The organism is Streptomyces sp. NPDC002734, assembly GCF_040295685.1.
Taxonomy (GTDB): Bacteria; Actinomycetota; Actinomycetes; order Streptomycetales; family Streptomycetaceae; genus Streptomyces.
The window spans coordinates 1-55,474 of sequence record NZ_JBEOVU010000007.1; the positions used below are offsets into that span (position 1 = coordinate 1).

Consider the following 55,474-nt stretch of genomic DNA (forward strand, 5'->3'; position numbering starts at 1 on the left):
AGGAAGCAGGAGACGTCATGACGTGATCATGCGTCCATGCTCACTCCAGAGCCACCAGATTGGGGCTGCGGCCAGCCAAATGAGATGACTTGTTAGGAGAGAGGGAGGGTGATCCTTAGCCTGACCTGCGTAGACGCCGCAAGAGCTGATCGACACCATCGAGCCCGATAGCGCCCTTCGTTCCCCGTGGTTCCCCGCACGATCTGGCACGGATGTGGCACGGCCCCAGACGGTGCCTGTCAGTGCCTCGGGGCAGACCTGGGCAGCCGGGTGTCAGTGGCTGTGCCTAGCATCCGGCCATGAGCATGATTGGTGAGTACTTCCGTGTGACGGCGGCCGAGCTGGAGCGCTCGATGGAGGACCCAGACTGGGCTCTCGACTACATCGATGGAGTTCGGGACGTCGAGGAAGAGGCTGAGCCCTCGCCGGCCATGGCCCGTCATTTCTCCACGTACCAGACGTGGCACCTCTTGGACTTCCTCTTGAAGCGCTCCGGTTTTCCGGTCGACGTCATCCATGGGGAAGAGGCCTTCGAGAAGGCCGACGACTGGGGGTACGGCCCACCGCGCTACCTCACCGCAGATCGGGTTCGCTTCGGCGCCGAGGCTCTGAACAGCTTGACGTATGACCAGCTTCTCGACGGAGTCGACCCCGTAGAACTCAATACGGCGGAGGTCTACCCACTGATCTGGGAGGACCAAGCCTCACTGGAGTGGGCCAGGGACTGGTTCGCCGGCCTGACCGAGTACTTCAAGGCAGCTGCCCGAGAAGGACACGCGGTCATCATCTGGCTGGACTGACTGTGGGCCTGGTTGGAAGCCAGGCCCACAGTTGGTCCGTAGCCCGCGCCGACCTCTTCGTCCCGAAGCAACTTGGGACACTTGCTTCCCCTGGGTTGCTCTGCCTGTCACCTGCGCTGACGGTCCGCTGACGTCCACGGGTGTTCGCGGCTGTGCGTCTTGGTTGTCACTCAGTTAGACACGCACTGGTCTCGCTGGGATCGCTGATCAGTGGTGTGGTCACTGGCGCGTAGGGACGGCGGAGAACAGAAGCTGGGGCCCGGTTGTGTCGGCCTTCACGTGGCCCGCCTCAACGAGTTCCCACATGCCGAGGCGCACAGCCTCGTCATTTACGTTGAAGCCCTGCGCAGCCAACCACCTGGTCAAACGGTCTACGGACTTGGCCCGGTGCTGTTTGCCCTGGAGATAGGAGAGGGCGGCCGCCTGCCAACTCGGCGAGCCGGCACCCCTCGGAGCGCTGGGGCCTGCCGGGTCGATCGTTCCTGCCGGGTCGATCGTTTCAGCTAGGTGCAGCAGTGCCGCGATGATGCCCCGAGTATCACTGCTGCGCGTCGTCTCGTACACCTCGATCGCCTCAGCGCGGAAGTCTGTCACGATTCCCCCTAATCCTCGGTGGTCGACATCAAAGGCTAGAACCGGTACCCGGGAAGATCTAGAGCGCCTACGCCTTCTGATCCGTAGCTCTAGAGAGATGGGTCAACGAGGGCCAAAGGCGTTGTCGTACAGTCCTAGAGCGTCGCTGCCGATCACTGCTGGACGCTGGGGTTGCTGTACTCCACTGCTGTACAGCAAGAGGAGCTGTGCTCAACTCGACACTGCCCCGCCCGCGAAGCCGACTGCAAGGTCTCCCAGTACGTCACACAGGGCACTTGCCCACTGCTTCATCCTGCTCGACTTAGGTTCATCAGCCATACGGTTCTCCTCGTCGTTCGTCTTCTTGGCCTGGTCGACGTTGCTCAACTTCGATGCCAGAACCTTGCAGACAACGGCTGCGGAGAGGGACAGTGCGAGACTCGGCAGTGCCGAGCTGAGCACAGCTCCGAGGTGATCGTACGACTTGGCACGGGGTTCGGTGTCCAAAACCGTCGTGGCAGCGATGTCACCGTGGGTTCAAATCCCACCGCCTCCGCGCTGAGAACAGTGCGAACGGCCCCTGACCTGGTTACCTAGGTCAGGGGCCGTTCTCGTTGCCCATCACCGTCAGTGCCCGATGTTCCCTGTGGTTTCCCGCTCGAAGGGGCACGGCAGTGGCACGAGCATGTCGTCACTGGCCAACAGCGCTAGCCCTGGGGGCCCGGTTGCTGGACCCTTCGGAAGTTATCAGCTTGAGAGACGGGCGAATTGACACTGTGCGGAGGCCGTCCCCCAACTGCGCAGTCAGGGTCAGGCCAAACACATAGTTACTTAGCTCCTCGGGCTGCACTCGCAACTCCTCCGCAATGTCGGCGGGGGTAATGCCGCGATCCCTCAAGGACCTAAAGACCTTTTGGAAAATCTGAGATGTTTCCCTCTGGATTCCGCCAGGCTCGCCACTTCGGTAACCTCGTTTACTGAGCTCCACGACAAGGTTGCGATATTGCCAATCGGATAGCATCTCTAGATCGCGAAGCCGATAAGTCAAAGCGAGTGCCGCTACTCGCCAAATCTGGCGGCCTTTCAGGATCTGGTCCAGAAATGCTCCGTGAGGCATGTGTGATGCAACGCTCCGGCGCGGCATTAGGAAGGCGCTCGCGAAGGCGTTGGCTTCCTGCTCTGCTTGAGCGCCAACCAAACTTCGCACAGGCCCGTGCATGACGAGATGGCCGAGCTCGTGGGCTGCATCGAAGCGGCTACGCTCTGCGGATTTAAGGGTGTTCAGGAAGACGAAGGGAGTCTTGTCGCGCCAGAAAGAGAAAGCGTCAATTTCTGCATACTCCGGGGCAAGGCTGAATACTCTAACGCCCTTCGATTCAAGCAGGTGCACCATATTGGAGATGGGTGCTTGGCCGAGTCCCCACCGAGATCGAAGCATTTCTGCTGCGTTTTCTGGATCTGGCTTGTCAAGCGATGGAAGATCGGCTTCTGGCAGCCTGAAGCGGCTTGAGATTAGCTCTTCTAGCTCTACTGCAAGACGTCCCACCGACAGTGCTACGTCCCGACGGCCGGCGGTTAGCTTACTGCGGGCTCGGAAGGCGACAGAGTCGGAAGGGATTTCCTCGACCGCTTCCCCCTCGAAAAAATCAAGGGGGAAGCCGAGGATATTCGAGATTTTTACGAGGGTCTGATGTGCTGGCTTTTGTCGACCGTGCTCGTAATTGGAGAGGCTTTGGGCGCTAACATCTAGTCTGCGTGCTAGCTCGACGATGGTCATGCCGCGTCGCTTACGCGCCAGAGTGATGCGCGACGGTGTAACCATGTGATTCGTCTCCACCCGGTCGAGGGAGCTGCCAGCGCGGCTAGATCTCCTCCACAAGAACATCGAAGCCGCCATCTTCGTTACGGCCGTCGTCCACGAGGACCGCTTCGAATGTCAAGCGGGGCAAGATCATTCGATCGAGCCAGTCGACAATGTACCCCGTGCTGCTGACGGACTCGGGTCGGGACAACTCGCTGTAGACCGTGACGTTCTCACCCTGCCGGACCCGATTGGTGAGCAGCAGCCAAAGGTCCAAGGCTTCGATCCGCTCGGGCTCCAAGACCTCCGGATGCCCAGCATCGGCGGTGCTGAACAGTGTCAGGTCCCCTCCGGCTACGGCATTGGCGAAGGCTTGCCCCTTGGGGTAGCGGCTCCTTGGCTTATGGGGAGCCGGCCATCCCGTGCCAGCGTCTCCCGCGAGAACTCCAATGGCGACGGTTTGATCGGGGTTCACCACCAAAGCCATGTTCTTGTGGTTGAGGGGGGTCCAGCCCTCCTCGATGATCATGGTGTACCGGAGCATGCCGACGCGGGCAATCCAGTCCCGCAGCCCAGGAGCCGTAGGTGGCTCGGTTGGGGTCGCTTCACGACGGGCAGCCTCGCCGGCGCGGATGGCGCGCTCGCAGTACTCCCACTTCATCCCCAGAGCTGCGAGACGCTCGGCGGAGTCTCCAGGAACCTCAATCAAGGCCACACCCTCCCTTAGGGATTTGCCACCTCATCTGAGGGAGCAAAACAATAAGAGGGAGTCTACACGGAGTGTCTGACACATCGTCTGACAATCTGCTGTGGAGGGAAGTTGGGAGCCTGACGCGCCTGTTCTACCTCGTGCCCGCCCCAGCTCCCATCCCGTCTGCCGTCGACCCACACACCGTGGAGCAGGCGCGGTGCCTGGCGTCCAGGTGGAGCGCCCCACTGGACGAACGACCTGGACGCCAGGTGCCGTGTCTGCTCGGCTCTGCCTGGGTCGACGGCAGACGGGATGGGAGCTCCCTGCATCAGCCACCTTCGGCCGGCACTCGCCCGCGGCGCCCCCGCCATCTCGGAGCCTGAGCGCCCCCGCCGGAGGCATGTCCTTCACCGCGGCCCCGGTCGTGCGGCACTCGCCTTGCAGTCCCGGCCCTGTCCTGTCGTGGGCGCGCGTCGGCGTAGCGTGCGCGGAGCGGGCCGAAGGCAGGAGCGCAGCGCGACGCGGAGCCGGGAGCGCGCCCGGCGGAGCGGAGCGCAGCCGGGCTTGATGAAGTAGGGAAACTCTTACCGCACTGTCTGGCCGTGCTCGGCCCGGTACTCGTCGAAGAGGCTGAAGAACAGGTCCATAGCTGGCTGATCGGCCGCTTGGGCCTCACGCTCGATCTCCGCAGCCCAGCCCAACGAACTGTGGCGCCCGAGCCGTCGCCACAGCCAGTCGGTGAAGGAGCCTGGGTTGCCGGGGCTCCAGAAGGGCCAGTCTTCGCCGACGCCGTGCGGGTTCAGGGCGATGCGGTAACCCATCAGCATCGAGTCGAGGTGCAGCAGGGAACCGCCACGCACCCACATCCCCGGACGCAAGCGGATCGCGTCGAGAAGGTCGTAGACGTCGTTCAGCTCGCTTGCATGCTTCGGGGCGCGTCCAGACGTATCGGGTGCTGGCACTTCGGTGTCTCTACTGGGTGAGAAGTTGTCGGCCGTCGTGGCTCCGCACGTGAGGGCCAGCTCCGTCAAGTGCGTCCAGGAGCCGGATCGAGTAGACCTCCGCCATGCGTTCCGAGACCTCGTCGGGCGTCAGCCAGTCGACGGCCGTCGACTCACTCGACGTTCGCTCGTTGCCGCCCGCGGGCTTGCAGCGGAACACCAGGGCGACGACGCCTCGGGTCGTGTTCTTGTAGACCCCGGTCAGCTGGTCCACTTCGACATGGATGCCGGTCTCTTCCCAGACCTCGCGGCGGACACCCGCCTCGGGGGTCTCCTGCAGTTCGAGCACGCCACCGGGGAGTTCCCAGTGACCGTTGTCCGCCCTGCGGATCGCCAGCAGTCGGCCGTCATCGCGGACCACCACTCCGGCCACGGACACGGAGTGCATCGGCGTTGACTGGCCTTCCTGGGCGCTGTTACTCATATACAGGAGCATAGGAGAGTGAGAAGGACTATGGGAACAGCAGTAGGAGGTGGGAGGGCCGTACCGAGGTACGTCCAGATCGCCGAGGAGATCGTCCAGCAGATCCGCGCCGGGGTGCTCAAGCCCGGCGACCTGGTGCCGAGCGAATCCGAGTTGGTCGAGCGCTATGGCGTGGCCGGCGGCACCATCCGCAAGGCAATGGTCGAGGTTCGGGCGAGCGGGCTCGTGGAGACCCGACACGGCAAAGGCTCGATCGTGAAGGACCGGCCGCCCGTACGGCTCCGTTCCTCCGACCGCTTCCGCGCCTCGCATCGCCGAGAGGGCAAGGCGGCCTACCTCGCCGAGTCGGCCCAGTCCGGTGCGACCGCCAAGGTGAGCGTCCTCTACATCGGCCCCATGGAGGCTCCGGAGGAGATCGCGGAACGCCTCGACGTTCCCGCCGGCACTCAGGTCCTCGCGCGCCGCCGCCTCTACTTCCGCAACGGCGTCCCCGTCGAGACCGCCACCTCCTACCTCCCCTGGGACGTGGTCAAGGACATTCCCGAGCTGTTCTCGGAGAACCCGGGCCCGGGTGGCATATACGCCCGCCTGGAGGACGCTGGCCACGTCTTCGCCGAGTTCGTGGAGACGCTCCAGGCCCGGCCGGCGGCCAAGGCCGAAGCCTCCGAACTCGCTCTCAGCCCCGGTGCCCCGGTCATTCATCTGCTTCGGAACGCCGTCACCGAAGCCGGTCGCGTGGTTGAGGTGTGCGACACCCTCATGGCCGCTGACCAGTTCATCTTCGAGTACCGCATCCCCGCCACCGACTGACGCCGCCTCAACTCCTCGCAACCCGCCGAGACTTCTTCGCCTCGGCGGGTTGACTCATGTACAGGAGTCATGCACTCTTCTCCATGTCACTCCTATACATGAGTGACGAAGCCCAGCACTTCTAGAGGAGTGATCTCTGTGCGTCAGATTCCCGTCGACACCTCGACCGCGTCCGTGATGGTCGCGCAGCCCCCGCAGCCGAAGGTGAAGGACCGCCGCACCGGCGAGCGGGCCATGGACATGGAAACCGGTGCCGCGCTGTCGACCGTGGACGTGATGTTCGCGGCCAACGGCGAGGTGGAGATCCTGTCCGTGACCGTCCCGGAGACCGGCATCTCCGCCGACCTGACCATGGGCACCCCGGTCGCGATCACGGGCCTGGTGGCCCGCCCCTGGGAGAACGAGTTCAACGGCCAGCGCCGTCACGGGATCGCGTTCCGGGCGGTCGCGGTCACCTCCCTGGCCGAGATCGCCGCGAAGCCGAAGGCCGCCTGACCATGGAGTGGCTGACCGCCGCTGTGGTGCTGCTGGTCGTCGCCGTCGCGGGTGTCCTGCGGTGGCGTCGACCGGCCTGGTACTGGCTGACCTTCGGGGTCGTGCTGGCCGCGTTCCGGGTTCTGATCCGGTACACGTCGGTGATGGAGGCGTGCGGGCTGACCGTTCCGCCTCCGCGCTGGCGGCTGGCCCTGGCCCGGCTGACCGGCCGCCCCGTTCCGCAGGCTCGGGCCCCGCGGCTGCTGCGGCTGCGCCCGACCCGGACCGGCCTCGTCCTACGGCTGGGGCTCCGCCCGGGACAGGACGCCTTCGACGTGGCGGCTTCGTGCGACCGGTTGCGGCACTCGTTCACCATGCAGGGCGTCACCTCCCGCGAGATCCGCTCCGGTGTGGTGGAGCTGCGCATGACCGGCTACGACGTTCTCAAGCGGGTGCAGATGCCACCGGTCGTCGAGCGGTCCCCGATGCGGGTGCCCGTCGCGCTGAGGGAGGACGGTGCCGTGCACTTCCGGGACTACCGGGCCTGTCCGCACGCGCTGACCATCGGGGCCACGAAGTCCGGCAAGTCCGTCTACCAGCGCAACCTGGTCGCCGAACTCGCGCCCTTACCCGTGGCTTTGGTGGGGATCGACTGCAAGCAGGGGGTCGAGCTGTACCCCCTCGCGCGGCGCTTCTCCGCCCTGGCCGACAACCCCGACACCGCCGACGACCTTCTCGGCGCGCTGCTGGCGCACATGGAGGGCGTCTACCAGCTCATCAGGGCCGAGCAGCGCATCACCGCCGACGTCCCGGACGCGGAGATCGCCGCCGACATCTGGGACCTCCCTGACCACCTCCGCCCGACCCCCGTCGTCGTCCTGGTGGACGAGGTCGCCGAACTCGCCCTGTTCTCCAACAAGGACGAGGAGAAGCGACGGGACCGGATCATCACCGCCCTGGTCCGGCTCGCCCAGCTCGGCCGCGCCGCCGGCATCTACCTGGAAATCTGCGGCCAGCGCTTCGGCTCGGAACTCGGCAAGGGCATCACCATGCTCCGCGCCCAGCTCACCGGCCGCACCGCCCACCGCGTCAACGACGAGACCAGCGCGAACATGGCCTTCGGGGACGTCGCCCCGGACGCCGTCCTCGCCGCCATCCAGATCCCCACCGGCACCCCCGGCATCGCCGTGGCCGGTGACGCGACCGGCGGCTGGCACCGCATCCGCGCCCCGCACACCACGCTCCGACAGGCCGTGAACGCCTGCAACCGGCATGCGCACCTGACTCCGGTCCTCCCCGGCCTGGACGCCTTCCGGCCCTCCGTGGCCCCGCCCGCGCGACCGCCCGTGGTCTTCCCGGCCCAGCCGGTCGAGGCACCCACCACCGCCTGACCCGCCCCACCTCCGGTCGGCGCGACCGCAACCGCGCCAGTTCCCTACCCCCGCCATGCCCGAAACGCCCACGAAGGAGGTGAGGACGTGACCCGCAAACTCCGCGCCGACGCCGTACTGGTGCAGGCCGTGATCGCCGGGGCCCTGTCCTTCTCCCACCTGCACGACCTGGCCGAAGCCGCCGGACAGACCGGATGGAAGGCGTGGGCCTACCCGGTCTCCGTCGACCTGCTCCTGGTCGCCGCCTGGCGACGCATGAGCCAGGACGCCGACAATCGCGACGCCTGGCTGTGGTTCGCCATCGCCCTCGCCGCCTCACTGGGTGCCAACGTCGCCACGGCCGGGCTGCTCGACCTTGGAGCCGTCCCGCCCTGGCTGCGCATCCTCGTCGCCGGTTGGCCCGCCCTCGCCTTCCTCGGCGGGACTCTCCTCGCCCACAAACCCGCGCCGTCCGCAGCTCCCGACCCCGAACCGGCGCCCGTGCCGGAGTCGCGCACGGTCCTCGAACGTGACCCGGCCCCCGCCGATGCGCCGGCCGACCCGAAGCCCGTCACCGACGAGCCGGAGGAGATCGAGGCACCGGAGCCCGCCCCGGCACTGGCCGCGGCCCCCGCACCGGCTCCCCCGGTCCCGGTCGCCCTGGTCGCCCACGCCCGCAAGGTCGCCGACGACCATCGCGCCCGCACCGGATCTGCCATCGACACCGACACCTTGCGCGCCCGCCTCGGCGTTCCCGCGCCCATGGCCGACGCCATCGCCGCCCAACTCACCTGATCCGGAAGGAGACCCGCTCGTGCCTGCTCGCGACCACTTCCAGTCCGTCATGCGGATCGGCCCGGTGCAGATCGGCACCCACCGCGACCGCCACGGCCGCACCAAGCACGCCGCCGTCTGCACCACCGACCGCTGCGGCTGGTCCGCCGACTACACCGACCAGTCCGCCGCACAACTCGCCGCCCGCACCCACCGCTGCCGAATAGCCGACTGAACGGAGAACCGTCATGGACGTCCCGCTCTGGCTCGCCCTGGTCGTCGTCGGCGCGCTCGGCGTCAAGCTCATCCGCCCGCCCTGGTGGCTCGTCGCCGTGCTCCTCCTCGGCGGCTACCTCCTCGCGGACAGCCTTCTCGCCCCCGCCATCGACACCGCGATCACCAAGTGACCGAAGGGAGAACCACCATGCTCCGCCCCAGGATCCCCAGCATGCCGAAGCCGACCGGCCTGACCATCCCGCCCGTCGTCGTCCAGCCCACCGCCGTCGAACCCGCCCCGGCACCGACGCCTCCGGCCGCTCCCGCCCCGATGTCGGCGTCCACGGCCCGGCCGGTGGTGCAGCTCACCCCGGGCACCGCCGTGGCCCTCGTCGGAGCCGGTGCGGCCGTGGTCCTGGTCGTCGGCGCGGTCCTGGTCTCGATGCTCCTGGCGACCGCCGTCACCGCGGCCTCGGTCGCCGTCTGTGCCCTCGTCATCCGCTCGCTCAGCGGCCAGCAGTCCAAGCGCCGCTGACCGGCCTCCGGGGCGGTCTCAACCGCCAAGTCTCGCCCGCCCCGGAAGCCGTGCCCCTGCCCGAACCAAACGATCCGGAAGGAACACCCATCATGTCCCAGCCCACCACCGGCCACCTGCGGGTGTGCTCCCACTGCGACGGCTTCCCCGCGGTCCGCGTCACCCTCGGCGGGCGCGACCACGCCGGACGCCTGCGGACCATCACCGTCCACTGCCCCGTGTGCCACGGCACCGGAACCCGGGCCGCCCACCGCTCCTTCACCCGGTACACCCAGGTGGCCGCGTGAGTGACACCGCCACCGCGGCGGGCCTGGACCCGGCCACCCTGGACGACGTCCTCCGGGTGGCCGGGTCCCCCGGCTTCGACCGCTGGAAGGACCAGGTGCACCGCACCGGCGGCTGCGCCGACCCCATCCACCTCACCGGCTGGACCCTTGCCAAGGACCGCACCAGCGGCGAGACCCTGCGCCGCTACTCCACCGACACCGAGCCGGGCGGGCGCCTCCGCATCGCCTGCGGAAACCGACGCGCCACCCGCTGCCCCGCCTGCGCCCACACCTACGCGGGCGACACCTACCACCTCATCCGCGCCGGCCTCGCCGGAGACGAGACCAAGGACATCCCCGCCACCGTCCGCGACCACCCCCGGGTCTTCGCCACCCTCACCGCTCCCTCCTTCGGCCCGGTCCACAACCGGCCGGACCGCGGCGTCTGCCGCTGCGGCGACTACCACCAGGAGGACGATCCTGTCCTGGGCACCGCCCTCGACCCGGACACGTACGACTACGCGGGCACGGTCCTGTTCAACAACCACGCGGGCCAACTCTGGCAGCGCTTCACCACCCGCCTGCGCCGCGAACTCGCCGCCCGCGCCGGACTCACCCAACGAGCCCTGAAAGACGTCCTGCGGGTCTCGTACGGCAAGGTCGCCGAATTCCAGAAGCGCGGCGCGATCCACTTCCACGCCGTGATCCGCCTCGACGGACCGGGCGGCCCGGACACCGCCCCGCCGTCGTGGGCCGACGTGCAGCTGCTCGACGACTCCATCCGAGCCGCCGCCGCTCACGCCTACACCTCGATCACCGTCCCGGCCGCCGGGGACCAGCCCCGCCGGCGCTTCCAGTGGGGCCGCCAGCTCGACATCCGCCCCATCCACGCCTTCGGCGACGGATCCGACATCACGGAACAGGCCGTCGCCTCGTACGTCGCCAAGTACGCCACCAAGGCCGCCGAGTCGACCGGCAGCCTCGACCGCCGCATCGGCAACCGGGAAGTCCTCGACGTCCTGGACGTGCCCGAGCACCCGCGCCGCCTCATCGAAGCCTGCCTGGACCTGGCCCCGCTGTACCCGGACCGCAAGCTCACCGCATGGGCGCACATGCTCGGCTTCCGCGGCCACTTCTCGACCAAGTCCCGCCGCTACTCCACCACCCTCGGCGCGCTCCGCCAGATCCGCGCCGACTACCGGGCCGCCCAGGAGCACGACGCACTCGGCGACCCGGACACCGTGCTCGTCCTCGCCTCCTGGAACTACGCCGGGCACGGCCACACCCCGGGTGAATCCGCCCTCGCGGCCACCATCGCCCGCGGCATCCAACTCAACCGCCGAACCGCCCGCGAAGCCCTGCGCGACCAACTCGCCCTGGAAGGAGCCGCAGCATGACCACCGCGACCGCCGAACTGCTGACCGTGCCGGAGGTCATGGCCCGGCTCAAGCTCGGACGCTCCACGGTCTACGACCTGATCCGCTCGCGCCGCCTCACGTCCATCACCATCGGCCGTTCCCGTCGCGTGCCGGCGGACGCCCTCCGGGACTTCATCGCCCGCGAGATCGAGGAGGCCGCCTGATGGCCACCAAGCGCAAGCGCAACCCCAACGGCGCGGGAACCATCACCAAACGCAAGGACGGCCGCTATCACGCCGCCGTGTACGTCCTCCAGCCCGACGGCACTCGCGCCCGCAAGTTCGCCTACGGCAAGACCTGGGCCGAGTGCGACGCCAAACGCCGGGAACTCCTCGCCAAGGTGGACCAGGGCGTGCCCGTGCCCACCCGGTCGGCCAAGCTCGCCGAGTGGCTGCCGTACTGGCTGGACAACGTCATCAAACCTCGGCGGAAGCTCAGCACGTACGACAAGTACGAGGCGCACGTCCGGCTCTACCTGGTGCCGATGCTCGGTGCGAAGCGGCTTGAATCCCTCGGCGTCGCCGATGTGCGCCGCTTCCTCGTCCGCCTGGAGGAGAAGACCACCGCGGCAACGGCAAAGGAAGCACACCGCGTGCTGCGTTCGGCGCTGTCCACGGCATGCCGCGAGGAACTGATCACGCGGAACGTCGCCAAGCTCGTCGAGCCTCCCCGTACCGACAACCGTGAGCTGAAGCCCTGGAGCCTGGACGAAACGCTCGACTTCCTGGCCGCCTCACGCAAGGACCCGCTCTACGCGGCCTTCGTGCTCGCCATCGCCATGGGGCTCCGCCGGGGAGAGATCGTGGGTCTGCGCTGGTCGGACCTCGACCTCGACGGCCGCGTGCTGTACGTCCGCCAGCAGACGCAGCGACGCCGGGGCGTGCTGTACGACGACGACCCCAAGAGCCGCCGTCGTCGGGCCGTCCCGCTGCCCGCGCTCTGCATCGCGCCGCTGCGCTGGCACCGCATGAGGCAGGTGGCGGCGCGGACGGAAGCGGGGGAGACCTGGCAGGAGTCGGACCACGTCTTCACCACCCGGACCGGGCGCCCGGTCGAGCCGCGGAACGTCTACCGGTCCTTCACCCGCGTCGCCCGGTCCGCCGGCTTCCGGGTGATCCGGCTGCACGATGCACGGCACGGCACGGCGACGCTCCTCACGGCGGCCGGGGTCGCGCCCCGGGTGGTGATGGAGATCCTGGGGCACTCACAGATCAGCATCACCATGGACGTCTACACGCACGTCGTGCAGGACACGCAGCGGGAGGCCATGAGCCACATGGACCGGCTGCTCAGGAGGCGTCGCGGTCGTCAGTGACCGACACCGTTGATGTCAGACGTGGATGTCAAAGGCCCCGGACCATGATCGGTCCGGGGCCTTTGCGCTGGTGCCCCCGGCAGGATTCGAACCTGCGACACCCGCTTTAGGAGAGCGGTGCTCTATCCCCTGAGCTACGAAGGCAGGAGGCCTGGCCGAGGGCCGGACCGCCGGGGGTCAGTGTAGCGGGTGGGGGCTCGTGGGTGAGGGGAGTATGCGGCGTGAGCTGCGGTCGTCGGTGGGGTGGGCCACGGGAGGCGGTGGGCCTAGGCTCCGCGGCATGGACAAGGAGCCGAGGGGCGAGCGGTGCGGGCAGTGCGGGGCCGGGGAGATGGAGCCCGGGTTCGTCGAGGACGCGGGGGAGGGGTCACGGGGGTTCGCGCGGTGGGTGGCCGGGCCGTTGGAGCGGGGGATCTTCGGGGGCGCCAAGCGGTTCGGGCGGGAGAGGTGGGAGATCGAGGCGTTCCGGTGCGTGGGGTGCGGCCACCTGGAGTTGTACGCGCGGCACCGCGCGTAGGGGCGCTCCCGGACGACCTTGAGGGGTGAGGCGCGGGGACCTGCGGGCGTAGGGGTGGGCGGGCGCGACTTCGGGACCGTGTGGCCGAGGTGCGGGAGTTCGGGCGTGGAGGGGTGGGCGGGAGCTGCGCCGGGGACCGTGAGGCCCGGCACGCGGGCCCGGGGTGGTCAGTCGCGGGTGACGCGGAGGCGGTAGGTGTCGCCAGGGCCCTTGGCGAGGACGCGGAGGCGGATGCCGTTGTCGCGGTCGGTGAAGGTGTCGCCGGGGGTGAGGGTCGCGTCGGAGAGTTCGGCGTGGACGTTGGGGGAATGGGTGCAGCCGCCGCTGTCGCGCCGGTGGTCGTGGACGGTGACGGGCCCCTGCCCGGTCTCGACGCCCGCCTCGACGCGGTAGACGAGGACGCCCGGGCGGCAGACCAGTTCGTCATTGCCCTCCTGGGTGCGGACCTCCACGGCGTAGCTGGAGTCCTCGTCGAGCGGGAGGACGACCAGCTTGGGGCCGCCGGCCCGGGCCAGCGGGGTCAGCACGTGGTCGGAGGTGGAGTCGGAGCGCGCCGCGCAGCTGACCTGGCCGGCGTCCAGCCAGCCGAGTTTCCACTTGTGCCAGCCCAGCAGGTCGTTGTTGGCCCCCCAGTCCTCGCTCATGATGTCCCAGTGGCCGGCCGCCCCGCCGCCGTCGTGGGTGTAGAGGTCGGGCAGCCCGAAGACGTGGGCGTTCTCGTGGGGGAGGACCCGGTAGCCGGTGCGGCCGTAGCTGCCGGAGCCGTCGTCCTGGCGGGAGTAGACGAACGAGGCGTGCGAGACGGGGACGCCGTCGGCGACCGGCGCCTCGGTATTGGCGGCGAAGGTCACCGAGAGCACGGTGTCCAGTGCGGAGGGGCCGGCGTTGGGGGTGACCAGGATGTTGAGCAGGTCGTAGCGGCGGAAGTCGACGTCCGCGTCGGCCTCGTCGACGATGTCCTCGACCAGCCCGCGGTAGGACGGGTCGAACGGCGCGCCGCGCTCTATCCCGTACTCCTCGAAGTCCTTGGGCATGCGCAGCCACCGTTTCACCGGGGCGTCGGCGCGGTAGTCGAGGCGGCCGTAGGAGCTGGTGCGGAACCAGTCCTGGGTCTGCGGGAAGAACTCGGCGTACCGGTCCATCGCGTCGCCCTCGCCGTGGGCGTCGGGGAAGTCGACCATCAGGGTCAGGGCGCGGACGGTGCCGGTGGCGGAGGAGTAGCCGGCCGGGGTGGGAACGCCCTCCGACATCTGGGCGTCCAGGCCACCACTGATCATGCAGGGGGCCAGCCCCACGGCGGCCCGGGCCGGAGGGACGGGGCCGGCCGCGGTCGGGTCCTCGCTGCGCTCGTTCACCGCGGAGGTGCACACGGCGAGGCTGAGGGCGCACAGGGCGGCCATCGAGGCGATCCGACGGGAACGGGTGTGGCCCGCCCCGTCGCCCGGTATGGAGCGGCGGTACACGCTGCGCGGCATGCTCGGCCTCCCACTCCGCCGTGGCGGCCGGTCGGTACACCGGGCCGCCCCTGCGATCACCCTCGGCCGAGCCGGTGACCGTCGCTCGCTGGGAGGGGCCGGTCGGGGGTTTTCGCGGAGAAGAGGTTTGGCGGAGGACCCGGGCGTCGCGAGGCTCCGGACCTGCGGGGAAAAGGGCCGAGCCCCGGACGTCCACGGGGGGAGAGGACGCCGAGGCTCGGCGGGCGGGACCCGATGCCGGGGGAGTGCACCGGGGCCCGGTATGGGAGGGGCGGCCTGTAAGGGGCCGGCCCAGTTGTTGTGCCCGCGCTGGGGAGCTTCACGCGGTCGTTTTCCGCCGTTGCGCGGGGGCCGCAACGGCGGGATCACGGCGGAAAAGTCACGCTGCGGCGTCGAACCCGGTGTCGCGGGCCAGCTTCTTCAGTTCGAGCAGGGCGTGCTTCTCGATCTGCCGGATGCGCTCACGGGTGAGGCCGTGTTCCTTGCCCACCTCTGTCAGCGTACGCTCCCGGCCGTCCTCGATGCCGTAGCGCATCTTGATGATCGAGGCCGTGCGCTGGTCGAGGTGGTTGATGAGGCCGTCGAGCTCTTCGCTGCGCAGCAGCGTGAGCACCGACTGCTCCGGCGACACCGCGGAGGTGTCCTCGAGGAGGTCGCCGAACTGCGTCTCGCCCTCGTCGTCCACCGACATGTTCAGCGAGACGGGGTCGCGCGCCCAGTCCAGCACGTCGGTGACGCGCTCGGGGGTGGCGCCCAGCTCCTCGGCGATCTCCCTGGGCTCCGGGTCGCGGCCGTGCTCGCGGTTGAACTCGCGCTGCACACGGCGGATGCGGCCCAGCTCCTCCACCAGGTGGACGGGGAGCCGGATGGTGCGGGACTGGTCGGCTATGGAACGGGTGATGGCCTGACGGATCCACCAGGTCGCGTAGGTCGAGAACTTGAAGCCCTTGCGGTAGTCGAACTTCTCCACCGCGCGGACCAGACCGGCGTTGCCCTCCTGGATCAGGTCCAGCAGGGGCAGCCCGCTGCGCGGGTAGCGGCGGGCGACCGCCACGACCAGACGCAGGTTGGACCGGATGAAGACGTCCTTGGCCCGCTCTCCCGCTTCCACCAGAGCCTCGAGCTCCTCGCGGGTGGCGTCGGACTTCGACTCCGCCTCGCCGCCGAGGATCTGCTGGGCGAAGACACCCGCCTCGATCGTCTCGGACAACTCGACCTCCTTTGCGGCGTCGAGCAGCGGCGTACGCGCGATCTCGTCCAGGTACATGCCGACCAGGTCGCGGTCCGCGATCTCGCCGCCATGGGCGCGAACGCTGCGTGCCGCGTCGGACGTCCCGCCGGAGGTGGCGGACTTGCGACGGGCGACGGCACGGGTTGCCATGCGTGTGCTCCCTAACGATGGTGGGCGGACGTTTTCCAGCTGTGGACGCCGGCCTCCCGGGCGGCCGTGAATCACCCCCGGCGGGCTCGGCGTGACGTTGAAGCGTGTGAGCCTCACAGTCACCGGGTGCCCGGCATCCGTGGGATACAACGACCGGAAACGGGACAGAATTCCCGCACGGTCCCACGAGTCCCTCCCGCATGCAGTACCCTGCCCGCCCGCACCGCGGAGACGGAGGAACACGGTGGGTGAGGAAGTACAGGTCAGGGCCGGTGTCGAGCAGGACCTCGCGGCGCTGACGGCCATTTACAACCACTACGTGTGTGAGACGCCTTACACGTTCGACACGGAAATCTTCACTCCGGAGGAGAGACGCGCCTGGCTGGCCTCGTATTCCCCCGGAGGGCCGCACCGCCTGCTGGTGGCGGAGGACGTGGGGACGGGGGAGGTGCTCGGATACGCGACCTCGGGCCGGTTCCGCCCGAAGCCCGCGTACCTGAGCTCGGTCGAGTGCACGGTCTACCTGGCGCCGGGCGTGACCGGCCGCGGGGTGGGAGGCCGGCTGTACGGGGCGCTGTTCGATGCGCTGGCGGACGAGGACGTGCACCGGGCCTACGCGGCGATCGTCCCGCCCAACGAGCCGTCCGAGCGACTGCACCGGCGCTTCGGCTTCGAACCCGTCGGGGTGCTCCGTGAGGTCGGGCGGAAGTTCGGGCGGTATTGGGACGTGGCCTGGTTCGAGAAGGCCCTGTAAGAGGGTTGGGGGGATCGGACTGGAGGTGAGTGAGCGGACGGGTTCGGACCGGGCCGGGCCCGGCGGTGCGGCGGCCCGGCGTACCGCCGGGGGCGGTCGCTACGGCTCGACGCGACGTTCCATCGCGGCCCTCGCCGCGGCCTCGGTGGGGTAGACCTCGCACATGTGGCGACCGTCCGGCGTCGCCGTGTGCTCGACCTCCCACAGGGAGGTGCGGCGGCCGCCCGGCAGCAGGAAGGCGTGCTCGTACAGGGACAGGCACACCCCCGTCCCGGTGCGGCACGGCGGTCCGAAGGCCTGGGTGATCTCGTGCGCGTACGCCGCCCGCAGGGCCGCCGCGGCGTCCGGGCCGGGGCGGTCAGGGTTCTCCGCGCGCCGCAGCAGCCGGCGCAGGTGGTCCGCCGAGTCGGCGGGCGCGTACGGCGGCCCGAAGCCCGTCAGGGGAGGCAGCCGCACCGGAGGCAGGCGCAGCGCGTCCATCGGCGCCAGGGCCGGCTCGTCGGACGGCAGGGGGAGCCGACCCGTGGCCGCGGACAGCTCGTCCAGGTCCGCGTAGACCTCGTGCCGCACCAGGCGGCCCGCCGCGGTGTTGTGGACGAGCTCCCACAGCGTGAGCACGGAGCCGTCGGAGAGCAGCCAGGTGTGCCGGTGGGTCTCCCGGTACAGGCCCCCACTGTGGTGGGCGGAATGGAGCGAGCCGTCGTACGCCAGCGCGGAGTCCAGCCGCGTCAGGACCTCGTCGGGCAGTTCGAAGGAGTTCAGGGCGCGGCCCAGGAGCCGGTCCAGGTGCTCCTCCGGGTACGCCGCCGTCTCGTACGGAACGCTCAAGGCTGCTCCCAGCGTCGCTGCTTGTCACCTTGTGGGTGCATACCGTAGCCCCTCGCTCGGACATCATGTCCGGGAACCGAGAAAACGTACGGTTGTTGAGACGCGTACTTCCCCTGGGAGGTTGCCCTGAGGCGGAGGCGTACGCCGGTCGTACGCTTGACGGATGAGTTCCTCCTCCGACGACGCCCAGGCCGACTCCCAGGCCGACGCTTCGGCCGACGCCCGGACCGGTACCCCCGGCGGGACGCCGTCCGGCCCCGCCGCCGACGCCGCCCCGGCCCCCACCGACGCGGCCGCGGCCCCCACCGTCGCGGCCGCGCCCCGTCGGCCCAGGGCCGCGCTGGTCTTCGACGACCCGCTGGACCAGCAGTCCTCGGACGACACCGACCGTGGCTGGGGGGAGCGTTCGCGCGGTGGTGGGGACGCCGCCGCGGACCTCCGCCGCTTCCTCGACGAGAAGCCGCCGCACCACCTCTGAGCCACCGGGCCCGCGGCCACTGTGTCCGCGGCGAGCCGCCGTGCCCGCGCCGCTCAACGTCCGCTCCGGAAAGCCACCGTGAGCCGGTCCTCCGGCGCCGTGCCGAGCAGGCGTACCGCGGCGGTGCGGGGCGCGGAGAGCACCACGAGCGCCCCGCCGGTCGCGCCGCCCATGTCGAGGTCCGTCGCTCCGGGCGGCCCCGGCGGCGGCCCGGGCAGCCGGGCGACCCGCACCCCGCGCGCCAGCACCCGCGGACGGCCTCGCGGTCCGGCGGCCACCACGTCGACCAGGTCCCCGCGGCGCAGCAGCGCCGCGACGGCCGGATCCGCGAGCCGCACCGGCGCCTCCACCCGCTCCCCGTCCGGCGGGGGCAGCCCTTGAAGCGCGCCCACTGCCGCCCTTCCGCCCACGCGGGCCGAGGTCTCGGAGGACGCCGAGGACGCCGCAGGTGCGGCAGGAGCGGCCGGTCCCGGGGCGAGGGCGGTCACCGCCACGGCCGTCAACGCGGCGGCGAGCACCCGTGGCGCGGCGCGGGCCGGCCGTCCGCCGCGCAGGCGCCCGCCGGGCACCCGCAGCGGGGCGAAGAGCGGGATGCTGCCGGGGGCGGGCACCCCGCCCGGCCCGAGCCGCCGCAGCGGGGCGGCGGGGGAGCCGGCGGCACCGGAGCAGCCGTGGGCACAGGCGTCCGGCCAGGGCGGCGGCGCGGTGTGCGCGTTCGCGGCGTTCGCGGCCGCGGCGCGAGTGGGGGCGCAGGTGTTCGTGAGGTTCATGGGCCCACGCTGACCCATTTCCGCAACCCCTGCCGGAGGCTGTGGACAACCCTCGGCGAACCCTCCTCCCCAGCTCACTCGGGAGAGTGAAGGCAGGGGAGAAGGCGCCAGGGTCACGGGGCCCATGGGCTACGGGAGGGCGAAGCCCGGGTCCTGGGCGCCCAGCGCACCGGCGCAGAGGCAGGTGCGCGCGTCGGACGCCGGGAGCGCCGCCACCGCGTCGAACAGGACGTCCCGCATGCGGTCCACGTTCGCGCCGAACACCTGGAGCACCTCCTCGTGGGAGACGCCCTCACCGGTCTCGGCGCCCGCGTCCAAGTCGGTGACCAGGGTCAGCGAGGTGTAGCAGAGTTCCAGTTCGCGGGCGAGCGGAGCCTCGGGGTGCCCGGTCATGCCGACCACGGACCAGCCCTGGGCGGCGTGCCAGCGGGACTCGGCGCGGGTGGAGAAGCGGGGTCCCTCGATCACCACCAGGGTCCCGCCGTCGACGGCCTCCCAGTCGCGGCCGCGCGCCGCTTTGAGGGCGACGGCCCGTCCGGCGGGGCAGTAGGGGTCGGCGAGGGAGACGTGGACGACGTTGGGGACGGTGCCGTCGGGCAGCGGGAGCCCGTCGAAGTAGGTGCCGGCCCGGGACTTGGTGCGGTCCACCAGCTGGTCGGGCACCAGCAGCGTGCCCGGCCCGTACTCGGGCCGCAGGCCGCCGACCGCGCAGGGGCCGAGGACCTGCCGGACGCCCACCGACCGCAGCGCCCAGAGGTTGGCCCGGTAGTTGATGCGGTGCGGCGGCAGGTGGTGCCCGCGTCCGTGCCGGGGCAGGAACGCCACCCGGCGGCCGGCGATCTCGCCGACGAACAACGAGTCGCTGGGCGGCCCGTAGGGGGTCTCGACCGCGACCTCGGTCACGTCGTCGAGGAACGAATAGAAGCCGGACCCGCCGATCACGCCGATCTCGGCGCTCACCGTGTTCACCATGGCCCGAACCTTAGGCCCTCCCCCGCGGGGACCGACACGGGCCCGGCCGCCGCGGCTCACCGTCCGGCCCCGCACACCGCCGCGGACCGGACGAGTCCCCAGGACGCGCGAAAGCCCCGCCCTCTCCCGGTGACGACCGGGAGAGGGCGGGGCCCGCGAGGTGTGGGTCAGGCGGCCGAGCTGCTGCTCGACGAGGAGGTCGAGGCCGGCGCCGACGAGGCGGCGGGGGCCGACGTCGACGACGTGGACGAACCCGACGTCGAGGAGGAGGACGAGGCCGACGAGCTCGAGCCGCTGCTCGAGGAGCCGGACTTCGCGGCCGGGGAGCTGCTCGACGAGGAGCCGCGGCTGTCGTTGCGGTAGAACCCGGAGCCCTTGAAGACGATGCCGACGGCCGAGAACACCTTCTTCAGGCGGCCCTGGCAGTTCGGGCACTCGGTCAGAGCGTCATCGGTGAACTTCTGCACCGCCTCGAGGCCCTCGCCGCACGCGGTGCACTGGTACTGGTAGGTCGGCACTGTCTTCCTCCTGGCACTCTCACTCAATGAGTGCTAACGACGATCCATCTTGACGCATTCCTCGCCGTCAGTCCACTGCCGCACCCCGTCCGGTGACCGAAACCACTGCGCGGACCACCGCGGGAAGCGCCGCGACCACCGTGCAGAAGCGCCACGACCACCGCCACGACCACCGCCGCGACCACCGCGGCAACCACCGCACGGACCACCCCCCGGACCACCGCGGACCCCCGTCCGCCGTCGGGGGCGGAGAGTTACCGCGCCGCCCCCGACGTACCCAGCCACCCGGCCAGCTTTCCGCCCCGGGCCACCGCCCGCAGGCGCCGCTCGGCGGCGTCCTGCACCTGGTCGGTGGCGATCACCAGCAACTCGTCCCCCCGCTGGAGCACCGTGGCGGGCGACGGCACGAAGGAGGCGCCGGCCCGGACCACCAGGGTGACCGAGGCGCCCACCGGCAGCCGGAGCTCGCCGACCTCGACGCCGTGCATCCGGGAGTCCCTGTCCACGGTCAGCGAGAGCAGGTGCCCGCGCAGCCGCTCCAGCGGCGCGGACTCGATGCCCAGGTCGGAGGCCTCGTTGTCGTCGCCCAGGCGCAGCTTGCGGGCCAGCCAGGGGAGCGTCGGCCCCTGGATCAGCGTGTAGACCACGACCAGCACGAAGACGATGTTGAAGATCCGGCGGCTGCCCGCCACCCCGGCCACCATCGGGATGGTGGCCAGGATGATCGGCACCGCGCCCCGCAGCCCCGCCCACGACATCAGCGCCTGCTGCTGCCAGGGCACCCGGAACGGCGACAGGCAGGCGATCACGCTCAGCGGCCTCGCCACCATGGTCAGGACCAGGCCGATCACCAGCGCGGGCAGGATGTCGTCGCCCAGCTCCCGCGGGTTGACCAGCAGGCCGAGCAGCACGAACATGCCGATCTGCGCGATCCAGCCGAGCCCGTCGGCGAAGCCGCGGGTGGCCGGGTGGTGGGGCAGCCGGGCGTTGCCCAGCACCATCGACGCCAGGTAGACCGCGAGGAAGCCGCTGCCGTGCGCGATGGCGCCCGCCGCGTAGGCCGTCACGGCCATCGACATCACGGCGATGGGGTAGAGGCCGGAGGCGGGCAGCGCGACCCGCCGCAGCCCCCAGGCGCCCAGCCAGCCGACCGCCAGGCCCACGGCCGCGCCGATCGCCAGTTCCATCGCCATCTCCGCCAGCAGCAGGTACCAGTGCTCGAACGGCCCGGCGGTGGAGAAGGAGACGACCAGGATGACCACCGGGGCGTCGTTGAAGCCCGACTCGGCCTCCAGGGTGCCGGTGATGCGGGACGGCAGGGGGATCCGGCGCAGCACGGAGAAGACCGCCGCCGCGTCGGTCGAGGAGACCACCGCGCCCACGATGAGCGCCTGCCGCCACTCCAGCCCGGCCAGGTAGTGGGCGGCCGCGGCGGTGACCGTCACGCTCACCGCGACGCCGGCCGAGGCCAGCACGCCGGCGGCGGGCAGCACCGGTTTGATCTGGCCCCACTTGGTGCCCAGTCCGCCCTCGGCGAGGATCACGACCAGGGCCGCGTAGCCGATGACCTGGGTGAGCGCGGCGTTGTCGAACTCGATGCCCGCGATGCCGTCGGAGCCCAGCGCGATGCCGATGCCGAGGTAGATGAGGAGGCTCGGGAGTCCGCTGCGTGAGGACACGCGCACGGCGGCCACGGCCACCAGGAGGACGAGCGAGGCGCCGAGCAGAAGCTGGTTGAGGTGGTCGACAGACAGTTGGCGCCCCTTCCCTTCCCTCCGAGGTGCTGCGAACAGCCCCGTGTGCGCACGGGACGGCATCGGCAGGTCTTTCGTTACCTTACCTAACTCTTGACGCTTTCTTGACGCGCTTTCGCCACTTCGCGCCCCGGCGGACGCTCCCTGCGGACGCCGCATCGGGACGAACAGGACACCCTGGACACCCCGCTCGCCTGATGCCACGGCTTCACAGACGCCGCGTCAAGCCGCCGCGCCCCGTGCGCCTATCGTTGCTCCAGCGCGACGTCGGGCCACGCCGCCGCGCCCAGAACTGACCACCGCCCGCCCCGCCGCTCGCGTGAGGACAGCAAGGACAGCGATGCCCCCCAACACCACCGCCTCTTCCGGTCAGCAGCCCGGCAAGTCCGGCAGGAAGAAGGGGCGCAAAGCCCGACTCCTGGTCCTTCTCGTCGTCCTCGCGCTCATAGGCGGCCTGGTCTACGGCGGGTACTGGACGGTCAGCACCGTCCGTGCCTCGTTCCCGCAGACCAGCGGGTCGCTGACCCTCAAGGGCCTGTCCGGCCCGGTCGAGGTCCGGCGCGACGGCCAGGGCGTGCCGCACGTCTACGCCGACTCCGAGGAAGACCTGTTCATGGCGCAGGGATTCGTCCAGGCGCAGGACCGGTTCTACGAGATGGACGTGCGCCGCCACCTGACCGCGGGCCGGCTCTCCGAGATGTTCGGCGCGAGCCAGGTCGGCACCGACGAGTTCCTGCGCACCCTCGGCTGGCGCCGTGTCGCGCAGCAGGAGTACGACAAGAAGCTGTCCGCCTCCACCAAGAAGTACCTGCGGGCCTACACCAAGGGCGTCAACGCCTACCTCGGCGATCGCGAGGGCGACGAACTCTCCCTGGAGTACGCGGCGCTCGCGCTCACCGGCGACTACACGCCCCAGCCGTGGACCCCCGTCGACTCGGTGGCCTGGCTCAAGGCGATGGCCTGGGACCTGCGCGGCAACATGCAGGACGAGATCGACCGTTCGCTGATGACCAGCAGGCTCGACGCGAAGCAGATCGCCGACCTGTACCCGGGCTACCCGTTCGAGCGGAACCGGACGATCGTGCAGGAGGGCGCATACTCGCAGGCCACCGGCACCTGGGACCAGAAGGCCACCGCGAGCGAGCAGGCCCAGGGCGGCGCCGGCACCCTCCCGGGTGTCGCGGCGGAGGACCAGGCCGGGCTGCAGAGCCAGCTCGCCGGTCTCTACGGCGCCCTGGACGAGCTGCCCACCGCGGTCGGCGTCAACGGCAACGGCATCGGCTCCAACTCCTGGGTGGTCGCCGGATCGCACACCGTGGGCGGGGCCCCGCTGCTGGCCAACGACCCGCACCTGTCGCCCGCGCTGCCCTCGGTCTGGTACCAGATGGGCCTGCACTGCCGCACCGTCTCCGCGAGCTGCCGCTACGACGTCTCCGGTTACACCTTCTCCGGCATGCCCGGCGTGGTCATCGGCCACAACGCGCAGATCGCCTGGGGCATGACCAACTCCGGCGTGGACGTCAGCGACCTGTACCTGCAGAAGGTCACCCGCGACGGCTACCAGTACGACGGGAAGACCGTCCCCTTCCGGACCCGTGAGGAGACCATCAAGGTCGCCGGCGGGGCCGACAAGAAGATCGTGGTCCGCGAGACCAACAACGGCCCGCTCCTCTCCGACCGCGACGACGAGCTCGTCCAGGTCGGAAGGAAGGCCGGCGTGAAGGCCGCCGCACCCGACCGGGGCGACGGCTACGGGGTCTCGCTGCGGTGGACCGCGCTCGACCCGGGCAGCACCATGGACGCCGTCTTCGCCATCAACACGGCGCGGAACTGGCAGGAGTTCCGCAAGGCCGCCGAGCTGTTCGAGGTGCCCTCGCAGAACCTCGTCTACGCCGACCGGAAGAACATCGGCTACCAGCTGCCGGGCCGCATCCCGGTCCGCGCCGAGGGCTACGACGGCGCGCTCCCGGCGCCCGGCTGGGAGCGTGCCGCCCGCTGGACCGGCTGGATCGACCAGGACGAGCTGCCCTACGAGTTCAACCCGGAGCGCGGCTACATCGTCACCGCCAACCAGGCCGTGGTCGACGAGGACGCCTACCCGTACCTGCTGACCGGCGACTGGTCCTACGGCGCCCGCAGTCAGCGGATCAACGACCTGGTCAAGGCGAAGATCGAGGGCGGCGGCAAGGTCTCGACCGAGGACATGCGCGAGATGCAGACCGACAGCAGCAGCGAGATCGCCAAGCTGCTGGTGCCCGAGCTGCTGAAGATCGACGTCAAGGACGACGACGTCCGCGACGCGCAGGAGCTGCTGGAGAGCTGGGACCGCACCCAGACCCCGGACTCGGCGGCGGCCGCGTACTTCAACGCCGTGTGGCGCAACATCCTGAAGCTGGCGTTCGGCAACAAGCTGCCCAAGGAACTGCGGGTCGAGGGCCAGTGCCTGTGGGTGGAGCCGGTGAACACCACCGGTCCCGCCGAGGAGGCGGACAAGGTCCGCGAGTGCGGGCAGCGCAGCGCCACGCAGGCCCAGCCGGACGGCGGCGACCGGTGGTTCGAGGTCGTGCGGAACCTGATGGCGGACGAGGACAGCGAGTGGTGGACCACCGGCAAGTCGCTCAGCGGCCGTAAGGGCGCCAAGAACGACCGGGACGCCCTGCTCGAGCGGGCCATGGTCGACGCGCGCTGGGAGCTGACGGCGAAGCTCGGCAAGGACATGGACAGCTGGAGCTGGGGCCGGCTGCACACGCTGTACCTGAAGAACCAGACCATGGGCACGGCCGGTCCGGGCTTCCTCCAGCACATGCTCAACCGCGGGCCCTGGGAGCTCGGCGGCGGCGAGTCCACCGTCGACGCGACGGGGTGGAACGCGGCCGGCGGGTACGGGGTGGTCTGGGTGCCGTCCATGCGGATGGTGGTGAACCTCGACGACCTCGACAAGTCGAAGTGGATCAACCTCACCGGCGCGTCCGGGCACGCGTACAGCTCGCACTACGTGGACCAGACGGACGCGTGGGCGAAGGGGGAGCTGTACGAGTGGCCGTTCTCCGCGGCCGCGGTGAAGCGGGCCACGGAGGAGACGCTCACGCTGAAGCCGTGACGGCCCGCCCGCCGGGCCCACCGCACCGGGGCGGTTCCCTCACGGGGGAGCCGCCCCGGCGGCCTTCCCGGACGCGGAGGTCAGCCGAAACGGTGGAGGCCCGAGGGGGTCACCGCGGCGGTGACCGGGCGGTCGTGCGGTTCGGCGGGGACCGTGTCGCGCAGCTCGGTGTCGTGCAGGAGGACCACCAGCGCCGGGGCGGCGCCCGCCGCGTCGAGGCGGGCGAGGACCCGGTCGTAGGAACCGCCCCCGCGCCCGAGCCGCAGCCCGCCGCGGTCCACCGCCAGCCCCGGCAGGAGGACCACGTCCGCGGCGAGCACCGCCTCGACGCCGCCCGGCGCGCCGCCCGGTTCCAGCAGTGTCATCCGCCCCGCCCCCAGCGGCCGTGCGACCAGCGCGTCCGCGCCGCGGTACTCCCCCCAGTCCAGGTCGTCGTCCTCACGCAGCACCGGGAGCAGCACCCGCACGCCCCGTCCGCGCAACGCGTCCAGCAGCGCACGGGTCTCCGGCTCCGCGCCCACCGAGACGTACGCAGCGACCGTCCGCGCCCGCGCCACCTCCGGCAGCTCCAGGGCTCGCGCCGCCAGCGCGTGTCCGGCCGCACGGCGCTCGTCGTCCGTCAACCTTCTCCTCGCACGGAGGATCTCCGCCCGCAACCTTCGCTTGGCATCCTCGTCAGTCACTGTTGTCTCCCACCGCGGTGTCTCCCACAGCTTCCCGGCCGCACGATCGGTTCAGTTTTCCGCCCGAATGCAGCCATATGACGTGGAATCGAATGGAGCTCCCGATTCCGTACAACCCAATGGATATGGTTGCGAACATGATGAAGGCACATCCTCGGATCAGTAAGGCTGTCATCCCGGCGGCCGGTCTCGGCACGCGGTTCCTTCCGGCCACCAAGGCGACGCCCAAGGAGATGCTCCCGGTCGTCGACAAGCCGGCGATCCAGTACGTCGTCGAGGAGGCCGTCCAGGCCTGCCTGCGGGACGTGCTGATGGTCACCGGCCGCAACAAGCGCCCGCTCGAGGACCACTTCGACCGCAACTACGAGCTGGAGAACGCCCTCGAGCGCAAGGGCGACAACGACCGGCTGGCCCGCGTCCAGGAGCCGACCGACCTCGCCACCATCCACTACGTCCGCCAGGGCGACCCCAGAGGTCTCGGCCACGCGGTGCTCTGCGCCGCCCCGCACGTCGGCGACGAGCCCTTCGCGGTCCTCCTCGGCGACGACCTGATCGACCCGCGCGACCCGCTGCTCTCCCGCATGATCGAGGTCCAGGCCGAGTACGGCGGCAGCGTCGTGGCGCTGATGGAGGTCGACCCGGCGCAGATCCACCTCTACGGCTGCGCCGCCGTCGAGTGCACCAAGGACGCCGACGTCACCCGGGTGACCGGGCTGGTCGAGAAGCCCGAGGCGGCCGACGCCCCGTCCGCCTACGCCGTCATCGGCCGCTACGTCCTCGACCCGGGCATCTTCGAGGTGCTGCGGCACACCGCGCCGGGGCGCGGCGGCGAGATCCAGCTGACCGACGCCCTCCAGCACCTGGCGGCCGACGAGAGCATCGCCGGACCCGTCCACGGCGTCGTCTTCAAGGGCCGCCGCTATGACACCGGAGACCGTGGCGACTATCTGCGTGCGATTGTCCGACTGGCATGCGAACGTGAGGACCTGGGGCCGGACTTCCGGACCTGGCTCCGCCGATTCGTAGCCGAGGAGATGTAACGGACTTGAGCACCACCGCACCCCGCAGCACCGCGTCGCCGTCGCAGGAGGACCGCCTGTGGACGGTGGAGGAGCACCTCGAGGACATCCTCTCCACCGTCCGCCCCCTCGAGCCGATCGAGCTGCAACTGCTCGACGCCCAGGGCTGCGTCCTGGTCGAGGACGTGACGGTGCCGGTCTCCCTGCCGCCCTTCGACAACAGCTCGATGGACGGCTACGCGGTGCGCGTCGCGGACGTGACGGGTGCGAGCAGGGAGTTCCCCGCGGTCCTCGAGGTGGTCGGGGACGTGGCGGCCGGTCAGGCCCCCGGGCTGAAGGTGGGTCCGGGGCAGGCCGCCCGCATCATGACCGGCGCGCCCCTGCCGCCCGGCGCCGAGGCGGTCGTGCCCGTCGAGTGGACCGACGGCGGGCTCGGGGGCGGGCCGGCCACCGGGATGAAGGCCCGCAGCAAGGCGCCCGAGGGCGCCACCGGGCAGGTCAGGGTCTACCAGGGCGCCGAGGCCGGGGCGCACGTCCGCCGCGCCGGCAGCGACATGAAGGCGGGGGACCGCGCCCTCGCCGCCGGCACCGTCCTCGGGCCCGCCCAGCTCGGCCTGCTCGCCTCCGTGGGCCGGGCCACCGCGAAGGTCCGGCCCCGGCCGCGGGTCGTGGTCCTCTCCACCGGCAGCGAACTCGTGCCGCCCGGCGAGCCGTTGAAGCCCGGGCAGATCCACGACTCCAACAGCTTCGCCCTCACCGCCGCCGCCCGGGAGGCCGGGGCGATCGCCTACCGGGTGGGAGCGGTCGCCGACGACGCGGAGACCCTGCGCACCAGCGTCGACGACCAACTGGTGCGCGCCGACCTGCTGGTGACCAGCGGAGGCGTCAGCGTGGGCGCCTACGACGTGGTCAAGGAGGCGCTCACCGCGCCCGAACCGGCAACGCTCGAGGCCGAGGACGGCGACGGCGAGGAGGGCGCCGAGCGCGACGGCGAGGGTGGCGGCGAGCAGCGGGCCGCCGCCGGGGTCGACTTCCGGCGCGTCGCCATGCAGCCCGGCAAGCCGCAGGGCTTCGGGATGATCGGGCCCGACCACACGCCGGTGCTCACCCTGCCGGGCAACCCGGTCTCCTCGTTCGTCTCCTTCGAGATCTTCGTCCGCCCGGTGATCCGGGCCCTGATGGGCCTGCCCGAGGACCAGCTCCACCGGCCGCGCACCCGGGCGTCCCTGGACGCCGGCAAGGCGCTCTCCTCGCCGCAGGGCCGCCGCCAGTTCCTGCGCGGCCGCCTCGACGGCGACCGGGTCACCCCGGTGGGCGGCGCGGGCTCCCACCTGGTCGGCGCGCTGGCCCGGGCGAACGCGCTGATCGTGGTCCCCGAGCACGTCACCTCGGTGGAGCCCGGCGACGACGTCGAGGTGGTCCTGCTCGGCTGACGGGCGGATCCTGGCGGTACCGTGTCGCGCATCGCCGTGCACACCTCGCACGGCAGCAGCCCTGAACGACTAAGGACGCCTTCCGCATGGGTACGCAGGACCGACTGACCCACATCGACGAGGCGGGCGCCGCCCGCATGGTCGACGTCTCCGGGAAGGACGTGACCGCCCGCACCGCCCGCGCGAGCGGCCGGGTCCTCGTCCACCCGCGCGTGGTGGAGCTGCTGCGCGGTGAGGGCGTGCCCAAGGGGGACGCCCTCGCGACCGCGCGGATCGCCGGGATCATGGGCGCCAAGAAGACGCCCGAACTGATCCCCCTCTGCCACCCGCTGGCCCTCTCCGGGGTGAAGCTCGACCTCGCCGTCACCGACGACGCCGTCGAGATCACCGCCACGGTGAGGACCACCGACCGCACCGGGGTGGAGATGGAGGCGCTGACCGCCGTCACCGTCGCCGCACTCACCGTCGTCGACATGGTCAAGGCGGTCGACAAGGGCGCCGTCATCAGCGACGTGCGGGTCGAGGAGAAGACCGGCGGCAAGTCCGGCGAGTGGAGGCGGGCGTGAGCGGTCCTCAGGGGCACGGCGCCCGAGGACCCGAGCCCGAGGGCTACCGGGCACTGGTCGTCACCGCGTCCAACCGGGCCGCCGCCGGGGTCTACGAGGACCGCGGCGGTCCGCTGCTGAAGGCGGGTCTCGAGGCGCTCGGCTTCGCCGTGGACGGTCCCGTGGTGGTCCCCGACGGCGACCCGGTCGAAGCCGCGCTGCGGGACGCCGTCGCGGCCGGCTACGACGTGGTGCTCACCACCGGCGGCACCGGCGTCTCGCCCACCGACCGCACCCCCGAGGCCACCCGCCGGATCCTGGACCACGAGGTCCCCGGCATCCCCGAGGCGATCCGCGCGTACGGCCGGGAGAAGGTGCCCACCGCGGCGCTCTCGCGGGGGATCGCGGGCGTCGCCGGGCACACCCTGGTCGTCAACCTCCCCGGCTCCACGGGCGGGGTGAAGGACGGCCTCGCCGTCCTCGGCGACCTGCTCACGCACGCCGTGGACCAGCTCCGCGGCGGGGACCACCCCTCCTCCGCGCCGTCGGGGGGCCCGTCCTCCGGGGGTGCGAGCTGAACGGCCTGCTCTGGCCCGTGGTCCTGCAACACGGCGACGTCCGGCTGCGGCCGATGCGGATGCGCGACCAGGGCGACTGGCGCGAGGTCAACCGGCGCAACCGCGACTGGCTGCGCCGCTGGGAGGCGACCATCCCGCCCCCGATGCCGGGCGGCCCGGTCACCCACCGGCCCACCTTCCGGCAGATGGTCCGTCACCTGCGCTCCGAGGCGCGGGCCGGGCGGATGATGCCCTGGGTCGTCGAGTACCGCGGCCGCCTGGCCGGGCAGTTGACGGTCGGCAGCATCACCTGGGGCTCCATGTGCTCGGGGAACATCGGCTACTGGGTGGACCAGGCGGTGGCCGGCCGCGGCGTGATGCCGACAGCGGTCGCCCTCGCCGCGGACCACAGCTTCCGCTCGGTCGGACTGCACCGGCTGGAGGTCTGCATTCGCCCCGAGAACGGGCCCAGCCGCCGCGTCGTGGAGAAACTCCGATTCCGCGAGGAAGGGCTGCGGCCGCGCTATCTGCACATCGACGGGGACTGGCGCGACCACCTCGTCTACGCGCTCACCGCGGAAGAGGTCCCCGAAGGGATGATGACGCGTCTGTCCAGGCTGAGGGGCCGCACGCCCTGACGGAAGTCCGAGAAGGCGCCCTGTCACCGGTAATTGAATAAGTGTTCGAATTTGGGTCCGTTGCGCTCACGTTTGGGTGCAGGAATTCATGCTTCCGGCGGTCTGTGATCACATCGGTCGCCTAAAAGGCTCGAAATATCAGCCAGATCGTGCGACACACCGTGTGAATTGGCAGATGGCCTCACCCAAACCGCTCTACCGTGTGACCGTGAGCAGCAGCGGCCTCATCTACGCAGTCATTGTCGGGGCCTGGGCCGCCTACTTGGTGCCGATGTGGCTCCGTAGGCAGGACGAGCTGAACGAGGCCCGTCCGACGGAACGCTTCAGCACCGCCATCCGGCTGCTGTCCGGAAGGGCGGGGATGGAGCGCCGTTACGCCAAGGACCTCGCGCGCTCCTCCGACGAGGCGGAGCCCGCGGCCGACCCGGTCGACCCGGACGCCGTGACCGACTCGGTCGACGTCCGGGCCTTCGCCGTACCCCCGGACGATCCGCACCCCGCCGGGCCGGAGCAGCGCTGCGGTGAGGCTCCCGGCGCCCGGCAGCGGACCGGCCGCCCGGACCGCGCCGGGCACCCGGACCGCGCCGGGCACCCGGCGCGCGTCGAGCCCCCGGATCGCGTCGAGCACCCGGCCCGTGCCGGAGAGCACCCGGCCCGTACGGAGCGCCTGGAGCGGCCGGACCGTCCCGACCGCCTCGACCGGGCCTCCCGGGCGGCCGCGGAGCGGAAGGCGGAGGCGGCGCGGGCGAAGATCGCGCGCTCCCGGGTGATGGCCCGCAGACGGCGCACCATCACCCTGCTCTTCGTCGTCTTCAGCGCCGGCGCGGTCGCCGCCGCGGTGGGCGGTGTCGCCTTCCTCTGGGCGCCGGTCCTGCCGGCCGTGCTGCTCAGCGTCTACATCGCCTACCTCCGCACCCAGGAACGCCGCCGCTTCGCCTACCGCATGGACCGCGGTCAGGCCGAGGAGGCGGCGCGGCGCGTGCGCGAGCGAGGCCGTGAGCGGGAGCGCGGCGGGCGCCGCCGTCCGGGTCCGTCGCCCGCGGCGGACCCCGAGCGTGGCACCGAACGCCTCCCGCGCGGACCCGAGCAGGACCTCGCCGTCCAGCGGCCCACGGGCCGTCCGGGCGACGGCGTGCCGGAGCCCGAGGGCCACGACCCCGGGCCGGCCACGCTCTCCTCGCTCGCCGCCGACCGGCTCGCCCTGATCGAGCAGACCGACCATGCCGAGTGGGTCGACCAGCAGCGTGAGCCCGAGCGGGACGCGGGTCCCTCCGACAGCTGGGAGCCGGTGCCGGTCCCGCTGCCGACCTACGTCACCGCGCCGGTGGCCCCGCGCACCACCTCCGACGTCGACCTCACGGACGACGCCTGGAGTTCCGCCCGCGCCGCCGTCGGCGCGGACCGCCACGACCAGTCGGCGGAGCCGCGCGGGGCCCAGGAGGCCGAGGCGTCCGAGGCGTCCGCGTCCGAGGAGCCCCAGGCCCACCCGGAGCCCCGAGGCCGCTCCGGAGCCCGCCGTGGCCGCGGCCGGGGCCGCACCCCGCTCTTCGACCAGTACGCCGAGGGGGACCGGGACCGGCCCCGGGCGGCCAACGAGTGACCCGCCGGGTGGAGCGGCGTCCGGCCTGCGGGGATCGCGCGGAACGGATTACCGACCACCCGGATGGGGATGCTAGAGTTTCACTCGTTGCAAGGGCCTGTGGCGCAGTCCGGTAGCGCACCTCGTTCGCATCGAGGGGGCCAGGGGTTCGAATCCCCTCAGGTCCACCTGCACGACAAGATCCCGACGATCTCACGATCGGCCGGGATCTTCGTCGTTTCCGGGGACCCCACGCACCGGCGTCCCGAGCCGGGCGGGAGCTCCGCCCGACCCGGGGTGGGTCAAGGTATGTGGCGGGCGCCGGGGAGGGCCTCGCCGAACCTGAGGTCCGAGTACCGGCGGGTGACGGTGCTGGGCCCTGATCGGGAATCCGGCCGAGGGTGACCAGGCCGGCCTCGCCCGACCCGCGCATGTGTATGGTGCATGCCAAAACTCCACCGCGGCCGCGGGAGGCTCCCTTGGACATGCTCGTGACGCTGGCCGGCCGGGGCGTCTCTCCTCAGGAGTGGGCGGTCGTGATGCTGGTCGGGGGAGCCTTCATGACATTGACGGGCGTCATCCTCGTGCTCAGCCCCTCGGTCTCGGCGGACTGGAACATCCAGCAGCGGCAGGACAGGTACGACGCCTACGGGCGCGGAAGGCCGCCGACGGCAGCCGACCGCCATGCGCAGCAGGTCCTCGCGCGTGCTTTCGGCGGCGTGTTCGCGGTCGTGGGACCCCTCCTGCTGATCGCGGGGATCGTGCGCCTGGTCACGCGGTAGAGGTCGTGGCGGACCGGCCCCGTGGCGGACCGGCCCGCGGTCACGGCTTGCGCAGCCGCCGGTCGAGGGCGAGGGAGAGCTCCGCCTGGACCACGCTGCGGGCCAGCGGGCGCAGGCGCTGGGCGTCCTCCTCCGGGGCGTGGGCGCCGACCAGGTCGGCGAAGAGGTCCGCGATGGCGTCGGCGTGCTCGCGCACCCGCCGCCCCGCCTCCAGGACCGCGGCGAGCGGGATGCCCTCGCGCACCAGGGCGGAGGAGACGTCCAGCAGGTTGCGGCTGATGTGCACGAACTCCTCGCCGTCCACGGCGACATAGCCGAGCTCCATCGCCGCGACCAGGTTCTCCGGGGACACCTCGCCCGCGAACCGTTCCGCCAGCTCCTCCGGCGAGAGCCGCACCGGCGTCTCCTCGGTGGGAGCGACGCCCAGCAACTCGCCGACGCCCCGGCCGTGTTCGAAGGCCTCCGCGAGTTCGGCGATGCCGCTCAGGGTGTGGCCCCGCTCCAGCAGGGCCGCGATGGTGCGCAGCCGTGCCAGGTGGCGGTCGTCGTACCAGGCGATCCGCCCCTCGCGCCGCGGCGGCGCCAGCAGTCTGCGCTCGCGGTAGAAGCGGAGGGTGCGCGTGGTGATGCCGGCCAGTCGCGCCAGTTCCTCCGCGCGGTACTCCCGCCGCCCGTCGTCGTGTCCCACCGTCTCCGCCTCGTCCGTCACGCGGATCACCCTAGGCCGTACCGCCGGTAACTTTCCTCGCCCGGACCCCTACCCATCAGTACGCCACTGCCCTACGCTCCCAACAGTGCCAGTGAACACTGGCAAGGTTCGCGAGGGGTCCGAGCGGACCGCGGCAGCAGCACGGCACGGCACACACGAACTCGGCACGGCACCAGCAACAGCCAGACACAGCGCGGGAGGCGGCGGGATGGCCGACTACGAGCACGAACACGTACGAGTGGCGGTGATCGGCGCCGGGTTCGGCGGACTCGGCGCCGCGGTCCGGCTCCGCCGGGAGGGCGTCACCGACTTCGTCGTCCTGGAACGCGCCTCCGCCCTCGGCGGCACCTGGCGCGACAACAGCTACCCCGGGTGCGCCTGCGACGTCCCGTCGCACCTGTACTCGTTCTCCTTCGCCCCCAACCCGGACTGGCCGCGCGCCTTCTCCGGGCAGGAGCACATCCACGCCTACCTGGAGAAGGTGGCCGACACCTTCGGCCTGCGCCCCCACCTCCGCTTCGACTCCGAGGTCGAGCGCATGACCTGGGACAACGAGGCGCTGCACTGGGTGATCGAGACGAAGAGCGGCAGCCTCACCGCCGACGTCGTGGTCAACGCCACCGGCCCGCTCTCCGACCCCAAGCTGCCCGACGTGCCCGGCCTCGACTCGTTCCCCGGCAAGGTGTTCCACTCCGCCCGCTGGGACCACGACTACGACCTCACCGGCAAGCGCGTCGCCATGGTCGGCACCGGCGCCTCCGCCATCCAGATCGTGCCCGCGATCCAGCCGAAGGTCGGCCGGCTCACCGTGCTTCAGCGCACGCCCCCGTGGGTGATGCCCCGCGCCGACCGCCCGATCGGCGGCCTGGAGCGCAAGGTCCACCGCGCCGTCCCGCTCACCACCAGGATGCGCCGCGGCGTCCTGTGGGGCATCCGCGAGCTCCAGGTGCAGGCGTTCACCAAGCACCCCGACCTGCTCGGCGTCGTCGAGAAGCTCGCCAAGGCCAACATGGCCAAGGCGGTCAAGGACCCCGAACTGCGCCGCAAGCTGACCCCGGACTACCGGATCGGCTGCAAGCGCATCCTCCTCTCCAACACCTACTACCCGGCGCTCGCACAGCCGAATGTGGACGTGGTGGCGAGCGGCCTGGCCGAGGTCAGGGGCTCCACCCTGGTGGCCTCCGACGGCACCGAGGCCGAGGTCGACGCGATCGTCTTCGGCACCGGCTTCCACGTCACCGACATGCCGATCGCCGAGCGCGCGGTCGGCGCCGACGGACGGACCCTCGCGGAGACCTGGAAGGACGGCATGGCGGGCCTGCGCGGCACCACCACGGCCGGCTTCCCCAACTTCCTGCTGGTCATCGGCCCCAACACCGGGCTCGGCAACTCCTCGATGATCCTCATGATCGAGGCCCAGCTGAACTACCTCGCCGACTACCTGCGCCAGCTCGACGTCCTCGGCGGACGCGCCGCCCTGGACGTGCGCCCCGAGGCGCAGGACGCCTGGACCCACCGCGTCCAGGAGCGGATGAAGCGCACCGTGTGGAACACCGGCGGCTGCACCAGCTGGTACCTCGACGCAGGCGGGCGCAACACCACCGTCTGGCCGGGCACCACCTCCGAGTTCCGCAAGGCCACCCGCCGGGTCGACCTGCTGGAGTACGACGTGGTCCGCCCCGCCCCCGCCGCAGCCGAGGCCGCTTCCGGGCCCGGCGCCACCGCCGCCGTGGAGGCCGCCGCATGAGCACCCTCGACCACCTGACGACGCTGGGCCGCTACCAGCCGCCCGCGCCCGCCCGCGAGCTGACCGCCTTCTCCGCGGACGGCGCCCGCATCTCGATCGAGGTGCACGGCCCCGAGGGCGCCCCCGCCGTCGTGCTCGCCCACGGCTGGACCTGCTCCGTCGCCTTCTGGGCGGCGCAGATCCGCGACCTGTCCGACCGGTTCCGCGTCATCGCCTACGACCAGCGCGGACACGGCGGCAGCCCGCTGCACGCCCCCGTCGGCACCCAGCAGCTCGCCGACGACCTCGAGGCGGTGCTGGCCGCCACCCTCGCCCCCGGCGAGAAGGCGGTGATCGCCGGACACTCGATGGGCGGCATGACGATCATGGCGGCCGCCGGACGCCCCGGCTTCCGCGAACACGCCGCGGCCGTACTGCTCTGCTCCACCGGCGCCTCCGCCCTGGTGCCGGAGTCCACGGTCCTCCCGATCAGGCGCGGCGCGGTCCGCACCTGGCTCACCGGACAGATCCTGGGCTCCCCGCTGCCGATCGGCCGCCGGCCCACCGGCTTCAGCCGCAAGGTCCTCAAGTACGGCACCATGGGCGCCGGTTCGACGCCGCAGATGGTGGAGGCCTGCGCACGGGTGGTGCACGCCTGCCCCACCAAGGCGCGGCACGCCTGGTCCCACGTCCTGTCCACCCTCGAACTCACCGAGGGCGCACGGCTGCTGGACCTCCCCACCGAGGTCCTCGTGGGCACCGCGGACCGGCTGACACCGCCGGTGCACGCCCGTAACCTCGCCCAGGAGCTGCCCAACTGCCTCCGGGTGACCGAACTTCCGGGCCTCGGCCACATGACCCCGATCGAGGCGCCGGACGTGGTCACCGACCGCATCAGGGCGCTGGCCGCCGCCCACCTCGCCGACGGCGCTGCGGCCGACGCGCGCACCGGGAACACCGCCGAGGGCACCGACCGGACCGGCACGACCGACAGGACCGGCACGACCGGCACGACGAAGGAGAGCGCCGCATGAGCAAGATCAACCTGGAGGGACGGGTCGCCGTCGTCACCGGCGGCGCGCGGGGCGTCGGCGAGCTGCTGGCCCGCAAGCTGTCGGTGCGCGGCGTGAAGGTGGCGCTGGTGGGCCTGGAGCCGGAGCGGCTCAAGGAGGTCTCCGGCCGCCTGTACGCCGAGAGCGACTGGTGGCACGCCGACGTCACCGACCAGGACGCCATGAACCAGGTGGCCGCCGAGGTCAAGGAGCGGTTCGGGCGGATCGACATCGTGATCGCCAACGCGGGCGTCGCCACCGGCGGTCCGCTCGTCAGCTCCGACGCGGACGCCTGGCGGCGGGTGATCGAGGTCAACCTGATCGGCTCGGCGGTCACCGCGCGGGCGTTCCTGCCCGCGCTGATGGAGACCCGCGGCTACCTGCTGCAGATCGCCTCGCTGGCCGCGCTCACCCCGGCCCCGATGATGTCGGCGTACTGCGCCTCCAAGTCCGGCGTCGAGGCGTTCGCGCACTGCCTGCGCGGCGAGGTCGGCCACAAGGGCGTGGACGTGGGCGTCGGTTACCTGTCGTGGACCGACACCGACATGGTGCGCGGCGCCGACCAGGACGACGTGATGCGCGAGCTGCGCAAGCGGCTGCCGTGGCCGACCAACAAGACCTACCCGCTCGGTCCCGCGGTGGACCGGCTGGTGGACGGCATCGAGCGGCGCTCCGCGCACGTCTACGGGCAGTGGTGGCTGCGCGGCATGCAGTCGATCCGTGGCGCGCTGCCCACCCTGATCGGCACGGTCGGGCCCCGCGAGGTGCGGCGGTTCGACGACCGTCTGGACCAGGTCCGGCCCGGTCTGGTGGGCGCCGGAGGCGCCGCCGACGAGCAGGAACGGACGTCCCAGCACAGCGGGTGATGATCGAAATGCGCTGCGTGCACGGCCGTGTCACGCTGGTCGAGCCCCGATCCCCTCACCACTCATTGGAGTGACACACATGGGCATCAAGGACCAGTTCCAGGACAAGGCCGAGCGTCTCCAGCAGGAGGCCAACCAGCGCATGGGTCAGAAGAAGGACGAGATGGGCGACCGCTCCCCGTCCCGTGACCGCTCCCCGTCGGACCGCGAGCAGGACCGCTCGCGCCGGTCGTCCGAGGACGACATCTACGACGAGGACACGATCTGACGCAGGCCCTGGCAACGCGCGCAGCCTGATCCTGTGACGAGGGCGCCCCCTTGACGAGGGGGCGCCCTTCGCGTGTCGCCCCAGGGGGAGGCTTTCCCGGCCCAGTCCCCGGAGTTGTAACATTTTCTGACGGATGATCTATGAGTGGGCCAATTGACGTAGATCTCCGTAGGTTCCGTCAGGTGAGCCAAGTTCGCGCGCTGAGCGCCATCCGCCTCTCTGTTCGCACTGACGAGACAACGTCGCCGAGTCGCCAAAGGGCAGCCAACAGCAAGGAAGCCGCGCGCCGCGGAGCTGTCATCGTTGGGGAAGCGGAAGACCTGGACGTCAGCGCGACGAAGACGACACCCTTCGACCGGCCGGAACTGGGTGCCTGGCTCGAGCGGCCCGACGACTTCGACATGATCATCTGGTGGCGCATGGACCGCGCTGTCCGCTCCATGGCCGACATGGCCGAGCTGGGTCGCTGGGCAAAGCAGCACGGGAAGCTCTTGGTCTTCGCCGAAGGGCCTGGCGGCACGCCGATGGATCTTGACATGCGGACCGTCTCCCCTGTCTCAGAGTTGATCACGACGCTCCTGGCCTTTTCCGCGCAGATGGAGTCGACGGCCATCCGTGAACGCGTGACCGGTGCTATGGCAGCGCTTCGCTCCCAGGGCCGCTACGGAGGGGGGCTGGTGCCGTTCGGGTACGAGAAGGTCCCCAATCCTGAGGGGCCCGGGTTCAAGCTGGCCCCCGACCCCGAAGCCGTGAAGATCTTGACTCGCATCGTGAAGGCCGTTCTGGACGGCGAGTCCCTGTGCTCGCTCGCGTACGCGCTGAACGAATCCGGGACCCCGGTCCCGCGCGACTACCAGGCGGTCAAGGCCGGGCGGGAACCTGGCGGCATGCGCGGTGGCCGAAGCCATGACCGCTTCCGCTGGACGTCCGGAACCTTGTCGAAAGTACTCCGGACCCCCGCACTGATGGGCCACCGAGTCCACCAGGGAAAGACCGTGCGGGACTGTGACGGCAGTCCTGTCCTGATCGGGGAGCCCGTTCTGACGCAGGAGGAGTATCAGGTTCTTCAGGACGCCCTCTCCGCACGCACGCCGCGTAACGGCAAGGGTCGCAAGGGCACGAACGCCCTCCTCCTGGGAGTGGTCCGTTGCGCAGGGTGCGGCGGGAACATGTACCTGTCGAAGCGCGTCGGAGGGATGGATTACGTCTGCCGCGCCACGTCTCGTGGTATCCGCTGCCCCGCCGTGTCGGGTATGCGTGCCGACTGGCTGGAGCAGTACGTGACGGACGAGTTCCTTGGCCGGATGGGAGAGGTCGTGATGACAAAGGTCATCACCCGCAAGGGATACGACCCACGACCCGAACTTCGCGAAGTGGAGGGCGAACTGCGAGCCCTGTACGCGGATCGGGACATGCGCCGGTCTAAGACCGGACGGATGGTCTGGGAGGACGAAGTGGCTGCCCTGGAACGGCGTGCGGAAGCCCTGGAAGCGACGCCGCGCCAGGAGAGCAGGACGGAGGTGGTGGAGACAGGCGAGACGTATGCCAGCTTCTGGAACCGACACGACACCCTTGGCCGCCGTCAGCTCCTCCTGGACGCGAAGGTGCAGGTCACTGTCGCCAAAGGCCGTCCTGGCGGAGGGCCGGAACGGCTCAAGGGCCCGGACACCAAGCGGCTGGCCTTCACGATCGGGGCGCAGGTCGAACCGCTCACGGCGCGCGTGGCGGATCATGAAGTGGAGGCGCACACCGCGTCATCCACCTGACGCTGGACGGAGTGGAGGGCGGGATACGGCTTCTTGCTGAGCCGACGGCTACTGGTCGAACACGACGGTCACCGGTGCGTGGTCCGACCAGCGTTCGGTGTGACTGGCTGCCCTTTCCACGTACGCCTTCACTGCACGGGCCGCCAGACCGGGCGTTGCGTAGAGCGCGTCGATGCGCCACCCGCTGTCGTTGTCGAAGGCGCGGCCGCGGTAGGACCACCAGGAGTACGGCCCCTCCGTCTCCGGGTGCAGGGCGCGGACCACGTCGACGTAGCCGCCGTCGCCGGGCGAGAGCACCCGGGTCAGCCACTTGCGCTCCTCGGGGAGGAACCCGGAGCTCTTGCGGTTGGCGCGCCAGTTCTTGAGGTCGGCCTCGGCGTGGGCGATGTTCCAGTCGCCGCAGACCACCACCTCGCGCCCGTCGGCCGCGGCGCGCTCGCGCAGCGCCTTCAGGTACACCAGGAACTCGTCCATGAACCGGTACTTCTCGTCCTGCCGCTCGGTGCCGACCTCGCCGGAGGGCAGGTAGAGGCTGGCGACGGTGACGCCCGGCAGGTCCGCCTCCACGTAGCGGCCGGTGGTGTCGAACTCCGCGGACCCGAACCCGACGCGCACCGCGTCCGGCTCCCGGCGGGTGTAGAGGGAGACGCCGGCCCTGCCCTTGGCGGCGGACGGCGCGTGGACGACGTGCCACCCGTCGGGGGCGCCGGCGGCCTGCGGGAGCTGGCCCGGCTCGGCCCGCACCTCCTGCAGGCACAGCACATCGGCGGAGGTCTCCGCCAGCCACTCGACGAAGCCCTTCTTGGCGGCGGCGCGGAGCCCGTTGACATTGACGGAGGTCACAGTAAGCACCGGAGCACAATACCGGCACACTGGACGGACCCGCCCATCAGTTCGCCGAACAGCACGGAAGTACGATCCCCGCCATGAACATCCGCACTGTCCCGTTCGACCACCCCGACGCCGTGAAGCTGAACGACGAGGTCCAGGAGGAGTACCGGCGCCGCTACGGCGACGGCGGCGACGCCACGGTCCTGCACCCCGACGACTTCCGTCCGCCGAACGGGCTCTTCCTGATCGCCTACGACGAGCAGGACCGCCCGGTCGCCACCGGCGGCTGGCGCGCGCAGGACGAGAACGACGAGGGCAACCAGGACGGGGACGCCGAGCTCAAGCGGATGTTCGTGATCGAGCAGTGCCGCGGCCTGGGCCTGGCCCGCCGCATCCTCGCCCTGCTCGAGGAGGACGCCCGCGCCGCCGGCCGCACCCGCATGGTCCTGGAGACCGGCGACCAGCAGCCCGAGGCCGTCGCCCTCTACGGTTCCTCCGGCTACGACCGCTGCGGCAAGTTCGGCTACTACCGCTTCCACGAGAACAGCATCTGCATGGCCAAGCAGCTGTGACCCGCGCAATCACGCCCTGACCTGAGCGTTCACGCCCTGACCTGAGCGTTCACGGCCTCGGTGGCAGTGGGGGTCTGGTGCGGTCGGGGATGGCGTCGTGGGAGGGCGGGGTGGCCGCCGGGTGCTCCGAGAGGAGGTCGAGGGCGATGCGGACGGCCTCCTCGAGGCCGGTGAGGCGGCCCTCGGCCCAGTCGAGGGGGGTGCGCAGCGCCTCGACGTCCGGCTCGACGCCGTGGTTCTCGACGGACCAGCCGTACGCGTCGAACCAGGCCGCGTTCATCGGGACGGTGATGACCGTGCCGTCGCCCAGGCGGTGGCGGCCGGTCATGCCGACCACGCCGCCCCAGGTGCGCTGGCCCACCACCGGGCCGAGCTCCAGCAGCTTGAACGCCGCGGTGATCATGTCGCCGTCGGAGGAGGTCGCCTCGTCGGCGACGGCCACCACCGGCCCGCGCGGGGCGTTGGAGGCGTAGGAGACCGGCTCCGCGTGGCGGGTGACGTCCCAGCCGAGGATGGTGCGGGTCAGCTGCTCCACGACGAGTTCGCTGATGTGGCCGCCCGCGTTGCCGCGCACGTCGACGATGAGGGCGGGCCGGGAGACCTCCATCCGCACGTCGCGGCTGAACTGGGCCCAGCCGGAGCCGCCCATGTCGGGGATGTGCAGGTAGCCGCACCGGCCCTCGCTCAGCTCCCGGACGATCTCGCGCCGCTCGGCGACCCAGGTCTGGTAGCGCAGCGGCCGCTCGTCGACCAGCGGCAGCACGGCGACCCGGCGGGTCGGCCCGCCGCCGGGGACGGCGAAGGTGAGCTCCACGGTGGTGTCGCCGGTGCCCGCCAGCAGCGGGAAGGGCCCGGCGGTGACCTCCACCGGGCGGCCGTTCACATGGGTGAGCACCGCGCCCTCGCGGATGCCGGTGCCGGCCAGCGGGGAGCGGGCGCGTGAGTCGGAGGAGTCGCCCGGCAGGATCCGCTTGACCTGCCAGCCGGCCGGGGTGCGCACCAGGTCCGCGCCGAGCAGACCCTGGCGGCGCTGGTAGTGCGGCGGGCCCTCGTTGCGCCGGGCCGGGGTGACGTAGGCGTGCGAGGTGCCCAGTTCGCCCAGCACCTCGCGCAGCAGGTCGGCGAACTCGTCCGGGGTGGCGACCCGCTCGACCAGCGGCCGGTACTGGGCGAGGACCGCGTCCCAGTCGATGCCGCACATGCCGGGGTCCCAGAAGTAGGCGCGGGTGAGCCGCCCCGCCTCCTCGAAGGCCTGCCGCCACTCGGCGCCGGGGTCCACCCGGTGCGAGATGCGCCGCGCGTCGATCCACACCGTGGTGTCCAGGTCGCCGGGCTCGGTGGCGGGCAGCGCCCGCAGCTCGCCGTCCTGGACGACGACCAGCCGGCTGCCGTCGCCGCTGACGCCGAACCACTCCAGGTGGTGGACGAGTTCGGTGCGCCGCGCCTTGGCGATGTTGAAGTGTTCCAGGGAGGGCCGGTCGCTCGGGTCGTCCGGGTTGGCGAAGGTCTCGCCGAGCGCGCCGGAGATCGGCCAGCGCAGCCAGACCAGGCCGCCGCCCGCCACCGGGGTGAGCGAGGAGTACTTGGAGGCGGCCACCGGGAACGGGGTGACCCGGCTCTCCAGCCCCTCCGTCTCGATGGAGACCACGCCGGGCTCGTCGGACCCCTCCAGTTCCAGCCCGCCCGCCGCCGGGCGGCCCTCGGGGGAGAGGGCGAACGGCGACGGCGTGGCGGAGGACAGCGGCACCAGGTAGGGGCGCGAGCCCAGCGGGAACGACAGGTCGCCGGTGTGCACGTCGTACACCGGGTCGAAGCCGCGCCAGGACAGGAAGGCCAGGTAGCGGCCGTCGCTGGTGAAGACCGGGCTCTCGTCCTCGAAGCGGCCGTTGGTGACGTCGACGATCGTCCCGTCCTTGATCCGGGCCAGCTTGATCTTGCGCAGGGTCCGTCCGACGGTCGGGTGCGACCAGGTCAGCCAGCCGCCGTCGGGGGAGAAGGCGAGGTCGCGGACCGGGCCGTTGCCGGAGCGGACGAGTTCGGTGACCGAGCCGTAGGCCTCGGTGTCGGAGCCGGCGTCGTCCGAGACGGTGATCAGCATCAGCCGCCCGTCGTGGGAGGCGACCGCCAGGCGGTTGCCGTCCGGGTCGGCGGTCATCTCCAGGACCCGGCCCAGCCGGCCCGAGGCGAGCCGGTGCGGGGCGCGGTCGCCGGTGGCGCGGGGCAGGTAGGCGATCTCGACGGCGTCCTCGCCCTCGGCGTCGGTCACGTAGGCGATGCGCCCGCTGCCGCCCAGCATCTCCGGCAGCCGCACGCGCACGCCCGGCACGTCGGTGATGGTGCGCGCCGGGCCGTCGCGGTGGGTGAGCCAGTACAGGCTGCCGCGCACCACCACGGCGCTGGCCCGGCCGGTCTCGTCCACCGCGATGCCGCCGACGTGCTGCGCGGCCGGCACCTGGTGGACGCGGCGGCCGGCGCGCGGGCCGGAGGTGCGCACGTCCAGCCTGCGCGGTGCGGAGTCCGCCGCGAGGTCGTCGACGATCCACAGGTCGCCGGCGCACTGGTAGACCACCCGGGTGCCGTCGCCGGAGGCGTGGCGGGCGTAGTACTCGGCGTGGTCGGTGTGGCGGCGCAGGTCGGTGCCGTCGAGGGCACAGGAGTAGAGGTTGCCGACGCCTTCGTGGTCGGAGAGGAAGGCGATCCGGTCGCCGACGAACTGCGGGGAGTCCAGGTGGCCGCCGAGGTCGGCGAGCAGCCGCTGCCCGTCCAGCCACAGGCGTCCGGCGGCGCCGCCGCGGTAGCGCTTCCAGGAGGCCGGCTCGTGCGGAGGCGTGCCGGTGAGCAGGAGGGTGCGCCAGTCGTCGCTGGCCTCGCCCTGGGCGGCGGCCCGGGGGTCGGCGGTGAGGTCGATGTCGGAGACCGGGCCCCAGCGCAGTGGGGCGCCGGGGCCGCCGTCCAGCGGGACGGCGTGGGAGAAGGTGATCGGGAACGGCTGTCCGTGCGAGGAGACGGCGAGGATGTCGCTGCGGCCGCCGAGGTCCGGGTCGGGCGGCGTCCAGCCGCACACCCGGGCGTCCGGGCCGCCCCAGTAGGTCAGCCGGGTCGACTCGCCGCCCTCCACGGGCAGCACGTGGACCTCGGGGACCAGGGTGTGCCAGGAGGTGTAGGCGATCAGCGTGCCGTCCGGCGAGAAGCGGGGGTGGCCGATCTTGGTGCGGTCCGAGGTGAGCCGCCAGGCCCGGCCGCACTCGCCGCCCTTCTCCAAGGGCGCCAGCCAGAGGTCGTCCTCGGCCACGAAGCACAGCAGGTCGCCGCGGATGTGGGGCAGGCGCAAAAAGGTCACCCCACCATGCTTCGGCGGGCCGGGCGGGCGGGCAACTCGGGCGGCGAACGGCCGGTGGGGTCCGGGACGTGGAACGGGCTCGCGTCGGGGCGGGGGAGATCACTAGCGTGCGGTCATGAGCATCGAGCAGCACACGCATGACAGCACCGGGGGCGACGCGGGAGGCGCGGGAGGCGACGCGGGTGGCGGCGCGGAGGCGGCGCACCCCCGGTTCGCGGCCGCGCTGCGGGAACAGGGGCTGGAGGCGCTGCTGGCGGGCGTCCGCCGGTATCCGGACGCGGTGCGGACCGCGGCGGAGGTGGCCGCGGCGGTCGGCTGCGAGCTCTCCCAGATCTGCAAGTCGCTGATCTTCGCCGCCGACGCGGAGCCGGTGCTGGTCCTGATGGACGGGGCCGGGCGGGTCGACGTGGAGGCGGTGCGGCGGGAGCTGGACGCGAAGAAGGTGTCCCGGGCCTCGGCCGCGGCGGTGCGGGAGGCCACCGGTTACGCCATCGGGGGCGTGCCGCCGTTCGGGCACCGGACGCGGACCCGGGTGCTCGCCGACCGCTCGCTGCTGGACCACGAGGTGGTGTGGGCCGCGGCGGGCACGCCGCACAGCGTGTTCCCCGTCGCCCCCGCCGACCTGGTCGCCCTGGCCGGCGCGACGGTCGTCGACGTCCGCGAGCGGGCCGCGGGGCAGGACGCGTGACGCCCCTGGTCATGGCGGCGGTGGTGCTGGCCGCCGTCGCGCACGCCGCGTGGAACGCGCTGGCGCACGGGATCACCGACAAGCTGACCGGCTTCACCCTGATCGCCGGGGGCGGGGCCCTGATCGGTGTCGCCGCGATGCCCTTCGTGCCGGTCCCGGCGGCCGGGGCATGGCCCTACCTGCTGGGTTCCGGCGTGCTGCACGTCGTCTACTACGCGCTGCTGATGCGCTCGTTCAAGCTGGGCGACTTCGGCCAGGCCTATCCGATCGCCCGGGGCACCGCGCCCCTGGTGGTGACGGTGCTGGCGGCCGTCTTCGCCGACGAGGTCCCGGACGGCTGGGCGATGGCGGGCGTGGCGGTGTCCTGCCTGGGCCTGACCGCCGTCGCCCTGTGGGGGCTGCGGGGGAAGCGGCCGGACTGGGCGGCGATCGGCGCGGCCATCGCGACGGGGCTCGCCATCGCGGCGTACACCGTGGTCGACGGGCTGGGCGTACGGGCGGCGCAGTCCGCGCCCGGGTACACCGCGTACCTGATGGCGCTGGGCGGACTCGGCGTCCCGCTGTACGCCGTGTACCGGCTGCGCGGGCGGACGCTCGCGGTGCTGCGGCCGCACGCGGGGCTGGGGCTGCTCGGCGCGGGCCTGTCGGTGGCGGCGTACGGGCTGGTGCTGTGGGCGCAGACGCGGGGGGAGATGGCGCCGATCGCGGCGCTGCGGGAGTCGTCGATCATCGTGGGGGCGGCGATCGGGGCGGTCTTCTTCAAGGAACGGTTCGGGATGCCGCGGGTGCTGGGGGCGGTCCTGATGGTGGCGGGACTGGGGCTGATGCTGCACGCCGGGTGAGAGGGGCGCACGGCCTGACGGCGCGGAAACGCGTTGTCGCGAGGGCCGGGGGCGGTGACATGATCGCCGCATGCTGATGCGTGAGGCGGACCAGGCGGACTGGGCCGGGGTGTGGCCGTTCTTCCGGCGCATCGTGGAGGCCGGGGAGACGTACCCGTACCCGCTGGACCTCGGTGAGGAGGAGGCCCGCGGCTGGTGGTTCCTGCCCGCGCCGGACCGCACGGTCGTCGCCGTCGACGACGGGGGGCGGATCGTCGGCTCCGCGAAGATGAACTGCAACATGTCCCGCACGGGGAACGCCGCGCACATGGCGAGCGCCAGCTTCATGGTGGACCCGGACCACTCGGGCCGCGGGGTCGGCCGCGCGCTGTGCGAGTACGTGATCGCGTGGGCGCGCGAGTCCGGGTTCCGGGCGATCCAGTTCAACGCGGTGGTGGAGACGAACACGCGCGCGGTGAAGCTGTACGAGTCGCTCGGGTTCCGCGTGGTCGGCACCGTCCCGGAGGGCTTCCGTCACCCCGTGCACGGCCTGGTCGGCGTGCACGTGATGCACCTGGCCCTCTAGCCGGAGGCCAGTGACTCCCGGACCGCCCGCACCAGGGCCTGGGCGCGCGGGTCGGCGGTGACCGACTTCAGGAAGCCGTTGGTGACGTAGCCGAAGGCGATCCCGCTCTCCGGGTCGGCGAACCCGAGGGCCCCGCCCCGGCCGGGATGGCCGAAGGAGCCGGGGCCGAGCAGCGGCGAGGCCGGGCTGTGCAGCATGTACCCCGCGCCGAAGCGGGTGTTGACGATCAGCACCCGGTCGGCGCCCACCGAGTGCTCGGTGCGGGCGAGTTCGAGGGTCTGCGGGGTGAACAGCGGGGGACGGCCGTCGAGTCCGCCGGACAGTGCGGCGTAGAAGCGGGACAGCCCCTCCGCCGTGGCGACGCCGCCCGACGCGGGGGACTCGCCGGCCCGGTACGCCGGGTCGTTCTCGTCCACCGCGGGGGAGACCGCGCCGAACGCCCGCCGGGTGAGCGAGCGCGGGTCCGCGTACGCCTGGGACACCTCCCGCTTGGGCCGGGCCTTGATCCCGGCCCCGCCGCCCGTCTCCGGCGCCGGGAGCGGCCCGCAGCGTCCGGCCCGGGGCGCCTCGGCCTGAGGGAGGCCGATCCACAGGTCGGCGCCCGAGGGCCCGGTGACCTCCGCGGCCAGCCAGGCGCCCAGCGACACCCCGGTCACCTGCCGCACCAGCCCGCCGAGCAGCCATCCGTAGGTCTGCGCGTGGTAGCCGTGCGCGGTTCCCGGCTCCCAGGCGGGGGCCTGCGCGGCGATCGCCGCCGCGGTGCGGTCCGGGTCCAGGGACTCGGCGGGGGTCAGCGGGCGGTCCACGGCCGGGACCCCGGCCCGGTGGGCCAGCAGGTGCCGGACGGTGACCCGCTCCTTGCCCGCCGCCTTGAACGCGGGCCAGTACGAGGCCACCGGTTCGTCCAGGCCGAGCAGTCCGCGCTGGTGGAGCAGCAGCACGACGGACGCGGCCACGCCCTTGGTGGCGGACCGCACGATCTGCGCCGTGCCCTGTTCCCAGGGGGCGCCCCCGTCGACGTCCCGGGTGCCGCCCCACAGGTCCACGACCTTGCGGCCGTGCAGGTGGACGGCGACCGCCGCGCCGCGCTCGCCGCGGTGCGTGAAGTTGCGCGCGAAGGCCTCCCGGACCGGGGCGAACCGGTCGGTCACCGTGCCGTCGACGTCCACCTGGTCCACCGTTCCCTCGTCTTCCCGCGACGCCCTGTACGCCCTGGGCGCCCGCACTTCTGTGGCGCGCTGCGCCAACGGGCGCAACAAGCGTGCCACGGCGCCGATTCCGCGCCGCCGCGTGGCGGCGGTCACAGCAGGGGCGCAGGCGCCCCCGCCTCAGCGGGGCGAGGGCGAGAACCCGTACGGCAGCTCCAGCCGGTTCGCCCGCAGCAGCGCCTCGTCGGCCAGCAGCTTCGGCGTCGGCCCGTCCGCCACGATCGTGCCGCCGGACAGGACCAGCGAGCGCGGGCACAGCTCCATCGCGTACGGCAGGTCGTGGGTGACCATCAGGACGGTGACGTCCAGCGAGGTCAGGATCTCGGCGAGTTCACGCCGGGAGGCGGGGTCGAGGTTGGAGGACGGCTCGTCGAGGACGAGGATCTCCGGCTCCATCGCCAGCACCGTGGCCACCGCGACCCGTCGCCGCTGCCCGAACGAGAGGTGGTGCGGGGGCCGGCCGGCGTGCTCGGCCATGCCGACCCGCTCCAGCGCCCGGGTCACCCGGGCCTCCAGTTCCGCGCCGCGCAGCCCGGCGTTGGCCGGGCCGAAGGCGACGTCCTCGCGGACGGTGGGCATGAAGAGCTGGTCGTCGGGGTCCTGGAAGACGATGCCGACCCGCTGCCGGATCTCCGCCATGTGGGGGCGGTCCACGGGCAGACCGGCCACCCGCACACTGCCCGCGCCGGCCGTGAGGATGCCGTTGAGGTGCAGCACCAGGGTGGTCTTCCCGGCGCCGTTGGGGCCCAGCAGCGCGACGCGTTCGCCGCGCTCCAGCGCGAAGTCGACGCCGAACAGGGCCTGGTGGCCGTCCGGGTAGGCGAAGGCGAGGCCGGAGACCTCCAGGGAGTACGTCACGTCGTCCGTGGTCACTGGGTCTGTCACAGGGTCCATCCCAGCAGACACACGGCGAGCGCCGTCACCGGGAGGGTCAGTGCGGACGACCACTGGAGCCGGGTCGCCGCGGACCCGTCGAGCACCGGCATGGCTCCGGTGTAGCCGCGGCTCATCATGGCGAGGTGGACCCGCTCGCCGCGTTCGTAGGTGCGGATGAACAGCGCGCCCGCCGTCCGGGCCAGCACGCCCCAGGCGCGCGGTCCGCGTGCCTGGAAGCCGCGGGACTCGCGGGCGATCCGCATCCGCGTCAGCTCGTCGGCGATGACGTCGCCGTAGCGGAGCATGAACGAGGCGATCTGCACCAGCAGCGGCGGCATCCGCAGCCGTTGCAGGCCGAGCAGCAGGTCGCGCAGCTCGGTGGTGGCGGCCAGCAGGACGGAGGCGGCGACGCCCAGCGTGCCCTTGGCCAGGATGTTCCACGCGCCCCACAGCCCCGAGACGCTGAGGTGTACGCCCAGCACCTCGGTCTGCTCGCCCCGCGCCACGAACGGCAGGAGCAGGGCGAACGCCACGAACGGGACCTCCACGGCCATCCGCCGCAGCGCGAAGCCGGCCGGCACGCGCGCGGCCCGGGCCACCGCCGCGAGCAGCAGCGCGTACCCGGCGAACGCCCACACCGCCTCGCGGGGCGTGGAGACCACCACCACCACGAAGGCGAGGACGGCGACCAGCTTGGTGTGCGCGGGCAGCCGGTGCACCGGCGAGGCGCCGGGCAGGTGCAGCCGGTGCGAGTGTCCGGAGCCCACGCCGGTCAGACCTTCTCGTGGTCGCGGTCGGCGGCGTCCTCGCGGCCGGCGTTCTCGCGGCGGCGCACCACCACGAAGACGCCGGTGCCCGCGGCCGCGGTGACGCCCACGCCGATGACGCCGGCCAGGCCGCCGGACAGCCGGGCGTCGTCCACGCCGCTGACGCCGTAGTCGGCCAGCGGTCCGTCGGCGACGGCGTGCTCCTCGGCCTTCTTGTCGATGCCCTTGTCGGCGGCGACCTTCTCCAGGCCGTCGGGGGAGGCGGAGGCGTAGAAGCTGACGAACCCGGCCAGCACCAGCGAGGCGGTCAGGCCGCCGAGCCACACCGCCCGCGAGGAGCGCGGCGCGGACGCGGGCGCGGTGGTCGCGGCGGGGGCGGGCGCGTCGACCAGCTCGCCGTTCACCTTGAGCTTCAGCGGGCGGTGCAGCCCGCGCGCGCCGTGCACCAGGTCGGGGCGGACGGCGATCACGGCGCCGACGGTCAGGGCGGTGATGACGCCCTCGCCGATGCCGATGAGCACGTGCACGCCGCCCATCGCGGCGGCGACGGAGCCGATCGGCACGTCGGTGGTGCCGCCGATCGCGTACAGCAGGGTGAAGAACAGCGCGGCCGCCGGCACCGACACCAGCGCGGCCGCGAAGGCCGAGGCGGTGACGGTGGAACGCCCGGCGGGCAGCACCCGCAGCAGGGTGCGGAAGACCAGGTGGGCCACGACCACGGTGATCAGGGCCATGCAGGTGATGTTCGTGCCCAGCGCGGTGAGACCGCCGTCGGCGAAGAGGATCGCCTGGAGCAGCAGCACCACGGAGACGCACAGGACGCCGGTGAACGGGCCCACCAGGATCGCGGCGAGCGCGCCGCCCAGCAGGTGCCCACTGGTTCCGGCGGCGACCGGGAAGTTCAGCATCTGCACGGCGAAGATGAACGCGGCGGTCAGGCCGGCGAGCGGCGCGGTGCGCTCCGCTCCCATGGCGGCCGGGCCCGCGGGGCCGGTCACGGAGCCCGCGAGTTCGCGGCGGGCGCCGCGCAGCGACACGGCTACGGCCGCGGCGGCTATCGCGCCGGTGGCGACGGAGGTGGGGGCGTCGAGGAAGCCATCAGGAACATGCACTGTTCGATGGTGCCGCTAGTTGCAACTTCTTTGCAAGAAGGCGGCCGGCCCCGATGGGCGGGAAAGCGGAAAAACTGGGACATTGTGTGAGTGTCCGCGATCGAACAGTACACACGAGCGCACGTCCTGACCGCGACGCAGGAGGACGGGGGCGGCCGGGTCCCCGCGATGCTGCGGCACGAGCCCGGGGCGTCCGAGGTGACGATCCGCCTGGCGGCCCCCACGCCGCGGGAGTGGCGGGTGGACCGCGCGTTGCTGGAGCGGGGCGTGTGCAGCCCGGCCCGCGGCGCGGAGGCGGAAGGGGTCAGGGTGTGGCCCTGCGGCCGCGCCGCCACGGTGGTGGAACTTCCGGGTGAGCAGGGCGTGGTGGTGGCCCAGTTCGACACCACGGCGCTGCTGCGCTTCCTCGGCCGCATCCACGCCGCGGCCACCGGCGCGCCGACCCCCGCCCCGACGGGGGCCACGTTCCCCGCCGTCCCGGTCACCGCCGCGACGCCCGTCGCTCCGGCCGGTGCCGCCGCTGCCCCAGCCTCGGCCTTCGCCCCCGCGACGCCGGTCGCCCCGGCTGCCGCTGCCGCTGCCGCTTCCGTCGATCAGGCCTCCGCGGCTGCGCAAGCCTCGCCGGCCTCCGCGGCTCCTGCCGCTGCCCCCGCCTCCGCGAGCGCACCGCGTGCGACCGCACCGCCCGCCGCGGGACGGCGGGCCACCCGGAAGGGTGTACGCGTCACCCGTACGGGTGTGTCAGCCAAAGCCGGGCCGAAGCCGGTGACCGCCGCGCCCCCGGAGGGCGTGACGGTGAGGGGTGCGGGCGCGGCGGCCACCCGGCGGAACTGACCGGAGCGGTGACGCCGGGCGGCCGCGGAGCGACCGCCGCGCGCAGGGATCAGCCCGTGGCGCCGAGGAGGGCGGCGACGATCGGCCCCGCGTTCTCGCCGCCGTGGCCGCTCTCCCGCACCACCGCGGCCGCCGCGTAGTCACCCCGGTACGCGGTGAACCACCCGTTCGGCTTGTCCTGGCCGTCGACCTCCGCCGTGCCGGTCTTCGCGCCGTAGGAGGGGCCGAGCCCGGCCATCGCCTCCGCCGCCGTGCCCGCCTGCGCGGTGTACCGCATCAGCTCCCGCAGCTGGCCCAGCGCCGCGGAGCTCATGCTCCGCGAGGCCTTGGCCAGGACGCGGTCGTCCACCGTGGGCGGCACCAGGTACGGCTGGTGGAACGAGCCGGCCGACACGGTCGCCGAGACCGAGGCCATGTTGAGCGGGTTCATCCGCACGCCGCCCTGGCCTATCAGCGACGCGGCCTTGGGCGCGGCGGACTGCACCGGGACCCCGCCGTCGAAGGTGGAGACGCCCACCGACCAGTTGTTCAGCCCCAGGCCGAAGACCTGCTGGGCCTCCCGCGTCAGCGCGTCGTCGGACAGTTCCTCCGCCTGGCTGATGAAGGCGGTGTTGCAGGAGCGGGCGAAGCTCGCCTTGAAGGTGGCGTTCTTCATCGCGAACTTGTCGTCGTTCTGGAACTTCCACCCGCCGTACGAGGAGTACTTGGGGCACGGGTGCTCACGGTCGTTGGCGGCGAGACCCTTCTCCAGCAGCAGCGCCGAGGAGATCACCTTCATGGTGGAGCCGGGGGCCAGGGAGCCCTGGAAGGCCGTGTTGAGGCCCGGCTCGGCGTTGGCGGCGGCGAGTATCTCGCCGGTGGAGGCGCGCAGCAGCACCACCGAGGACAGCGGTTTGGCGGCGACCTTCTCCTCCGCCAGCTTCTGCAGCCCCGGGTGGAGGGTGGTCCGCACCTCGCCCGGCGTGGCCTCGGCCAGCCGCAGCAGCTCCCGCCCCTCGGCCTTCTTCGCGTCCTTCCCGCTCCTGGCGTCCTTCTTCCCGCCCGGCGGGGTGTCGCCGTTCTTCCCGGCGGCTTCCGCCACCTCGGCCGGCACGGCGCGCAGGGCGATCGCACCGGTGCCGCCGGACTTCTTGCCGTACTTCTCCGCGAGGCTCTTCAGCATCGGCGCGACCGACGGGTAGGCGTCGGCGGTCAGCTCTCCGCCGTCGCGGTCGAGCGCCTTGACCGGCGCGGTGCCCGCCTCCCCGGTGAGCAGCCGCTCGTCGTCCTTGAGTTCCGGATGGAGGACCGAGGGGCGCCACCGGACGACCGGCTCGCCGTCCGCGGCGCGGCGGACCACCGTGAGGGCGCTGTCGTAGGCCAGCGGCTTGCTCAGCTTCTCGTGGACGACGGTGGCCTTCACCGCGAAGGTGAGGCCCTCGCCCTTGGGCCGGCCGGCGGTGAAGGCGGCCTCGGTGATCCGGGCCTGTTCCGTCCATCCGGCCAGGTGGACGCGGGCGGCCGCCGGGTCGGAGGTGGCCTTGGCGGCCCGGGCGACGTCGCCCTGCTGCCAGGCGGCCAGGAACGTCTCCGCCGCGGCCGAGACGTCGGCGGCGGTCAGCGGCTCCTTGCGCCGGTCCTCCGCGGTCTGCACCGAACCCGCGGCGGAGGCGCCGTCGCCGAACATGACGTAACCGCCGGTGCCCAGGGCCGCCACGGCCGCGGCGACCACCAGGCCGGTCAGGGCGGGCCGACGGCCGAGGCCCCGGCGCTCGGGGACGCGCCTTCTCTTGCCCACGGTCTTCTCCTCCGGAGATGGATTCCTGTCCTGGCCGGAGGAGCCGGCCGGAGCGGTTCTGGAGCGGTTGCGGTGCGCGGAACGTGCGGCGTGCGGTGCCCATGTTCTCAGCGAGGACGGACATCGCGGGAGGGGGGCGGTGAATTGCCCTCCCGCGCGGCCCCACTCTCCTCCGGGCGGCCCCGGCGAGCGCAGGTCAGGGCGTGTCCACCGGAGAGCGAAGTGACGGTGGTCACCCCGTTGCGCCCGGCGGTCACCCCGCCGCGCGCAGCACCGCCGCCACGACCGGACCCGCCGCCTCGCCACCGCGACCGCCCTGCTGCGCCACGGCCGCCGCGGCGACGTCGCCCCGGTATCCGGCGAACCAGCTGTTGGGGAGCTCCTGCCCGTCGACCTCCGCCGACCCGGTCTTCGCGCCGATGTCGCCGCCCAGGCCGGCCATGGCCGCGCGCCCCGAACCCTGGGTGGCGGTCAGGTACATCATCTGCCGCAGCTGCGCGGAGACCGCCGGGGCCAGCCCGCGGGCGGTGGCGAACTTCCGTCCGTCGGCCTTGGCCGGGACGAGGAAGGGCTGCTTGAACACGCCGGTCTTCGCGGTGGCGGTGATCGAGGCGACGTTCAGCGGGCTGAGCTGCACCTGGCCCTGGCCGATCGCGTTGGCCGCCCGGTCGGGGCCGCCGGAGGGCGGGACGCTGCCGTCGAAGGAGACGACGCCGGTCTTCCAGTCGTCGCGGCCGAGGCCGAACCGCTCCTGGGCGACGCCGGTGAGGGACTCGTCGTCCACCTCGTCGATCAGCTTGACGAAGGCGGTGTTGCAGGACCGGGCGAAGCTGTCGGCCAGGTTCGCGCCCTCGTTGGGGGTGACCCCGGGGGCGTTGTGGAAGGTCTGGCTCTGCCAGGTCGCCGTCGGCGTGCAGGGGGCTGGGCGGTTCGCCGCGGTGACGCCCTTCTCGATGTACATCGCCGCGGTGACGATCTTCATCGTGGAACCCGGCGCCAGCCGGCCCTGGAACGCGGCGTTGAAGCCGTCCGAGCGGTGGTTGGCCACCGCCAGCACCTCGCCGGTGCTGGGCTTCAGCGCGACCACGGAGGATTCGGGGTACTTCTCCACCGCCTTCTCCGCCGCCGCCTGGGCGCCGGCGGACAGGGTGGTGCGGACCTTGCCGGCCTTGCCCTTCGCCAGGGTCACCAGGGTGGTGTCGGGAGTGTCCGGTTCCGTGTGCCGGATCACCAGCTCCAGCGAGGGGCTGCCGCCCGCCGCCTCGCCGTAACGTTCCCGCAGCTCGTCCAGGACCGGGCCGAGCGAGGGGTACCTCTCGGCGTCGAGCACCTTGCCGTCGCGGTCCAGGAGTTCCACCGCCGGGACGTCGGACGGCCCGGCCACCAGGGTGTCACCGGCCTTCAGCTGCGGGTGGGCGACCGTCGGCTCCCAGTCGACCAGCGGCTTGGCGGTGGTGCGCCCGCGTACCACGGTCAGCTCGCTGTCCCAGGCGAGCGGCTTGCTCTTCCCGTCCACGCTCACGGTCGCCTTCACCGAGAACGGCACGGTGGTGCCCCGCGCCTTTCCGGGCGTGATCCTGACCTTGCCCATCCCGCCCTGCTCGGCCATACCGGTCAGCAGGGCGCCCGCCGACGCCTCGTCGTCGGTGACGGCGGCCGCGGCGTGTCCCTCGCCCTTCTCCCAGGCGGCGAAGAACGCGGACGACGCCTCCTCGACGTCCTCCGCCTCCAGCGGGTCGTCCGGGCTCGCCGCCATCACGCCGATCCCGTCGCCGCCGCCGAAGGCCGACAGGATGTTGTACGCCCCGTATCCGGCCCCGCCCAGCAGTACGGCGCACGCCGTGCCCACCACGGCGACCTTCGCTCCCCTGCGCATTCGCGTCCCCTCCCCAGGTGCCCACGCGATCGTTGGCATGTACATAGACGCCTGGGGCCGGTGGGACGGTTGCCCTCCGAGGGCGAGAATTTGAGCAGTCGCTCAGTTTCCGGCTTTCCGGCTGATTCCTGTGAGCCTCAGTAGCCGAAGGCGCGTGCGGTGTTGGCGGCGATCGCCTCGCAGAGGGCGTCCTCGGGCATGTCCCGCACCTGCGCCATCGCCCGGACGGTGACCGGGATCAGGTAGGGCGCGTTGGGCCGGCCCCGCCACGGCGCCGGGGTCAGGAACGGCGCGTCGGTCTCGACCAGCAGCAGCTCCGCGGGGGCGACGGCGACCGCCTCCCGCAGGTTCTGGGCGTTCTTGAAGGTGACGTTGCCGGCGAAGGACATGTAGTAGCCCTCGCGGGCACAGATCTCCGCCATCTCCGCGTCGCCCGAGTAACAGTGGAAGACGGTCCGCTCCGGGGCGCCCTCCTCCTTCAGCACCCGCAGCACGTCCTCGTGCGCGTCCCGGTCGTGGATGACCAGCGCCTTGCCGTGCCGCTTGGCGATCTCGATGTGGGCGCGGAAGGACCGCTCCTGCGCCGCGCGGCCCTCGTCGCCGGTGCGGAAGTAGTCCAGACCGGTCTCGCCGACGCCCTTGACCTGCTCCAGCGCCGCCAGCGCGTCGATCTCCGCGAGCTGCTCGTCCAGCGCCGCCTCCCCGCCCGGCACCCGGGCGCCCTGCCGGGACCAGCCGTCCGGGTCGCCCAGCACGATCCGCGGCGCCTCGTTGGGGTGCAGGGCGACGGCCGCGTGGACGTCCCCGTACGCGGCGGCGGTCTCGGCGGCCCAGCGCGAGCCCTTCAGGTCGCACCCGACCTGCACCAGCGTGCTCACCCCGACGGCGGCCGCGGCGGCCAGGGCCTCCTCGACGGTGCCGGACTGCATGTCCAGGTGGGTGTGCGAGTCGGCGACCGGAACCCGCAGCGGCTCGGGCGGCGGCGGGGCTTCGGCGTTGTTCTTCGACGGCATACGACCGATCCTACGAACGCCGGCGGACGCGGCGGCACCGCGGGCTCAGGTGGACCCGGGTGGGTTCAGGACGCCGACCGGTGCCACCAGTGGTGCCCGTGGGCCGGCTCGCGGTGCGAACCCGCCAGCAGTTCCTGGAACAGGTGCACCTGTCCGGGCCGCATGATCCGCACGACGTGGCTGCCGCAGTTCAGGCAGGTCGGCCTGGACAACGGCGAGGGCACCGTCTCCCCGCCGGTCCGGTAGGTCACGAAGGCGGTGCCGTCGGAACGCAGACGGTGCTGGATCTCGTAGTCCTGCTCCCAGCCGTACCCGCACCGCATGCAGGCGAAGGAGTAGGCCTCGTGCGCGCGTTCAGGTTCGGGGATGCTCATGCCGGCTCCTTCCGCAGCCTCGGCATGTCCTCTACCAGGCTATGCCCGTCGGGGGCGACGTGCGCCCTGTGACGGATGGTGGCCGTCCTCGGCAACGCAGCCCGCGGGATGCCGTCCACGGGAGGAACGACGATCTGTCCACGAGCCGTACGACGTCGCCG

At 72.0% G+C, this 55,474-nt stretch carries 57 protein-coding genes and 3 tRNA genes; 35 read left to right on the plus strand and 25 right to left on the minus strand.

Annotated elements, in window-relative coordinates; genetic code table 11:
- Positions 1–299: 299 nt before the first annotated feature.
- The gene (locus tag ABT026_RS08470) at positions 300–800 is read left to right on the plus strand and encodes a YfbM family protein (protein ID WP_351113344.1); all 501 of its coding nucleotides are present in this window, start codon (positions 300–302) and stop codon (positions 798–800) included.
- A gap of 219 nt (positions 801–1,019) precedes the next feature.
- Here the strand turns inward: ABT026_RS08470 and ABT026_RS08475 are convergent, their stop codons facing one another.
- A complete protein-coding gene (locus ABT026_RS08475) occupies positions 1,020–1,394 on the minus strand; it encodes a hypothetical protein (protein ID WP_351113345.1) in 375 nt (124 codons plus the stop codon).
- A 447-nt stretch (positions 1,395–1,841) separates the two neighbouring features.
- Here ABT026_RS08475 and ABT026_RS08480 point away from each other — a divergent pair.
- Positions 1,842–1,929 (plus strand) — tRNA-Trp (locus tag ABT026_RS08480).
- A 135-nt stretch (positions 1,930–2,064) separates the two neighbouring features.
- Here ABT026_RS08480 and ABT026_RS08485 read toward each other — a convergent pair.
- From ABT026_RS08485 to ABT026_RS08500, 4 genes are all read right to left on the minus strand, one after another.
- Positions 2,065–3,195 carry a helix-turn-helix domain-containing protein gene (locus ABT026_RS08485; RefSeq protein ID WP_351113346.1) on the minus strand — a complete coding sequence of 377 codons (1,131 nt, stop codon included), beginning with the start codon at positions 3,193–3,195 and terminating at the stop codon, positions 2,065–2,067.
- A 40-nt stretch (positions 3,196–3,235) separates the two neighbouring features.
- Positions 3,236–3,889, minus strand: coding sequence for a hypothetical protein (locus ABT026_RS08490; RefSeq protein WP_351113347.1), 654 nt, complete (start codon positions 3,887–3,889; stop codon positions 3,236–3,238).
- Between the two features lie 560 nt (positions 3,890–4,449).
- A complete protein-coding gene (locus ABT026_RS08495; RefSeq protein WP_351113348.1) occupies positions 4,450–4,827 on the minus strand; it encodes a hypothetical protein in 378 nt (125 codons plus the stop codon).
- Between the two features lie 10 nt (positions 4,828–4,837).
- On the minus strand, positions 4,838–5,302 hold the full coding sequence (locus ABT026_RS08500; protein ID WP_351113349.1) for an NUDIX hydrolase: 465 nt from the start codon (positions 5,300–5,302) through the stop codon (positions 4,838–4,840).
- An 18-nt stretch (positions 5,303–5,320) separates the two neighbouring features.
- Between ABT026_RS08500 and ABT026_RS08505 the strand changes: the two genes are divergently transcribed.
- From ABT026_RS08505 to ABT026_RS08555, 11 genes are all read left to right on the plus strand, one after another.
- Positions 5,321–6,100, plus strand: coding sequence for a GntR family transcriptional regulator (locus tag ABT026_RS08505; RefSeq protein WP_351113350.1), 780 nt, complete (start codon positions 5,321–5,323; stop codon positions 6,098–6,100).
- A 138-nt stretch (positions 6,101–6,238) separates the two neighbouring features.
- On the plus strand, positions 6,239–6,595 hold the full coding sequence (locus ABT026_RS08510) for an SCO3933 family regulatory protein (RefSeq protein ID WP_351113351.1): 357 nt from the start codon (positions 6,239–6,241) through the stop codon (positions 6,593–6,595).
- Between the two features lie 2 nt (positions 6,596–6,597).
- The gene (locus tag ABT026_RS08515; RefSeq protein WP_351113353.1) at positions 6,598–7,965 is read left to right on the plus strand and encodes an FtsK/SpoIIIE domain-containing protein; all 1,368 of its coding nucleotides are present in this window, start codon (positions 6,598–6,600) and stop codon (positions 7,963–7,965) included.
- 87 nt (positions 7,966–8,052) lie between these two features.
- The gene (locus ABT026_RS08520) at positions 8,053–8,739 is read left to right on the plus strand and encodes a DUF2637 domain-containing protein (protein ID WP_351113355.1); all 687 of its coding nucleotides are present in this window, start codon (positions 8,053–8,055) and stop codon (positions 8,737–8,739) included.
- Positions 8,740–8,758: 19 nt separating this feature from the next.
- Positions 8,759–8,953, plus strand: a complete 195-nt coding sequence (locus tag ABT026_RS08525; RefSeq protein WP_351113356.1) for a mobile element transfer protein — start codon at positions 8,759–8,761, stop codon at positions 8,951–8,953.
- A 13-nt stretch (positions 8,954–8,966) separates the two neighbouring features.
- Positions 8,967–9,125 (plus strand): hypothetical protein, encoded by a 159-nt coding sequence (locus ABT026_RS08530; protein WP_351113357.1) that lies wholly within the window; start codon positions 8,967–8,969, stop codon positions 9,123–9,125.
- A 17-nt stretch (positions 9,126–9,142) separates the two neighbouring features.
- Positions 9,143–9,469 carry a SpdD-like protein gene (locus ABT026_RS08535; RefSeq protein ID WP_351113358.1) on the plus strand — a complete coding sequence of 109 codons (327 nt, stop codon included), beginning with the start codon at positions 9,143–9,145 and terminating at the stop codon, positions 9,467–9,469.
- Between the two features lie 92 nt (positions 9,470–9,561).
- Entirely contained in the window at positions 9,562–9,756 is a 195-nt protein-coding gene (locus ABT026_RS08540) for a hypothetical protein (protein ID WP_351113359.1), read from the plus strand.
- The gene (gene repSA / locus ABT026_RS08545; RefSeq protein WP_351113360.1) at positions 9,753–11,132 is read left to right on the plus strand and encodes a replication initiator protein RepSA; all 1,380 of its coding nucleotides are present in this window, start codon (positions 9,753–9,755) and stop codon (positions 11,130–11,132) included. Before ABT026_RS08540 ends, repSA begins: the two co-directional genes overlap by 4 nt.
- Entirely contained in the window at positions 11,129–11,317 is a 189-nt protein-coding gene (locus ABT026_RS08550) for a helix-turn-helix domain-containing protein (RefSeq protein ID WP_166025932.1), read from the plus strand. The genes repSA and ABT026_RS08550 overlap by 4 nt, the downstream gene beginning before the upstream one ends.
- Positions 11,317–12,468 carry a tyrosine-type recombinase/integrase gene (locus ABT026_RS08555; RefSeq protein ID WP_351113361.1) on the plus strand — a complete coding sequence of 384 codons (1,152 nt, stop codon included), beginning with the start codon at positions 11,317–11,319 and terminating at the stop codon, positions 12,466–12,468. Before ABT026_RS08550 ends, ABT026_RS08555 begins: the two co-directional genes overlap by 1 nt.
- A 68-nt stretch (positions 12,469–12,536) precedes the next feature.
- On the opposite strand, the gene ABT026_RS08560 is transcribed toward ABT026_RS08555, so the two are convergent.
- A tRNA-Arg gene (locus ABT026_RS08560) sits at positions 12,537–12,612 on the minus strand.
- A 136-nt stretch (positions 12,613–12,748) separates the two neighbouring features.
- Between ABT026_RS08560 and ABT026_RS08565 the strand changes: the two genes are divergently transcribed.
- The gene (locus ABT026_RS08565; protein WP_351113362.1) at positions 12,749–12,985 is read left to right on the plus strand and encodes a hypothetical protein; all 237 of its coding nucleotides are present in this window, start codon (positions 12,749–12,751) and stop codon (positions 12,983–12,985) included.
- Between the two features lie 167 nt (positions 12,986–13,152).
- Here the strand turns inward: ABT026_RS08565 and ABT026_RS08570 are convergent, their stop codons facing one another.
- Both ABT026_RS08570 and ABT026_RS08575 read right to left on the minus strand, forming a co-directional pair.
- Entirely contained in the window at positions 13,153–14,460 is a 1,308-nt protein-coding gene (locus ABT026_RS08570) for a M6 family metalloprotease domain-containing protein (protein WP_351113363.1), read from the minus strand.
- Between the two features lie 379 nt (positions 14,461–14,839).
- Positions 14,840–15,841 (minus strand): sigma-70 family RNA polymerase sigma factor, encoded by a 1,002-nt coding sequence (locus ABT026_RS08575; RefSeq protein ID WP_351113364.1) that lies wholly within the window; start codon positions 15,839–15,841, stop codon positions 14,840–14,842.
- 244 nt (positions 15,842–16,085) lie between these two features.
- On the opposite strand from ABT026_RS08575, the gene ABT026_RS08580 reads away from it, so the two are divergent.
- On the plus strand, positions 16,086–16,595 hold the full coding sequence (locus ABT026_RS08580) for a GNAT family N-acetyltransferase (RefSeq protein WP_351113365.1): 510 nt from the start codon (positions 16,086–16,088) through the stop codon (positions 16,593–16,595).
- 99 nt (positions 16,596–16,694) lie between these two features.
- Here ABT026_RS08580 and ABT026_RS08585 read toward each other — a convergent pair whose 3' ends face one another.
- Positions 16,695–17,423: a DUF6227 family protein gene (locus ABT026_RS08585; protein WP_351113366.1), complete on the minus strand. Its 729-nt coding sequence runs from the start codon at positions 17,421–17,423 to the stop codon at positions 16,695–16,697.
- Between the two features lie 163 nt (positions 17,424–17,586).
- On the opposite strand from ABT026_RS08585, the gene ABT026_RS08590 reads away from it, so the two are divergent.
- A complete protein-coding gene (locus ABT026_RS08590; RefSeq protein WP_351113532.1) occupies positions 17,587–17,901 on the plus strand; it encodes a hypothetical protein in 315 nt (104 codons plus the stop codon).
- Positions 17,902–17,954: 53 nt separating this feature from the next.
- On the opposite strand, the gene ABT026_RS08595 is transcribed toward ABT026_RS08590, so the two are convergent.
- The 4 genes from ABT026_RS08595 to ABT026_RS08610 form a co-directional block, all read right to left on the minus strand.
- On the minus strand, positions 17,955–18,671 hold the full coding sequence (locus tag ABT026_RS08595) for a hypothetical protein (RefSeq protein ID WP_351113367.1): 717 nt from the start codon (positions 18,669–18,671) through the stop codon (positions 17,955–17,957).
- A gap of 129 nt (positions 18,672–18,800) precedes the next feature.
- Positions 18,801–19,643: an S-methyl-5'-thioadenosine phosphorylase gene (locus ABT026_RS08600; protein WP_351113369.1), complete on the minus strand. Its 843-nt coding sequence runs from the start codon at positions 19,641–19,643 to the stop codon at positions 18,801–18,803.
- 167 nt (positions 19,644–19,810) lie between these two features.
- The gene (locus tag ABT026_RS08605) at positions 19,811–20,161 is read right to left on the minus strand and encodes an FmdB family zinc ribbon protein (protein WP_351113370.1); all 351 of its coding nucleotides are present in this window, start codon (positions 20,159–20,161) and stop codon (positions 19,811–19,813) included.
- A 254-nt stretch (positions 20,162–20,415) separates the two neighbouring features.
- Entirely contained in the window at positions 20,416–21,978 is a 1,563-nt protein-coding gene (locus ABT026_RS08610) for a potassium/proton antiporter (protein ID WP_351113371.1), read from the minus strand.
- A 277-nt stretch (positions 21,979–22,255) separates the two neighbouring features.
- On the opposite strand from ABT026_RS08610, the gene ABT026_RS08615 reads away from it, so the two are divergent.
- The gene (locus ABT026_RS08615; protein ID WP_351113373.1) at positions 22,256–25,015 is read left to right on the plus strand and encodes a penicillin acylase family protein; all 2,760 of its coding nucleotides are present in this window, start codon (positions 22,256–22,258) and stop codon (positions 25,013–25,015) included.
- Between the two features lie 80 nt (positions 25,016–25,095).
- On the opposite strand, the gene ABT026_RS08620 is transcribed toward ABT026_RS08615, so the two are convergent.
- Positions 25,096–25,638, minus strand: a complete 543-nt coding sequence (locus ABT026_RS08620; RefSeq protein ID WP_502967924.1) for a 5-formyltetrahydrofolate cyclo-ligase — start codon at positions 25,636–25,638, stop codon at positions 25,096–25,098.
- A gap of 197 nt (positions 25,639–25,835) precedes the next feature.
- On the opposite strand from ABT026_RS08620, the gene galU reads away from it, so the two are divergent.
- From galU to ABT026_RS08660, 8 genes are all read left to right on the plus strand, one after another.
- On the plus strand, positions 25,836–26,738 hold the full coding sequence (gene galU / locus ABT026_RS08625) for a UTP--glucose-1-phosphate uridylyltransferase GalU (protein ID WP_351113375.1): 903 nt from the start codon (positions 25,836–25,838) through the stop codon (positions 26,736–26,738).
- 5 nt (positions 26,739–26,743) lie between these two features.
- Positions 26,744–28,150, plus strand: coding sequence for a molybdopterin molybdotransferase MoeA (locus ABT026_RS08630; protein ID WP_351113376.1), 1,407 nt, complete (start codon positions 26,744–26,746; stop codon positions 28,148–28,150).
- A gap of 86 nt (positions 28,151–28,236) precedes the next feature.
- Entirely contained in the window at positions 28,237–28,716 is a 480-nt protein-coding gene (gene moaC, locus ABT026_RS08635) for a cyclic pyranopterin monophosphate synthase MoaC (protein ID WP_351113377.1), read from the plus strand.
- Complete coding sequence (locus ABT026_RS08640; protein WP_351113378.1) at positions 28,713–29,273, plus strand: MogA/MoaB family molybdenum cofactor biosynthesis protein; 561 nt, start codon at positions 28,713–28,715, stop codon at positions 29,271–29,273. Before moaC ends, ABT026_RS08640 begins: the two co-directional genes overlap by 4 nt.
- A gap of 17 nt (positions 29,274–29,290) precedes the next feature.
- A complete protein-coding gene (locus ABT026_RS08645) occupies positions 29,291–29,890 on the plus strand; it encodes a GNAT family N-acetyltransferase (RefSeq protein ID WP_351113379.1) in 600 nt (199 codons plus the stop codon).
- Between the two features lie 208 nt (positions 29,891–30,098).
- Positions 30,099–31,490 carry a SepX/GlpR family protein gene (locus ABT026_RS08650; RefSeq protein WP_351113380.1) on the plus strand — a complete coding sequence of 464 codons (1,392 nt, stop codon included), beginning with the start codon at positions 30,099–30,101 and terminating at the stop codon, positions 31,488–31,490.
- A gap of 93 nt (positions 31,491–31,583) precedes the next feature.
- Positions 31,584–31,657, plus strand: a tRNA-Ala gene (locus tag ABT026_RS08655).
- Positions 31,658–31,948: 291 nt separating this feature from the next.
- Positions 31,949–32,251, plus strand: a complete 303-nt coding sequence (locus ABT026_RS08660) for a hypothetical protein (RefSeq protein ID WP_351113381.1) — start codon at positions 31,949–31,951, stop codon at positions 32,249–32,251.
- Between the two features lie 40 nt (positions 32,252–32,291).
- On the opposite strand, the gene ABT026_RS08665 is transcribed toward ABT026_RS08660, so the two are convergent.
- Positions 32,292–32,960 (minus strand): MerR family transcriptional regulator, encoded by a 669-nt coding sequence (locus ABT026_RS08665; protein WP_351113382.1) that lies wholly within the window; start codon positions 32,958–32,960, stop codon positions 32,292–32,294.
- Between the two features lie 208 nt (positions 32,961–33,168).
- Between ABT026_RS08665 and ABT026_RS08670 the strand changes: the two genes are divergently transcribed.
- The 5 genes from ABT026_RS08670 to ABT026_RS08690 all read left to right on the plus strand — a co-directional run bounded on the left by ABT026_RS08670 (position 33,169) and on the right by ABT026_RS08690 (position 38,638).
- Positions 33,169–34,707, plus strand: coding sequence for a flavin-containing monooxygenase (locus tag ABT026_RS08670; RefSeq protein WP_351113383.1), 1,539 nt, complete (start codon positions 33,169–33,171; stop codon positions 34,705–34,707).
- Positions 34,704–35,720, plus strand: coding sequence for an alpha/beta fold hydrolase (locus ABT026_RS08675; protein ID WP_351113384.1), 1,017 nt, complete (start codon positions 34,704–34,706; stop codon positions 35,718–35,720). Before ABT026_RS08670 ends, ABT026_RS08675 begins: the two co-directional genes overlap by 4 nt.
- On the plus strand, positions 35,717–36,604 hold the full coding sequence (locus ABT026_RS08680; RefSeq protein ID WP_351113385.1) for an SDR family oxidoreductase: 888 nt from the start codon (positions 35,717–35,719) through the stop codon (positions 36,602–36,604). The genes ABT026_RS08675 and ABT026_RS08680 overlap by 4 nt, the downstream gene beginning before the upstream one ends.
- A 79-nt stretch (positions 36,605–36,683) precedes the next feature.
- Positions 36,684–36,872, plus strand: coding sequence for a hypothetical protein (locus ABT026_RS08685; RefSeq protein WP_351113386.1), 189 nt, complete (start codon positions 36,684–36,686; stop codon positions 36,870–36,872).
- A gap of 182 nt (positions 36,873–37,054) precedes the next feature.
- The gene (locus tag ABT026_RS08690; protein ID WP_351113387.1) at positions 37,055–38,638 is read left to right on the plus strand and encodes a recombinase family protein; all 1,584 of its coding nucleotides are present in this window, start codon (positions 37,055–37,057) and stop codon (positions 38,636–38,638) included.
- A gap of 48 nt (positions 38,639–38,686) precedes the next feature.
- Here the strand turns inward: ABT026_RS08690 and ABT026_RS08695 are convergent, their stop codons facing one another.
- Positions 38,687–39,511 carry an exodeoxyribonuclease III gene (locus ABT026_RS08695; RefSeq protein WP_351113388.1) on the minus strand — a complete coding sequence of 275 codons (825 nt, stop codon included), beginning with the start codon at positions 39,509–39,511 and terminating at the stop codon, positions 38,687–38,689.
- 53 nt (positions 39,512–39,564) lie between these two features.
- Here ABT026_RS08695 and ABT026_RS08700 point away from each other — a divergent pair, with 53 nt between their 5' ends.
- A complete protein-coding gene (locus tag ABT026_RS08700) occupies positions 39,565–40,041 on the plus strand; it encodes a GNAT family N-acetyltransferase (protein WP_351113389.1) in 477 nt (158 codons plus the stop codon).
- A gap of 49 nt (positions 40,042–40,090) precedes the next feature.
- On the opposite strand, the gene ABT026_RS08705 is transcribed toward ABT026_RS08700, so the two are convergent.
- Positions 40,091–43,381 carry a S41 family peptidase gene (locus ABT026_RS08705; RefSeq protein WP_351113390.1) on the minus strand — a complete coding sequence of 1,097 codons (3,291 nt, stop codon included), beginning with the start codon at positions 43,379–43,381 and terminating at the stop codon, positions 40,091–40,093.
- Between the two features lie 115 nt (positions 43,382–43,496).
- Here ABT026_RS08705 and ABT026_RS08710 point away from each other — a divergent pair, with 115 nt between their 5' ends.
- From ABT026_RS08710 to ABT026_RS08720, 3 genes are all read left to right on the plus strand, one after another.
- Positions 43,497–44,069 carry a YbaK/EbsC family protein gene (locus ABT026_RS08710; protein ID WP_351113391.1) on the plus strand — a complete coding sequence of 191 codons (573 nt, stop codon included), beginning with the start codon at positions 43,497–43,499 and terminating at the stop codon, positions 44,067–44,069.
- Positions 44,066–44,911, plus strand: a complete 846-nt coding sequence (locus tag ABT026_RS08715) for an EamA family transporter (protein WP_351113392.1) — start codon at positions 44,066–44,068, stop codon at positions 44,909–44,911. The genes ABT026_RS08710 and ABT026_RS08715 overlap by 4 nt, the downstream gene beginning before the upstream one ends.
- 76 nt (positions 44,912–44,987) lie before the next feature.
- Entirely contained in the window at positions 44,988–45,476 is a 489-nt protein-coding gene (locus tag ABT026_RS08720; protein ID WP_502967932.1) for a GNAT family N-acetyltransferase, read from the plus strand.
- On the opposite strand, the gene ABT026_RS08725 is transcribed toward ABT026_RS08720, so the two are convergent.
- The 4 genes from ABT026_RS08725 to ABT026_RS08740 all read right to left on the minus strand — a co-directional run bounded on the left by ABT026_RS08725 (position 45,473) and on the right by ABT026_RS08740 (position 49,439).
- Entirely contained in the window at positions 45,473–46,645 is a 1,173-nt protein-coding gene (locus ABT026_RS08725; RefSeq protein ID WP_351113524.1) for a serine hydrolase domain-containing protein, read from the minus strand. The two genes, ABT026_RS08720 and ABT026_RS08725, sit on opposite strands and share 4 nt — an antisense overlap.
- 159 nt (positions 46,646–46,804) lie before the next feature.
- Positions 46,805–47,578 carry an energy-coupling factor ABC transporter ATP-binding protein gene (locus tag ABT026_RS08730; protein ID WP_351113394.1) on the minus strand — a complete coding sequence of 258 codons (774 nt, stop codon included), beginning with the start codon at positions 47,576–47,578 and terminating at the stop codon, positions 46,805–46,807.
- Positions 47,566–48,327 (minus strand): cobalt ECF transporter T component CbiQ, encoded by a 762-nt coding sequence (gene cbiQ / locus ABT026_RS08735; RefSeq protein WP_351113395.1) that lies wholly within the window; start codon positions 48,325–48,327, stop codon positions 47,566–47,568. Before cbiQ ends, ABT026_RS08730 begins: the two co-directional genes overlap by 13 nt.
- 5 nt (positions 48,328–48,332) lie before the next feature.
- Positions 48,333–49,439, minus strand: a complete 1,107-nt coding sequence (locus ABT026_RS08740) for an energy-coupling factor ABC transporter permease (protein WP_351113396.1) — start codon at positions 49,437–49,439, stop codon at positions 48,333–48,335.
- A gap of 90 nt (positions 49,440–49,529) precedes the next feature.
- Between ABT026_RS08740 and ABT026_RS08745 the strand changes: the two genes are divergently transcribed.
- The gene (locus ABT026_RS08745) at positions 49,530–50,273 is read left to right on the plus strand and encodes an SsgA family sporulation/cell division regulator (protein ID WP_351113397.1); all 744 of its coding nucleotides are present in this window, start codon (positions 49,530–49,532) and stop codon (positions 50,271–50,273) included.
- A 49-nt stretch (positions 50,274–50,322) separates the two neighbouring features.
- Here ABT026_RS08745 and ABT026_RS08750 read toward each other — a convergent pair whose 3' ends face one another.
- The 4 genes from ABT026_RS08750 to ABT026_RS08765 all read right to left on the minus strand — a co-directional run bounded on the left by ABT026_RS08750 (position 50,323) and on the right by ABT026_RS08765 (position 55,313).
- Positions 50,323–52,050 (minus strand): penicillin-binding transpeptidase domain-containing protein, encoded by a 1,728-nt coding sequence (locus ABT026_RS08750; protein ID WP_351113398.1) that lies wholly within the window; start codon positions 52,048–52,050, stop codon positions 50,323–50,325.
- A 253-nt stretch (positions 52,051–52,303) separates the two neighbouring features.
- Positions 52,304–53,926 carry a penicillin-binding transpeptidase domain-containing protein gene (locus tag ABT026_RS08755; protein ID WP_351113399.1) on the minus strand — a complete coding sequence of 541 codons (1,623 nt, stop codon included), beginning with the start codon at positions 53,924–53,926 and terminating at the stop codon, positions 52,304–52,306.
- A gap of 137 nt (positions 53,927–54,063) precedes the next feature.
- Complete coding sequence (locus ABT026_RS08760) at positions 54,064–54,939, minus strand: TatD family hydrolase (RefSeq protein ID WP_351113400.1); 876 nt, start codon at positions 54,937–54,939, stop codon at positions 54,064–54,066.
- A 65-nt stretch (positions 54,940–55,004) separates the two neighbouring features.
- Complete coding sequence (locus ABT026_RS08765) at positions 55,005–55,313, minus strand: hypothetical protein (protein WP_351113401.1); 309 nt, start codon at positions 55,311–55,313, stop codon at positions 55,005–55,007.
- Positions 55,314–55,474 lie beyond the last annotated feature (161 nt).

What these genes read in the sequence shown, in the direction of transcription:
- ABT026_RS08470 (WP_351113344.1), top strand. Translation starts at nt 300, where the DNA reads ATGAGCATGATTGGTGAGTACTTCCGTGTGACGGCGGCCGAGCTGGAG.
- ABT026_RS08485 (WP_351113346.1), bottom strand. Translation starts at nt 3,195, where the DNA reads ATGGTTACACCGTCGCGCATCACTCTGGCGCGTAAGCGACGCGGCATG.
- ABT026_RS08500 (WP_351113349.1), bottom strand. Translation starts at nt 5,302, where the DNA reads ATGCTCCTGTATATGAGTAACAGCGCCCAGGAAGGCCAGTCAACGCCG.
- ABT026_RS08505 (WP_351113350.1), top strand. Translation starts at nt 5,321, where the DNA reads ATGGGAACAGCAGTAGGAGGTGGGAGGGCCGTACCGAGGTACGTCCAG.
- ABT026_RS08515 (WP_351113353.1), top strand. Translation starts at nt 6,598, where the DNA reads ATGGAGTGGCTGACCGCCGCTGTGGTGCTGCTGGTCGTCGCCGTCGCG.
- ABT026_RS08530 (WP_351113357.1), top strand. Translation starts at nt 8,967, where the DNA reads ATGGACGTCCCGCTCTGGCTCGCCCTGGTCGTCGTCGGCGCGCTCGGC.
- ABT026_RS08535 (WP_351113358.1), top strand. Translation starts at nt 9,143, where the DNA reads ATGCTCCGCCCCAGGATCCCCAGCATGCCGAAGCCGACCGGCCTGACC.
- ABT026_RS08540 (WP_351113359.1), top strand. Translation starts at nt 9,562, where the DNA reads ATGTCCCAGCCCACCACCGGCCACCTGCGGGTGTGCTCCCACTGCGAC.
- ABT026_RS08550 (WP_166025932.1), top strand. Translation starts at nt 11,129, where the DNA reads ATGACCACCGCGACCGCCGAACTGCTGACCGTGCCGGAGGTCATGGCC.
- ABT026_RS08555 (WP_351113361.1), top strand. Translation starts at nt 11,317, where the DNA reads ATGGCCACCAAGCGCAAGCGCAACCCCAACGGCGCGGGAACCATCACC.
- ABT026_RS08565 (WP_351113362.1), top strand. Translation starts at nt 12,749, where the DNA reads ATGGACAAGGAGCCGAGGGGCGAGCGGTGCGGGCAGTGCGGGGCCGGG.
- ABT026_RS08570 (WP_351113363.1), bottom strand. Translation starts at nt 14,460, where the DNA reads ATGCCGCGCAGCGTGTACCGCCGCTCCATACCGGGCGACGGGGCGGGC.
- ABT026_RS08575 (WP_351113364.1), bottom strand. Translation starts at nt 15,841, where the DNA reads ATGGCAACCCGTGCCGTCGCCCGTCGCAAGTCCGCCACCTCCGGCGGG.
- ABT026_RS08590 (WP_351113532.1), top strand. Translation starts at nt 17,587, where the DNA reads ATGAGTTCCTCCTCCGACGACGCCCAGGCCGACTCCCAGGCCGACGCT.
- ABT026_RS08595 (WP_351113367.1), bottom strand. Translation starts at nt 18,671, where the DNA reads ATGAACCTCACGAACACCTGCGCCCCCACTCGCGCCGCGGCCGCGAAC.
- ABT026_RS08600 (WP_351113369.1), bottom strand. Translation starts at nt 19,643, where the DNA reads ATGGTGAACACGGTGAGCGCCGAGATCGGCGTGATCGGCGGGTCCGGC.
- ABT026_RS08610 (WP_351113371.1), bottom strand. Translation starts at nt 21,978, where the DNA reads ATGCCGTCCCGTGCGCACACGGGGCTGTTCGCAGCACCTCGGAGGGAA.
- ABT026_RS08615 (WP_351113373.1), top strand. Translation starts at nt 22,256, where the DNA reads ATGCCCCCCAACACCACCGCCTCTTCCGGTCAGCAGCCCGGCAAGTCC.
- galU (WP_351113375.1), top strand. Translation starts at nt 25,836, where the DNA reads ATGATGAAGGCACATCCTCGGATCAGTAAGGCTGTCATCCCGGCGGCC.
- moaC (WP_351113377.1), top strand. Translation starts at nt 28,237, where the DNA reads ATGGGTACGCAGGACCGACTGACCCACATCGACGAGGCGGGCGCCGCC.
- ABT026_RS08670 (WP_351113383.1), top strand. Translation starts at nt 33,169, where the DNA reads ATGGCCGACTACGAGCACGAACACGTACGAGTGGCGGTGATCGGCGCC.
- ABT026_RS08675 (WP_351113384.1), top strand. Translation starts at nt 34,704, where the DNA reads ATGAGCACCCTCGACCACCTGACGACGCTGGGCCGCTACCAGCCGCCC.
- ABT026_RS08680 (WP_351113385.1), top strand. Translation starts at nt 35,717, where the DNA reads ATGAGCAAGATCAACCTGGAGGGACGGGTCGCCGTCGTCACCGGCGGC.
- ABT026_RS08685 (WP_351113386.1), top strand. Translation starts at nt 36,684, where the DNA reads ATGGGCATCAAGGACCAGTTCCAGGACAAGGCCGAGCGTCTCCAGCAG.
- ABT026_RS08700 (WP_351113389.1), top strand. Translation starts at nt 39,565, where the DNA reads ATGAACATCCGCACTGTCCCGTTCGACCACCCCGACGCCGTGAAGCTG.
- ABT026_RS08710 (WP_351113391.1), top strand. Translation starts at nt 43,497, where the DNA reads ATGAGCATCGAGCAGCACACGCATGACAGCACCGGGGGCGACGCGGGA.
- ABT026_RS08720 (WP_502967932.1), top strand. Translation starts at nt 44,988, where the DNA reads ATGCGTGAGGCGGACCAGGCGGACTGGGCCGGGGTGTGGCCGTTCTTC.
- ABT026_RS08730 (WP_351113394.1), bottom strand. Translation starts at nt 47,578, where the DNA reads ATGGACCCTGTGACAGACCCAGTGACCACGGACGACGTGACGTACTCC.
- ABT026_RS08755 (WP_351113399.1), bottom strand. Translation starts at nt 53,926, where the DNA reads ATGCGCAGGGGAGCGAAGGTCGCCGTGGTGGGCACGGCGTGCGCCGTA.
- ABT026_RS08760 (WP_351113400.1), bottom strand. Translation starts at nt 54,939, where the DNA reads ATGCCGTCGAAGAACAACGCCGAAGCCCCGCCGCCGCCCGAGCCGCTG.
- ABT026_RS08765 (WP_351113401.1), bottom strand. Translation starts at nt 55,313, where the DNA reads ATGAGCATCCCCGAACCTGAACGCGCGCACGAGGCCTACTCCTTCGCC.